Source organism: Pedobacter humicola (assembly GCF_056490705.1).
Map to the genome: position 1 here is coordinate 1 of NZ_JBWJIG010000016.1, position 57671 is coordinate 57671.

Below are 57671 nucleotides of genomic sequence, written 5' to 3' on the forward strand. Positions count from 1 at the left end.
ACTTTAAAGCGGAATGGGGTGACACCTTAAATGCGGAACGGGCGGCCATTTTTGCCGAAATGCCCAATTAGGTGTCTCGGGTCTAAATTGGATACTGTTTGGAACTTTCTTTTGGAATGATAGGAAAGAAAACGAGAAATAGTTACTATGAACTTCGAAATGTTATCCGTTCGCTTTTCTTAATGACGCTATCACTTGCAACTGATACATTTTCCCAATCGGTATGATCTTATTTAAAATATAGATGTCTTCTGTGGTATAAGAATCGATCTTAGTGAGTGCTACAAGATATGATCGATGCACTCTGATAAATGAAGCAGCGGGAAGCATGGCTTCAAGGGAAGCCATGGCATATTTGGTCATGAGAAGTCCCTTCGTGGTGTGTATCCTGACATAGTCCTTCAGGCTCTCTATGTAAAGGATATCATCAAGCTGGACTTTCACCATTTTCCGATCGGCCCGGAAATAAAGAAAAGCAGGGGCTGCGCTGTCGTTTACAATGGCCGCAGTTTGTGTTTCTGAAGGCAACATTTGTTCTGGCAATGCTTTCATTACAGCCTTCAGGAACCGCTCAAAACGGATCGGTTTGACCAGGTAATCCGTGACATCTAATTCGAATGCCTTAACAGCATATTGCTCGAAAGCGGTGGTCAATATGATCATTGGCGGGTTGACTAGTGTACCTATCAGATCTAATCCGCTGATCTGCGGCATCTGGATATCCAGAAACAGGATATCGATCTGCTGCTGCTTAAGAGCCGTAATGGCCTGTAAAGCATTACCACACTCACCCGCCAGCGTCAGCATCGGCACCTGGGCAATGTAGCGCCGCATTATCTCCCTTGCTGGAGGTTCATCATCAACGATGAGGCAGTTGTAGGTTTTGAGAGTCTTCATTTTTTTATGAGATCAAGTTCCAGATCAACGATATACATTTCCTCCTCAACGTTAATGGTCAGCTTATGCTGATCGGGATAAAGTAATTGGAGGCGTTTGCGCACGTTCTCGATGCCGATACCCGGCGTTGTTACCTTGACCGTCTCTGGTTTGCCGTTGATCAGCTTCATCGATAGTGCATCACTATGAATAGTTATATGTAGGCTGATCCAGGGATGTTCTGTCATTTGGCTTGCCCCATGCTTAAACGAGTTCTCAATAAAAGGCAGTAAGATTAGCGGAGCGATCAAATGGCTATCTGCGTTGGGTAGTTGCAGCGATATATCTAAGCTATTATCGTAACGGGTCGATTCGAGTTCAATATAGTCCCTGATCATTTTAAACTCTTTATCAAGCGGTACCAATGGCTTGCTGCAATCGTATAAAATGTAGCGGAGTAATTGGGATAAGCCCATGATCATCCCTGAAGCTTTTTCTGAAACCTCCTGGGTGAACGAGTAAATATTATTCAAAGTATTGAACAGAAAATGCGGGTGCAGCTGGGCTTTCAGCATTTGCAGTTCAGCATTGGCCTTCTCTTTTTCCAGCAGCAGCGCAGCCTGTTGCTTTTCATAAAAGCATTTCATCAGTTTAATGGCAGCCGCTATGCCGCCCACCGTGATACTTCCCCGCAAACCGGCCAGAATTGCCGTGCCTAACTGGATATACAAAGCAGGATGCGGCTCACCCGCGACCCTCGGTGATAACTTATCGGCCTGAAGATGCCGTAAATGATCGACAATGGTCATAGACAACGCAGCAGATAAAACAGCCGTTAAAATGATGAGTACAACCGAGCAAAAAGCTGCCAACAAATAATGACCGGGTATTACCTGCTTCGGGATGATCAGATACATCAGTGTGTAAGCAAGGAAGATGCTTGGGATCATATAAACCAGTGTTTCCGGTAAAGTGATGGCCAGTCGATGTAAGAAAGGTTGTTTTTGCAGTACAGGCGAAGGCGAAAAGGAATAAAGTAACAGTTGGAAAATGAACCAAAGAGACCAGAACGCCAGGTGGCGCGAAAGCCTCCATTTAGGTTCGTTGGCGTAAATGAATGGTAATTTCTTCATGCTGTCGTTGATCACCAGCTAAGATACGTATCAATTTGCGCGGGACGGCACGAACTGACACTTATTCGACCAACCTCGCCATGATGTCTACCAGATCATTTCATCGACGACGAAATGATCTGGTAGATGGGAAACCTTTGTCTGTTTCCGACATGGGTGGGTTAGTCTACTTTTCTCATTTTGTATGATCCATGCCGGTAGATTTGAGGAAAAAGATCACCATGAAAACACTATCAACATTAATTCTTTTATTGGTGGTAGCGCTCGGCGCATCGGCCCAGATCGATACCAGCAGTTACGCTAAAGAACGACAGGAGATTACACAACTCTTGCGTAGCCAGGGCCCTGGCACAAACTTGGATTGCACGGATATGATCGCTGTTGGTCCTAAAGGGGATATTTCTTTCACCCGTCAGCAATGGATCGAGGCACAAAAAAAGGAGAAACTGGTATTTAAGTCGGTCAGTCCCGTACCCGGTAACGAGTTCATCCGGATCTATGATGGCACCACCGCTGTGGTCAACCTGCTGATCAATGTAAATATCGTTGTCAATGGCAGTGATCTGAATATCAAGGTCCGCCGGCTGGAAGTATATCATAAGACTTCGGGCAACTGGTGCCGGGTGGCAGGCCAGGGTACGCAAGTAGATGAGGCTTTATTCCCTGTCAGCACAAATAATAAACCTTAACCATATCATGAAAAAAGTTATTCAATTCATTTTTACAACGATGATACTAAGTACGTTGCTGATCAGCGCGGGATGTAAAAAAGATAACACGCAGAAAGATCCGGACAAGGATACAAAGGGCCTGTACAGTTTTTCAAATACAGAATACACCGGCCTTGCGAATGTCGGTAATCATTATTTTCCAAGGCCACTATCCTTAAGGTTCAGTCAAGGAAACGATGTGACGGCCTGGTCGCACCTGACGCTAAGCGTATGGCGCCGGGGCGATGTTCATGGAAAGATCACCAAAGTGGAAGAGAACCCCCAGGGGCAGACAACGGTCACTATTCATTTTGACCTGCCCGGGGATGAGCAATTCAATTCGCCGCAGGTGTATACGATCTCGGCTGACAAGTCTAAGATCACAGGCGGAACGTCGCCCATTATCTCCATGGTCGATATGAAATTATTTCCTAAAGATGCACCCAGCATTGTTGGTAATTGGGCGCAGCCCGATCATCCTGAATGGTTCCCGGATGTCAACGTGATCCGTTTTTTGGCAACAGGTACAACCAATTACTTTCAGAACGGCAAATTTATACTTGCAGCGTTTGATCCACCTACGAACTATGCCCAAAATTACAAACAGGATGGCTCACGGATCATATTTTCCGGCGTTAACCCCGATGTAGCAGCACCACTGATAACGCATATCCCGTATTATGGTGTGCTCTCCACCGATGGGAAAATATTGTATGTTGACGCCTATGAGTTTTCTGCTGCTCGCATATCAACTGCATTAAGCACATTTCCATGGTACGGTCCGAAAGGTACCACCCCCTGGTTGATCAGGCAGTAGTTCGGCACTTAATCGTGCACATGATTTGGCTCGAACCTGTATCACACTAATTTAGCTTAAGTACGGCAAATTGCGTATCAATGTTGGATTCTATTTTTCGCTAAATAATTTTCCAATGATGCGGAAAGCTATCTATGCTTCTTTAATATGTACCCAACAAGGAAATATTAATTCCCTTACCCTTATAAGGGCTTTTCTCTTTACAGTGCATGGGGCGATTTTGTCACTTAATTTCTTAGCGATCATCCTATTCAATTGATCAAGGCCTGTAATTACGTTTAAGTCTTTAGCATTGGGATTGGTTACAAAATCGTTTTCAGCAGGCAAGGCAGCATAATTCTCTGGTTCGAGTAGCGCATTCCAGTATTTCCGGTAGACATCTATCGGAATTTCATAATTATCATCTAAAGATAGATCTATCCTGTTATGAGCCCAATTACCCTCCCGTTCATATCAAATACAGGGCCACCAGAATCGCCGGTTCCATTAAACAGGTAGGGCGCATAAAACCATTCGTTGCTTCGGGCTCTGCGATAAAACCAAATCTTACAGTTGGTGTTCTGGCCTCTACCGTTCCGGGATAGATAAATTTATTTATAGTTCTTCATAAATAATTGATCTTGTCACGCTCAGGTTTTAACAGCCCTTTCTCAAATTTGAAATCAAAAGACAGACGATGCTTGTCATTATCCCAATCCATAAAACACTTACAATAAATTCTTTTTCCTGTACTGTCCCTAAATTTTATTCTTCAACACTTTTTCAAAATTTACTATCGCTTCATAATGTTCATAAAAGTTCGATTTTTCGCGGATTGACTCTACCAAAACAGCAAAAAGCCTTGAAGTTCGAACTCTTTCTTTGAAAGGAGCTCAAATTCAAGGCTTTTTCTTTTTATGATATTTTCTCATGAAAAGAAAAAGCACACACAAACGCGTTATTAACTGAAAATGAGGCAGTTAACAACTCGATTCTGCTCGGGTTAACCCAAACGGCAAAAGTTTTGTTAAGCACTGGCTAACAGACGTTTGTGGTTCGAACTAATAAACCGCTATGGTTTCTTTTCTTGATTTTCTTTCTTAAAATGATCTTCAACGATTATCTCTGAAAATCTTTTTAGTGTTCGAACTACCTCTTCAGCTTCACTGTCTGAAAAGTGTTTAAACATAGGTAAAGCCTTAACTTCTTGAATAGTAATATTATTAAGCGACTGAAATTTAAGTCATCTTGATTTTCCATAATTATTTTCAGAACTAAACTAGGTGAAAAACAACTGTGAAAGGAACTCGAATTAAATGGCTAAAACCATATTTAGACTTTCTGCTTAAGCCACTATAAGTGGTTACTACAATGTACAGTATTCCTTTTGAATTTTAAACTTTGTTTACTAAATTTGTATGTTTACAAAAAGTAAACATACAAATTTAGTAAACATGAAAGCGCCAGAAATATGGAAAAAAGCAATGGACACATTGCCTAGAGAAATAGCTAATAAATTTTCTAAGCCAAGATTTTTCATGGGTAGTGATGAAGAAAGGGGGCTTATAAATTTTAGTTTTAATAACAAAGGAGTCGAATATAAACTTTATACCCCTGGGATAATGAGTCATGCTGATGCCTTTTTCTATTCTGACGTAGCGAAATTTTACAGCACGCAAGATAGACGTGTTTTCTTAATAACCCCACATATTTATCCTAAGATTGCTGAAAAGCTAATGACGGACGGCATTAATTATCTGGATGCTTCAGGAAATATGTATATCAATTATAATGATATTTATATTCTCAAAACCGGTAAAAAAACAGAGCAAGAGAAAGTGCAAAAAAGTAGGTTATTTAGCGAAAGTGGAGTTAAATTGCTATTTGGTATTTTACAAAGTCCCGAGTTTTTGGACCTAAATTTCAGGAGAATGGGGGCAGCAGTAGGAATATCTGCATCTTCTGTCAGCATCTTACTATCAGAAATGGAAAGTGCAGGCTACTTATATGAGGGCCATAAAAAGAAACGTGTTATTGGGAATAGACCAGAATTGATTCAGCGATGGGTGAAAGCCTACAATGAGGTATTAAAACCAAAGCTTTTCCTTGGGTCATTTAGTTCTAAAAAGATACCCTTGAAAACAGAGTTTAAAAATGTTAAGCCCTTGAGCTTCGGCGCGGAATGGAGCGGTGAGCCTGCAGCAAACCTTTATACTAATTACCTGAGTCCTGAAAAGTTTTCTTTGTTTGTAAAGGAAGATAGTAAACAATGGCGTAACGCTCTTTCTTTGCTTCCTGAGAAGAATGGAATCTTGTCCGTTTACCGGTATTTTTGGGATACGGGTCATGAAGTCTTTTACAATCAGAAACAAATTGAAAATGCTGTTCCTCCTTTGATAGTATATGCCGAACTTACTGGCACAGGCGACAGTAGAAACCTAGAAACTGCAAAAATAATTTTTGATGAGTACTTATAAATTACCGGATAATAAAATCCCGGACCACCTTCGAAATGTGGTGGATACAATCCAAGAAATTCTGGTGGAAGAGGCGTTAGATTTTCTGTTGATTGGGGCTACTGCAAGAGATATTATCATGCATGGACAATATGATTTGGAATCAGCGAGAAAAACCCTTGATGTTGATTTTGCAATCTATGTTCCAGAATGGAGTGTGTACCAAAAGGTAATGAAAAAGCTAATTGAATCCGGTAAGTTTGAAGAAACCAAGGTCGCTCATAAATTGCTTTTTAAAGGCGCTGAAGTTGATATCGTTCCTTTTGGCGACATTCAGGATGAAAACGGGGAATATGCATGGCCTCCGGATTTCATGATCGCGATGAACGTAGCCGGATTTAATGAAATACATGATAAAGGAATAACCCTGGAAAGTGAAGATGGGAAATTCAAATTGAAGATTGCGCCGATAGAAGGAATAGCAATCATGAAGGTATTTGCATGGAAAGACAGAAAACATAGAACTCAAAAAGATGGAGAAGATATTGGGTTTATCATTGCAAACTATGTTGAACTCAAATATGATGTACTTTACGAAAAGTATGAGGATATTATAGAGGCTCAAGATTGGGATACAACTGTATCTGGTGCCAGAATTTTGGGTAGGGATATGGGAGAAATCATTAAATCCAATCCCGTAGCAACAACAAAACTTATTGAAATCCTGAAGAAAGAACTCAAGGATGAAGACAACAGTAATGTGGCCAAAGTAATGTCAAAGTCAACAGCTGGCTATCCCAAGGCCTACAAGGCCCTTGAGTCTTTGCTACAGGGTATCTGGGATATCACGGGATAAAAAATTGAGGGAAAATGACCTGGACTGACGGCCTTTTGATCAACTGTGTACGACTCAATTATGCATGCAGTGCATGCACAATCGGAAAAGTATGGTAAAATTGACCATGGAGAAATCTGACGAGTCACTTCCAAATTCCGGTTGCAAATGTTCTGAAAGGTATTTCACCAAGAACCTACCATAATCTGCCCAGTCCTTGCTCTGCTGTACTTCTTCAAAAATCCGTTTGCGGATATGCCAATACATTAGTGTCCGCTGGTGATCAACAGCACGAACAAAGGCATGAAAAATAGCCAATTTAGTTGGCATAAGACAGATTTTTGATTCCAAGTAAAAAGTTATTTATCACTCTAATTGAGGAAGGGACTTATATTAATTTCTTTTTCCTGTTTGTGCGTAAATTTGGTTCTTCAACACTTTTTCAAAATTTACTATTGCCTCACAATGTTCGTAAAAGTTCGATTTTCTGCCGATTGACTCTACCGAATCGGCGAAAGAGGCATAATTCAGATTTAATTCTGGTATGCCTCTTTCCTTTTTAAGTATAATCTGCTGAAAATGAGCGATATACAAAAAGACTAAGTTAATTTCATCGGTTCGAACTTTATCATTTTTCTTATCATAACTCATACCGCTAGGGAACAGTAATGCCTGGAGCTGTTGTTTCGTGTGATAATCACCAGAAAGCCACTTTGAAGGTAACTGAGTGGCGTATTCGATTGCCAACCTCACGCATTTTATAAGGTTCGAACTTTTATTTGAAAGGGTGAGCAGATTTCGCTCAATTTCCTTCTTTTGCTCCGAATACTTTTCATGGTATTTTTTATAAAGGTCCTGATTAAGTGGGGATTATCCAAAAAGTGGATCTTCGTCACTTTTGGTGAAACTAAAGATATCCTATGGGCATAAATTGTAAAATTTTGTATTAATTGCGATTGTATGTAATTTTAAATTGCCGTGCGTACGAACCAATTAGGGCACTTCACCAAAAGTGACGAAGATCCACTTTGCAGAAAAACAAGTGGCCACTTTTGGAATAATCCCCAACAAACCACTGATCATCCCAACCTATTAAAAAAGAAAAATGATACACCGGAAAATAGATAAATGCAATTATTACAGTAATTAATGTCAGTAAGACAAGTTCGCTCTTTATTAGCTTTTTAGCGATTTTTGAAAGCTTAATTTGAAACATAATACTAATTGGCTGTCATTGAAAAGGATTTTATTAAATTCAAAAATCGAGAAATGCCCCTTTTAAGTTACCTGAATAGTTTTTATTCCTATTAGCTCACTGCAGTTTAATAATCAATAATGATAGTGGGCAGTTATGAAGAAAAGGTTTCAACTTTGAGAGTTAAAGAAAGGTCATGATGTAAATTAAAAATTGGTTAAAAACAACGTCTTATATAAACCTTAGAAATAATATTTTTAGTTGTTTTCAAAAGTTTTCATCACTACATCAAGGATACGATTTCATATGAATACATCTCATGAGCAGGTTCCAATAATTAATTAATCTCATCATGAACAGCTACTGATGCAGGTCTTTCGACAATTATTTTTTTCTTTGGAAACTTACTCTGATCAGGAAAAAGGTTTGTAAAATCTTTTCCCAACTCAAAAAGATGTGAAGCGAAAAGATCGTCCGGTCTTCGGTACATTATAGGTATCACAATTAACGCGTTAGGGTACACTTTTATAAAGGCACACTTTTCTTTGATTTCCTTTTTGATGAATGAAGTTTTGATGACGTTTTCAATGGACAACGGGGCAGAGATATCAGAAAAGTAAACTGAGTCAATTTTCCCTGAGGCATCGGTAGAAAGCCAGATGGACAACATTATTATCTTATTTTCTACAGGCCTTTTATAAGTATCGAAAATCGAATTAGAAATAAGATTTATAACTGTACCACGGTTTTTTATCTGAGCGAACCCTGAAGTGACTAGAGTAAACAAGACGCCTATGAATATTAATATTTTTTTCATCACTAATTACAATATGTTCCTAACTTATCAAACCTTGCTTTGCCGAAATGCCCAGCGAAATAGGGTGTTTCTTTAAATGCGGACCGCACGGCCATTTTTGCCGAAATGCCCACTTTAGCCACATTAAATGCAAAGAAATACTATTTATTTACACTTTAACTAAAAGGCATCAAGTCAGTTATTAGCGCCCAATACGACGTTGAGGCGTTTGATGCTCCTTCTCGCGTTCCCATGGCATCCGCTGAGGTTTAAGGATTTGAAGGATATAATCTTCCCCTTCTTTAAAAGCATTGCTTTCAGTTAAAACATTTTGCATTCGATCCATATCCTCACCGTTGATAGTTACGCTAAACAGCTGAGCACGTTGAAGCATCCTAATATATGTATCGGGCTCTTGCCTATGTGTCAACTGTCTTAATCCCCCTAGATAGTCTTCCCTATATACTGTAGGAATAATAATTTTAGACTGTTCCACGCTTGTCAACTCTGCGTTCATCATCACTCTGGCTATCCTACCATTTCCATCTAAGAAAGGATGTACTTCACTGATCATAAACATCATATAAGCTGCCCTCGCGAAAGAGCTTTGCAGCCCTCTGTAAAAATCAAACCCCTGTGTGAGTGTTCCCCTTACCAGTTTATGATCAACGAATTCGGTATCACCAGCACGGTTATTTTTATCCTTAAATTCTCCTGGATTTTTGTGCGGACGAGCGCTGAGTATAATCTTGTGTCTATATTGCAGGATTTGGAGCAAATGATCCGGATTTTCCGGAGTGATAGCCATTTCTGATTTGTTACTAACGATTTGGTAAGTACCCAGAACATCATGCGAATCTTCGTCTCTGGCCGGAAGTGGCTTCCCTGTCTCGATGATTTGCTTGGCTTCCTCAATTTTGAATTTAGTGCCTTCAATAAAGTTGGAAAAATACGCTTCAAAAAAAGCAAAATTACGGAATGCCTTAATAGAAGTACTTACTTCCGGGATGTCAGCAAACTCCCTTTGTTGCAATTCTACAAACAATTTTTCAAAAAGGGACAAACGCAATGGATCGTAAGGATGGCCAAATGCCCTTGCAATTGCGACAGGTGAGGTCAAAAAATCAGAAGGCTTTGTGGTCAGCATGGCACTGACCATCCTATTTAGCTTTTCAAATTCCTTTTTCATATCCAGTTCAACACTGATCTCTCTTGCCCTGTCTCTCAAAGCATTCAGACCTTCTTCACCTTTTATTCTGACTACCTGATCAAGACGTTCCTCAATTTCAGGTAAAGCGAGCGCTTTTGATGCTGACCCAACTTTCTTACTTGACTGAAGATTTTCAAGCAATGCCCTTTCCTGTTGGGAAACATGAAGCTGTCCGCTAAAAAGATTATCCCCTGATAAAATGCCAGGCCCTTTCATAATATTAAGGATCACTCCTGGTAATTCTATCTTTCTATTATGGGTACTAGTAAGAAAAAGATCCCCGGTTGAGGTAGGTTTATATTCTAAAGCGGAACGGTGACTTAAGATAGTTCCAGGATATAGTTGACCTATGATCTTAAAAATATTGCGTTTGATGATTTCTGCTGGATCTTCATCAAAGTTTGGAGTATAAATCCTCGGAGCAATCTTTCTAAGCTCACCACTTTTGGTCAATTTGCCAATCGATCGGCTGATCTCCGGATTACTTGAAGAAAAAATAACTTCCTGAAGATGTAGTGGTATTGTATTATCCATAGAATTAATTACAAAATTTTCTTACTTAACGATTCAAAAGGCAGCATTAACACAAATTTTTCATACCATAAAAGCAGTTTCTACAAAAAAATCATAAATTGATCTTACAAATTTTTCGAGTAAAAAACCTATACAACTATGTATATTACAAATTTCTCATAGCATAATAACTAAAATTACAAATTTTTCGTATTATAACCTAAACTATGGAAAAATGAAGGAGCAAAATTACCTTGACTCACTCAGATTTTATAATAACATATCTAGCTATAACTTCTTCTTTCGATGTCCACCATTACCACGATATTAACCAAATTCTCAAAATTCACAATCGCATAATAATTCTAATAAAAGTTCGACGTATTGCCGCTTGACTCTACTGATCAAAAGCTCATCGAAAGACGGGCTTTTTTTTGTTTGAGGGTGCATTGAGCGTGTTTTCTGTCGCATTAAAAGTATTTTCTGCTTACTTTCAAATATAAACTTTAATCCAGGCTTATCATTTTGGTGTAATGGTAAACAGTTTCTTCAACTAACTTTACAGAATTATTTTTAGATGTTTTATTATCAGGATCTACTTTATTAGGCCTACACGCTCATTTCCAGATGAATATGGTTACTCCCTCAGACCTATACTCAAATTTGCTGTAAGCAATTGGTTCAATTCTGCAAAGCGCTTAAAACAAAAGATCAATTTTTCATGCTTTATATTGATATATCAATTATATTTGCATCAACATAATTGACATGAATAACAAAAACCCAACAGCAACAGTACTTTATTTGATTGAACAAGCAATTAAGGAGTATAGAAAAATATCACAGAGGAATATCTCAAAAATTGTAAAAGATATTACTATAGATCAATGTCTAGTCTTAATAATCCTTAACAAGGATGACAAAATTTCTCAAAATGAATTGGCAAATCTTGTATTTAAGGATAATGCATCCATCACGAGAATGATAGAATTAATGGTTAAAAAAGATTATTTAAATAGAACTATTCATAAAGAAGATAGAAGGAAATTTAATCTTGAAATAACCGAAAAAGGAAAAAAAATGCTGGAATTAATAAACCCAATTGCAAAAATAAATAGAGAAACGGCACTAAATGGTTTGTCGCTGGAAGAGATTAATTCACTCGAAAAAACATTAAATAAAATAATTACCAATTGTAAAATCTAAGAAATGAAAAAAGTATTTAATCTATTATTAATCTACGTTGCAATTTGCTTCAACTCAAAAGCGAATGCCCAGGATTTTACAGAACGAAATAAACAGATATTGGAAATAGCAGATAAAATTAATGAATATTACGTTTTTGATGATGTTGCAAATCAACTTTCTAAGAAATTAAAATCAGAAATAGATCTTAAAACTTTTGATAATCTTACTGATGTAGAATTTGCAAGATCTCTTTCAAAATATCTAACCAAAAACGGGAATGATCTGCACTTCAATGTATTATACCGTCCAGGTAAAGAAGAAGAAAGAACAGTCGATGAAGAGGCATTGCTAAAAAAATACGATGCTATTAATAAACAGTGGAATTATGGTTTTGATAAAGTGATGAGATTAGATGGAAATATCGGTTATATTGAATATACCGGATTTCCCGAAGGAAATAAATCTGCTCAACAAATTTTAGATGCTACAATGAATTTTGTTTCAAATACAAATGCTTTGATTATAGATTTAAGAAACAACCGGGGCGGTGATGGCAAAATGGTTAGGCTATTTTTAAGTTATTTTTTTAATGAAAGAATTAAATTAAGTGAGATTTACACCAGATATAATCATAAAACCGAAGAGAAGCACACATATAAAAAAGTAAATGGCAAAAAGTATTTAAATAAACCAGTGTACCTCCTTGTAAACAATCATACCATTTCTGCCGCTGAAGCATTAGCATATAATTTACAGCAAAATAAAATTGCAAAGGTAATTGGAGATAAAACCTATGGAGCAGCAAATCCAGTAAAAGTATTTTTTATTGGCAAAAAATATCAGTTATTCATCCCAATATCAGTTGAAAAAAATGTGGTCACAAAAACGAATTGGGAGCATACAGGTATTAATGTTGATGAAAAAGTAAATTCTGAAAAAGCATTAATAAGAGCGCAAATTATAGCACTTGAAAATCTCTTAAATTCAAACACAAAAACAGAATTAACGGAAAATGAAACTAAAGAAAAGATTTTGAAATTAGAAAAACAATTGTAGGCAAATTATTTCTCGTTGCTAAGCAGGCTTTGGCAAAATGGGGGCAGCAATTTTTTAAAACAGTATAGCCAGATTTAATACATTTTATTCCTAATTTTTTTCGACCGTTCAATGTGTGCCTTTGGTTTTCTCCTTAACTGAATAAGACCAAGTCCGGATAAAAAAGCAGCAATAAATAAGTGGAAAGTTTTATTTTTGAAGCTTCTCCTTAAGAACCTTAGACATGCATAACTTTCAGGCGCTGTTCGATTACGTGGAAAAACTTTCAGGCAAAACGCTTTCGGCGGATGATAAGCAAATATTAACCGTCCATTTCAAACTAAGAAAAATACGGAAGCGACAATACTTTTTACAGGAAGGCGATGTATGTAAATATACCGGATTCATTGTGAAAGGGGCTGCAAAAACATTTACAGTAGATGAAAAAGGACATGAGCATATCTTAAAGTTAAGTATTGAGGATTGGTGGTTAGCCGATTTTGAAAGTTTTTACAAACTGACACCGAGCCGCTTCAACATCGAAGCGTTGGAGGATATGGAGATCTTACAGATTACCCATAACCTGGTGGAGGAATTTATCAAACCCATTCCGGCCTTTTCGGCGATGCAGAACGTGCTGAGTCAAAACAATACTATCGCTGCACAGAAAAGGATGCAGTCATCCATCAGCCAAACTGGCGAAGAACGGTTTCAGGAACTCGTTAACAATTATCCTCACTTTATACAGCGGTTCCCGCAAAATTTAATTGCCTCCTACCTGGGTTTAACACCTGAAACCCTGAGCCGGATCAGGAAGAACTCCTCAAAATAGATTGATCTTTGTCAAGAGTATTTAATGACTTTTGATAAGATTCAGCTCATCGCGCAAGTGCATCTTTGGACTAACATTAAATAACAAAGATCATGAATAAATTACAAAACAAAGTTGCCGTAATTACAGGCGGCAATAGCGGGATTGGGTTTGGTATTGCCGAAGCATTTAAAAGTGAAGGCGCTGCCGGAGCTATTGTGGGTAGAAACCCCCAAACGTTAGCACACGCTGCTGCTCAATTGGGCAGTGATTTTATAGCCATCAATGCCGATGTAACCAGGCTTGCCGATTTAGAAAACGCTTTTAAAGATGCGGCCGAAAAATTCGGGAACATAGATGTACTCGTAGTTAACGCAGGAGCAGGAACAACCGGAACAGTGGCCGATGTGAGCGAAGCCGACTATAACAAAACCATGGACCTTAACCTGAAAAGCGTTTACTTTACGGTGCAAAAAGCCTTACCCTATATGAATGATGGCGGTTCTATCATCCTTATCGGATCGAATGCCGCACACAGGGCATACCCCTCATTTGGGCTTTACGGCGCTGCAAAAGCTGCTGTAATCTTTTTGGCAAAAAGCTTTTCAAACGATTTACTGGCCAGAAAGATCAGGGTAAATGTAATCACACCGGGTACTACAGATACACCTGCATTTGACAAATTCGTTCCTGCAGAACAGATCGAAGCGGTAAAAACACAATTTGCAAGTGTGATGCCGATAGGCCGGATCGGCCAGCCATCAGATATTGGTAAAACAGCAGTTTTCCTGGCTTCGGAAGATTCTTCGTTCTTGCTTGGCGTCGAAATCCTTGTTGATGGCGGCATGACCTACCTGGCTAAGTAATTTCTTATTCCCGTGGTCTGTGGAGACGCAGACCACCAGGAAATTATACAGGCCATCCTGCCCGGTATTCCACCGTTGCAACATATGTCCAAAAGGCGGCAAAGTTTCATATATAATGTAAAAAAGCTACATTAGCCCGCAATATAGCTTCTTCGCCATATATAGATCTTAAACCGGGTGACATGAATAATGAAAGTTTCGAATGTGAAATTTTAAGAGCAAGCAGGACCAGGTTGCTGCAATTAATGGAAACCATTGATCACGAAATATTATTTAAAATTCCAGAGGGCTTTAACAATAACATCTTTTGGCAAATTGGTCATTGCATCACTTCTCAACAGCGGCACCTGTATATGCGCAGCGGATTGCCCATGTATATCTCTAAAGAATTCATGGAGGCCTTCAAAATCGGATCGTCGCCACGTTCCTGGAAAACTACTCCGGATGTGAATGAGGTGAAACATTTACTGATCCATACCGTTAACCGCCTAGAATCAGATCTGGCATCCAGATTATTTACCAATTATGAGCCCTTTGAGTTACCCATCGGATTCAAAGTCAACAATCATGTGCAGGCACTACAAGCTGCTAACTATCACGAAGCAGAGCATAGCGGGCAGATTTTTACGTACCTGAAACTGCTGCGCAAAGCATAGACAAGCATCAAATAAGAGGTCGCCCTATCCAGCGCATATTTTGATTCTATCTGGCTTTTGTATAAGTAAGGTGAAAGTCGTGCTCCCAATCTTTACCATCCACCGACTTCTCCCAGTATCCCGAGATGACGTTTTTATCTTCGTTGATCTCGCCTGTAAAGCGTTGTACAAATTGGGGTCCATTGCGCCACATCTTCCATATCCTGTTTTCAAAACTCATTTCATATACCCTTGAAGAGTGTTGATCATCAATGTATAATACGGTGTAGTGCTGTGCATCTTTATCATGACCAATAAACCATATTGCCCATGGCGTTTCCTTATTTTTTTTGCCTTGCCGCAAAATTAAAAATTCACCTTCTTCAAACCATTCAAAGGACGCACCTGCCTTAATTATGGCATTGGCATCCGGTAAGAAAGATGCATTTGATATTTCCATTTCCCATGTGCCAATAAATTGCGTTAATTCTTGTAATGCCGGATTGATGTTGTTTTTCATTGGAAAATAAGTTAACAATCGTGTTTATAGTTATTCTTCTTGATTGATTTTTTATACTATGACCCGCCCAACTAAGTTAATGGATTGATCTATATACAAAGATCGCAACTCTATAACACCAGGCGATGTGCGAAATAGACTATATTAGGGTGGTATTGCGTCAAAAATATCCACCGGGAAACTTTTTAATTGCATTAACAGGTCTATTATTTTTAAACATCCTGCAGCCTTGTTCAAATCTTCGTTTGCATTTGCTGATGGGAAGCAAAGCTTTTTGGGCGTCATCCGGTAATGCAGATCGGGGCGGGAATTATAGGGTTTGTGCCCGGTTCAGAAATATGGGTTCCAGGCGCTCGACGAGAGTTGTTAAAAAGGACACTACCCCTTGCCTCTTTCACTCAGCATCTGCCAATGAGAAGTTAAGGATTGAAGAGGCTGTCAAAATGAGCATCTTTATGTTTAATTTTAATTTGATGGTTTAAGGGTTCCTGTAGAATAGGTGGCAGAGCCATCGGCATTATTGTTTGATGCACGGGAAACTTCCAGGTTTCCATTAACCAGTACGAAAAAAGTAAGTATTCCATTATTGCCGGTATTGCTACCGCCAGAGGCATTGTTAATGGTACTATAATCTTTGTTTGGAACAGGATCACCGAGTGAAGTTTCTCCGTATTGGGTAGCTGAGAATTTCATTCTGGTGACTACTAAAAAATTGTTTTTGTTGTTTTTTAACGAACCACTGTAGAGATGACCGTTCAATGCGTTTTGCTCAGGTGTTTCTTGAAGAAAATAGCTCTCCAGGGTTGATGTGCCCTCAAAGGAAGAAATCTGTTCATCACTGATGCGAAAAGTATCTTTAGCGCTAGGGCTCCAGATAATGGTAATCACGCCATCCTTGTAGGTATAGTTGCCGTTATCAGAACTACCGAGGCCATTGCTGATGTAAGCAGCTGCGTTTGCACCAAAAGTGATGATATAGGGTAATGTGATCTGGTTGCTGGTTTTGTGTTTTCCGGCAATGTAAAATTTCGTGATGTCGAGGTTGTTTTCCGGATTGTTGCTGCTGTCTTTTTTACAGGATACTAAAGCAAGTACAAATAATAATGGCAGGCATTTTAAGCAATTTTTTAAAGTTTTCATAGAAAGCTGTTTTAAGGTGATCAGTTCTTTGATTGTGTCTTTTCTTTACTAACGGATTTAAGCCCCATTGCAAACCCCAGGTAATCCCTGGAGCCTGCGGAGCCAAAACCCTTAACTGACACTAAGATAACTGTTGGCCTGAGATCAATTCCCGCGAATGATTGAAGCGCCATTCCGACTTTGTGAATGGCTTGTAGGGATGAGTGAGTGATTAAATATTTAAATCAATAGTAAAGATTTCGAGATCTTTTTGAACAACAATGAATTTACTTTTCTTAAAGTCGGCACTCCGGTTAACATAAGCGGCATTCCGGTTAAATTTAATACCGTGATGTTCCAGACCTTTGAAAAAAAAAATAATGAAAGCAATAAGAATTTTTGAGTTCGGCGAACCTGAGGTGATGAAAATTGTTGAGGTTGAACGCCCGGTCCCTAAAGCCGATGAAATCCTCGTAAAAATTTATTCGGCCAGTGTAAACCCGGCCGATTACATTATCCGCCGGGGTGGAAATGAAGGACTAAAACCGCTGTTGAAATTACCCATGTCATTAGGGATTGATGGTGCAGGAATGGTAGAAGAAGTAGGTAGTGAAGTAACCTTGTTTAAAAAGGGCGACCGGGTGTATGGTGTGCCTAATTATTTGGATGGCAGCTACACGGAGTATCTCGCAGCAAAAGCTGATCAGTTTGCCCTTATGCCAAAAACACTTAACTTTAACGAAGCGGGTTCCTTACCTGCATGTGCACGGATGGCATGGAGCGGTGTAGCAAAGAAAGCAAAGGTAAAAGCAGGTCAGCGCGTGTTGGTGCACGGAGCGGCCGGTGGTATTGGCAACCTGGCCTTACAATTTGCCAAGGCTTTTGGTGCCTATGTGATTGGTACTGCGTCGGCACATAATGCCGGTTTTTTAACAGCGCTGGGTGCTGATGAAGTGATTGATTACAACACGCAGAAATTTGAAGACATCCTTAGCGATATCGACGTCGTTTTCAATGCTACGCCTACTACAAGTGTTGATGAAGAACTGCGTTTAAGATCGGTTAAAGTATTAAAGGATGGTGGTATATTTGTTTGTACACATGGGGTATGGCCAAGCGAGGAATTTATTGCATTACTCGCCCGGAAAAATGCAACTGTTTCTATGGCAGGGGTTGATATTAACCACTATCATGGCCTGACTGAAGTAGCCAAACTGATTGATGCGGGAAAGGTTAAACCGGTGATCAGTAAAGTTTATCCGTGGGAACAGGCAGCCCAGGCACACCGCGATAGTGAAACGAAACATGTACGTGGAAAAATCGTGATCGAAATCCACAAAGAAGCATAAAGTTATGGTGCACTACAAAACAATTAGCGAATATTTTCAGGCCTGGCAAATGCCAGGGCCTGAGCATCCATTGATCAGTGTGATGCAGCTTGATATCAGCCGGGTGATGCGAAGCGGCGAAACATTGAGCAGTTTCTGCGATTTTTATGCGATAGCGATCAAACGGGTAACCGGGGCCGAAAATCTCCAGCTGAAATATGGACAGCAACCTTATGATTTTAATGAGGGGATGATGTCTTTCGTAGCTCCCGGCCAGGTGACAAGCCTTACCGTTGAAAAAGATATCGAAGTGCGGCAATCGGGCTGGTACCTGATCTTTCACCCTGATTTTATCTGGAACACGCCATTAGCGAATTCAATCAAAAGATATGAGTTTTGGGATTATGCCGTTAACGAATCTTTGTTCCTTTCTGAAAAGGAAGAAGAGATCATCATCAACATCATTGAAAATATACACCGCGAAACCCACGCCAATATCGACAAGTTCAGTAAGCAGATCATCATTTCGCAGATAGAAAGCCTGCTCAATTATGCGGAGCGCTTCTATAACCGCCAGTTTGTTACGCGCGAAAAGTCTAACCACCAGATTCTCGATCGCCTGCAAAAAGTACTGACCGGTTATCTCGAAAGCGACGAGCCCCAGAAAAAAGGCCTGCCGATGGTTGGCGATATTGCAGCCCGGTTAAATATCACCCCTAAATATTTAAGTAGCCTGTTAAGAATGCATACCGGGCAAAATACCCAGCATTATATCCATGAAAAGTTGATTGAAAGGGCCAAAGAACGGATTTCGACCAGCGATTTATCAATGAGCGAGATTGCATATGAACTCGGTTTTGAACAATTGCAATCTTTTAGCAGACTGTTCAAGGCCAAAACACATTTATCACCCCTGGCATTCAGGCAATCTTTTAAAAATTAGTATTTATAGTGTGATCATTTTCACTAAATAGACAAGGTTTAGCCCGGATTTTTTATTTGGAAAGATAAATACTATCACTTACTGCTTCCAACCAAACTGTTGGCCCTTTTTCACGGCTGGTAATCGCCAACTGGATAAAAGCAGAATCAACACTTGCCCCATGCCAATGCGACACATTTGGCTGGCATTTAATTACATCTCCTTTACGTAAGGTTTTTTTGGGCTGTCCTTTTTCCTGATAATAGCCTACCCCGCCTGTTGCCAATAATATTTGGCCAGCCGGATGTAAATGCCATTTGCTTCTTGCACCAGGTTCAAAAGTGACATTGCCAACGCTGTTTGGATTTAAGCTGTCGCTTTCGATCAGCGTATGCAGATAAACTGTTCCTGTGAAATTATCCATTGCTCACTTTTTCTCCCTGCTTAAAAACAAGTCCGGCTTTTTGGGCTGTTCCATCTGCTTTTTGATTGTTGGTGCAGGCCGAAAAAACAACCAGTGCAACAGGCAATATATATTTAAGATTATTGTTCATGATTTATAGGTTAGCCTGGTAAAAACCTGTTAATTTCTCTACCGCCTGAGCTACATATTCAGGTTTCCAAAGCCTTATAAATGATGTCGTTGATGGTTAACTAACATCAAAACAATCAAATGCAATATTATAAAACATACAGGGGTACAAAATAAATGAGCATTTTTATCACTAAATGTAAGTATTTTAATACAAAAAACTTGGGATTATTACGCAAAACCAACATTTTGTGTAACTTGCAGAAAATAGCGGTACAGTTTAATAGTCCCGATCGCTAAATTATAGAATGGATACCTGGGTTAAACCGGTACGATGCTTATCGCTTCAATAGCGTTCATTCTATTTCTCACGTCCTTACGGACACTCGTCGAATCTTCAAATTTATTTAAAACGCTCATCATGACAAAAATCAGGATCATTATCTCAATTTTAGTGCTACTTTTAGTAAACCTTCCTACCTTTGCACAGGTAAAAGTTATGCAGTCTGGTGCCTATGTTGGCCAGGCACTACGAACCACAGTTACTACCGTCAAGGGAAAGCTTGCCAATAAATATTTCAATAAAGGATTCTATTGGTTCACCATCGTGGACTCCAGTACAACTTATAAGATTTCAATCATATTTAGTAAACAGTATGCAGCTGGTGTTGAAGGGGAAACCACCACAGTACCTAACTGTTTCTATATTTCGTCTAATAAGTGGAAGGTGAAGGATGAAAAAGAGAGGTAGTGATTATATATTGATCGAGTTAACATTTAATGCGATTTAAGCAACCCTCCATCAATCGGAATATCCGTTCCGGTGATGTATGCAGCAAAATCAGAGGCCAGAAAAGCAACCAAATGACCGAATTCCTCTGGCTTTCCGAATCTTTTCATCGGGATTATATCTGATCTTTCCGCGCTGATCTGTTCACTGGAAACACCGGATGCGGTTGCCTGCGCGGAAATTAATTGCGCTATGCGCGCTGTATCAAAATTTCCGGTAAGGATATTATTAACGGTGATATTATATTGTCCTACTTCGATGGCCAGCGTTTTTGCCCAGGCTGCCGTAGCACTGCGTATAGCATTAGAAAGTACTAAGTTATGGATAGGTTCCACAACAGAGGTTGAAGCAATATTGATGATCCTTCCACTCTTCTTTTTAATCATTTTGGGGATGGCAAGCATGGTGGTTTGCACAACGGTTTTAAAAAGCAGATCAAAGGCACTTTCGTAGGCATCCAAACCCGCATCCACAGCGCCTATCGCTTTTGGTCCATTGGTATTGTTTACCAGTATATCGATTTCGTTATGGGCAAAAAAGCTTTTGATAATCTCCTGATAAGATGCAAAATCTGAGAAATCTGCTGTAAGGTAACGGTGTTTTTGACCTGAGGCCACCACTGGCAATTTCGATAAAGCCGCTTTGAGCTTCTCCTCATTTCGGGCCATCAGTATAACATTTGCCCCACATCCGGCAAGTATTTGTGCTGTAGCAAAGCCAAGGCCTTGGGTACTGCCCCCTACCAGGGCATTTTTAGCGGTTAGGTCTATTTTCATATCTATTTAGTTTGTTACTTATAGACTGATATTATTCGAATGTTTAATTTCTGCCATCACAAAAGTGCTGTGTGTACTGCCGATGCTCTCTACCGAACCGAGTTTATTGAAAACAAAGTCTTGATAATGTTTCATATCCTTTGCATACACCTTTAAAATAAAATCATAATCTCCCGAAACATTATAACATTCTACCACCTCATCGATGTCCAGGATATCTTTAACGAAGTGATGGCCGATTGTTCTATCGTGCTGCTTGAGTTTGATGTTACAGAACACAATAAAACCCTGATGGAATTTTTCGGCATCCAGAACGGCGATATATTTTTTGATATAACCATTGTTCTCCAGTCTTTTTACCCGTTCAAAAACGGGAGAAGGTGATAAGTTCACCTGTGAAGCAAGTTCCTTGGTGGTAAAACTGGAATTGTTTGCCAGTATTTTCAAAAGCAATAAATCGGTCTCGTCGAGGGCCTCCATAGAATAATATCCTTTTATAGCTACAAATTTAAGCACTTAAAAGAACAATAAACCAATTCAAACTAAAATAACAGACAATATACCTTATTAATCACATCATAATAGGTTTAAAAACCGATTAATTAAATTTGTCCAGAATTTATAACTGATTGCAAAACCAAGTTTCTTTATATTTCAGATCACCGGAAGAGGTTTTACTTAAGGTAAATGAATAGGGAACCGTGTGCAAATCACGGGCTGTCGCGCAACTGTAAGTAACGATCAAGGTTTTTATCCCAGGAAGGAAGATAGAAACCGTTACAAGCCAGGATACCTGCCTGTTCCGTTTTGACGATGCTTTCGCGAAAAAAGCCTGAAGTCAGCTGGATGCATATATAGGTACAAACCTATAGGCTTTTCTGTGCCCTAAGCGCATGGCTTGCATTCTTCTCCCTCAGTCTTTTTCCCCAAAGGTATTCCCCGAAGCATAAAGCAATTTTGTAATGATGATTCACCATTTAAAATTTGAAAAATATGTTAACCCAAAACCTCGGCTACCCTCGCATTGGAAGCCAAAGACAATTGAAAAAAGCCTGCGAACAATATTGGGCAGGTAAAATCGAACTTACTGAACTCAATAAGGTGGCCCGTATCCTCAAAGAACAGAACTGGCAAATCCAGCTTGATTCGGGCATAGACCTCATCCCCTGTAACGACTTTAGCTATTATGACCAGGTATTGGATACCAGTTTTTTGCTGGGCGTTATCCCGCAACGTTATTCGGCGGTGCTTTCGCAGATCAAATCCAACAACGAGCTCGACCTTTATTTTGCCATGGCACGCGGCTACCAAAAGGATGGCCTGGACATTACCGCCATGGAAATGACCAAATGGCTGGATACCAATTACCATTTTATCGTTCCTGAATTTAGTGCCAACCAGGAATTCAAAATCTTTTATGAAAACATTTTCGCAGAATATAACAATGCAAAACAACTGCTTGGCGAAAAAGCCAAACCGGTTCTGGTAGGACCTGTTAGTTACCTGCTTTTGGGCAAGGAGAAAGAACAGGGTTTTGAGCGTATCGACCTGATCAAAAGATTGGTTCCCGTGTATATCGAGATCATTAACCGTTTGAAACAACAGGGTGCCCAATGGGTACAACTGGATGAACCCTGTTTAGTGCTTGATCTTTCGAAAAAAGAAAAAGAAGCTTTCGACTATGCTTACCGTGCTATTGCCAACCGTGTGAGCGGTGTCAAAATCCTGGTGGCAACGTATTTCGACGCTTTGCTTGATAATACTGAACTAGCGGTAAACCTGCCTGTCCATGCATTACATGTTGATCTGGTACGCGCTCCTGAACAGATGGACGAAGTACTTGCACTGGTTCCAGATCACCTGCAGCTATCATTAGGAGTGGTAGACGGCCGGAATGTATGGAAAAACGATTATGAAAAATCGTTGGCCCTGATCAACAAAGCGGTAGCGAAGCTGGGTGCTGACAGGGTGATCCTGGCGCCGTCCTGTTCCTTGCTGCACAGCCCGATCGATCTGGAGCTGGAAACGGCAATTGATCCCGAGGTCAAAAACTGGATGGCCTTTGCCAAACAGAAATTAAACGAGGTGAACGAAATCCGCCAGATTGTTGAAGGAAATACTGTTTTACTGGAAGCCAATAAAACAGCCATTGAAAGCAGACGTACTTCGCAAAAAGTACACAAACAAGCGGTAAAAGACCGTATTGCGGCGATCACCGAAGCAGATGCAAGCCGTCAAAGTCCTTTCCCTGTACGTCAGCTTTTACACCACGAACGGTTTAACCTCCCTGCATTCCCAACAACAACCATAGGTTCGTTCCCGCAAACGGACGATATCCGTCAGTTGCGTGCCAAATTCAAAAAAGGCGACTTGAGTCTGGAACAATATGAACAGGCCATTGAACGGGCAACCATAGAAGCGATCCGCTGGCAGGAAGAAATTGGCCTGGATGTACTGGTGCACGGCGAGTTTGAACGTAACGACATGGTCGAATATTTCGGCGAGCAGTTAGACGGTTTTCTATTTACCAAAAACGGTTGGGTACAGAGTTACGGAAGCCGTTGCGTAAAACCACCCGTGATTTATGGCGACGTAAGCCGCCCGAAAGACATGACCGTACGCTGGAGCACTTTTGCTGCCGCACAGACCGACAAGCCAATGAAGGGGATGTTAACCGGTCCGGTAACGATTTTACAATGGTCTTTTGTACGTGATGACCAGGGACGTGATATCACCACCAATCAGATTGCCTTCGCCATCCGCGATGAAGTACTGGCCCTGGAAAAAGCGGGCATCGGTATCGTACAAATTGATGAAGCGGCTATCCGCGAAGGGCTGCCTTTAAGAAAAGCCAAGCACCCACATTACCTCGATTGGGCGGTTAATGCGTTTAGGATTACAGCCAGTGGTGTACAGGATAAAACCCAGATCCATACACACATGTGTTATAGCGAGTTCAATAATATCATTGAACATATCGCAGCCATGGATGCCGACGTGATCACCATTGAAACCTCCCGTTCACAAATGGAACTGCTGGAAGCATTTGCCAATTTTGAATATCCGAATGAGATCGGCCCCGGGGTATACGATATCCACTCGCCAAGGGTACCGAGTACGGAAGAGATGACTTTATTATTGGCAAAGGCAGCAAATCTCCTTCCTGCACGTAACCTTTGGGTAAATCCCGACTGTGGTTTAAAAACCCGTAAATGGCCGGAAACCAAGGCCGCATTGATCAACCTGGTTGCCGCAGCCAAAAAGGCCCGCGAGCAGATCAGCATAGCGCGCGCGGAAAGCGTAATTTAAATACAAAAGGCACCATGGATAACACATGGTGCCTTGTTACAAGAATGCAAATAAAAAAACAGAAAGGCGGATGATCGTTTAATGCTGATATACCGCACACGAAAAGAACGGTTTAATGCGGCACACCGCATGTACCGCGAAGAATGGACACGGGAAGAAAATTTCAAAGTATTTGGTAAGTGTGCCAATCCAAACTGGCATGGCCACAATTATACGCTCCTGGTTACAGTTAAAGGACGCATCAATTATGAGATGGGGTATCTGATGGATCTTAAAGACCTGAAAGTGATCATCAACGAATATGTAATTGAAAAACTTGACCATCAGAACTTAAACCTCGATGTGGCTTTTATGCAGGGCAAAATGGCGACCACAGAAATTCTTTGTGCCGGGATTTTTAATCAGTTAAAAGCCCCGGTAGAGGAAAATGATGGCGTGCTGCTTCATTCGGTTAAACTTTACGAAACCGAAAATAATGCAGCCGAGTATTTTGGGGAAATGTAGTTAATACGTCCTCACGAATATGTAGCTAGCTGGGCTTCAGCTTAAAAAAGCATTATAAATAGTATGCTCACCTTTTTATCCAGATGATAAACGATCAAATCAATATTACACCTACTTCGAACAGTATCGATAACGCTGGCAACATCGGTAAGGAAGAACAATCCGATCAAACATCCCTTGGAAACACAGTGTATTTGTCAGAAAAATTTTCACTATCCGATGATGACGATGATGACGATTACTCTGGCTTCTGTTGCCCTTGCTGCTTACCGCGTTAATCACATTTCTTATTCTAAATGGAAGGCCTCCAATTGAAATCACTCAATGGAGGCCTTTTGATACTAAATAAGATGTAATTTTAAAACCATCCTAATGAAATACGGCTAGATCATTAAAGAAAATCTTTGAAAAGTCAGCGGTAACGCCATCGCCACCGTATTTGATTTTTTTAACCAAAACACCAGTTGATGCATTATAAATCATCAGGTAGTTTACCGTAGAAGCCGCACCGTAACCCTGGATTCCGTTTACCACGATATAATCCTTATTCTTATCATAGCGGATGGCGCCGTAAACCATGAAAGGGCTTTCAGCAATGGTGATAAAGGGCTCCGACAATGATGCCGCATTACCATCTACATATTTATAAATGGCTTTGCCTGAATGATAAAAAACAGCATTTTCTTTTGTGGATGCGGTAATGCGGGTAGGCTCCTCGAAAAGAAAAATCCCAACCGGTACTTTTAGGGCAACACCCGTTGTATCCAGATTGTTATCGATGGCAATTAACCGATTACCGGTTGAGGTCCAAACTTTGCCATTTGGTGTTTGCGCAAAACCACGGTTTACGTTCGAAAAACTTTTCACCAGTGAATAATTGCTTGCTGATACAATTTTTGCACCATTGCTCTGCAGTAAATAAATATAACCGTCTTTTTTCCACATCTCACTTGTATTTAAAGCACCTACACTCGTCAGTTTATTTTGCACCGCTAAGGTATTCAGGTCAATCTGATATACACCGTCATTTGCACTTACCAGTCCCCTGCTTCCGTCCACCTGGATCATACTTCTCCAGTTGCTGGCTTCCTGTGCATACCGCGCCTCTTCTTTAAGGGTATATTCATTTACTTTTACAATCGGGCCATTTGCTTTACACATTAAATAAATGCTTCCGTTCATTACCGAAGCAAACTGAAGGGTGCTCGTCTTTGCAGCATTTGATAATATTTTTCCAGGATTTTCTTTTTCATAAGCCCTGATGGCCAGGGTATCTCCTCCATAACGGTAAAAGCTGATGGTACCTGAGTTCTGTGCGTAAGAACCTTCGCCAATCAGAAAGAATCCGTCAGCGTACTTGCCTGCCACAGGGTCTGTCTCCAGGTTCTTTACAGGGTCTTTTTTACAAGCGTATAAGCCAGTGGTTAAAACCAATGCCCCGATCAGTAGTTGTTTAAAGTTTAATTGTTTCATTCTAATATGATGTGTTATTTATTTTTTAAAAGTTTTAGATCAACCGCTCCGCCAAATTCTGTCGAAATCTCTCCTAAATAGCGGGAGCGTTCGTTGCTGTTATCCGGACTGAAGGGATTGCCGTTGCTATTTTGTCCGGTGTATACCTTTACGAAGTCAACAGCAGTGAGGTTTGCCTTTTTACCGTTTGCATCTACTGCCCAATCGATATCGAAGGTATTGTATCCCCTACCCAGCAATTCCTGTAAAGCAATGTATTCGTTGGATCCGTTGTCTGCATAACCAGATGCAAAGGGTTTGTTGGTGATGATCTCGCCAGGAGTAAGGGTATTTTTAAGCAGCGTTCCGGTAAAAGAAATTTCGTTTGTTGTGGCCCACGAAGGGAAATAATCCTGTAAGTGGAATTGATTTCTCAGTACAAGTCCTTCTTTGCCCTGATTATCTGTCCAGCGTACATCGTCTGTTAATTTTGCAGGCCTGTAATAGGTAATTTTATAATTTTTGATGCTTGTTGAGACATTATATTCGCTTCCTGCAAGTTCATACCAAACATCATCTGGCAAACCGTTTTTGTTTACATCCTGCATCACCGATACAATGCCCGGTTCTGAAAATTCCATATCCACACCTATCAGCGGATTGCCGTAAATGCCCAGGTCTACCCCTGTGGTATTGCTGATACTGTGATCGAATCCGAACACGATGTAACCACCGTATCCGCCAAGTGAAACCAAACCGTTGCCCCCATTTCCAATCAGCATATCTGTTTTAGCCAAATCGTTGGTAAACTGACCGGGTGCTTGTTTAAATTCATAGATTTTGCTGATATAGGGCGATGTACCAGCTGCTGGTTTGTCGCCCGGCCCTTCTTTTTCATCTGCATTTTCCTTTTTACAGGAAAAAAGCACAGCGGATAAAAGGCTTAAGGTGATGATCAATTTTGTTTTCATATTTTAAAAGTCGGAGGTCGAATGTTGGAAGACCGGGGTTAAGGCCTTTAAGTATCAACCCCATTGCTCTTCAATTATTTTGTTTAACATTAAGATTGCCGGATAGTAAAAGCGTGTTAATCCAGAATAATATTTTTGAGAAACCTATTACATGCCTAAATCTGCGGCACCTTTAACTTCGGTAGATATTTCGCCCAAAAGCGTATTTCCCTTTTCTCTTTGGCCGGTATATACCTTTACGAAATCGATGGTCTGTAAAGCGATTTTTTTTCCGTTTTGATCAACCGCCCAATCTAAATCGAAGCTGTTGTATCTCTTTGTGGCATAATCATCATCGATTGACCAGCTATCGGTATATCCCCAGGTAAATGCACTGTTAATAAAAATACCCCCGTTCTTCCCCCAGGTAGATGGAAGCAAAGTACCTTTTAGCGTTAATTTTTCCTGGTTAGGTGCAAATTCAGGGTAGTAATTGTGTTTGTGGAAATTGTTGATATCGTATGTTCCACTGCCACCCTGGTTATCTGTCCAGCTTACATTGTCATAACCTTTCGGATTGGTATAGGTAATTTCGTAGTTTTTGATCGTTAAGGGGTTGTTGTATTCGCTACCGGCAAGCTCGTACCAGGCATCGTCGGGTTTACCGTTTCCATTTGCATCCTGACTTACCATTACAATACCAGGCTCAGCCCAGGGTGATGTCCCCCCAATCGGGTTGCCATAAATGGCCAGATCGGCTCCCGCTTTATTCACTACCGAGTGGTCGAATCCGAAAACCACATATCCGCCAAAACCGCCCAGGGTAATCATGGAGGTTTGACTTACATCGCCAATAATTTTCTGTGCCCCGGCAAGGCTACCTAAACCCTCATTGATAAACTGGCCCGGTGCTGGCAGGTATTCGAAAACCGTAGCAATAAACTTTGTACTGCTTGGGGTAATGGCTACCACAGGAATGGGTACGGTTACGGTATATTTATGCGAAAACGATCCAACATTGTTGCTGGCGGTATACTCGATCACATAGGTACCTGCCGTTACCGGTGTAAAATCGAAGTTATAGGCCGTACTGATTACTTTACCATCGAGTTTCCATTGGTGGTTAAACCCTTTGCCATTATTTGTTCCCGCAGCAAAGACAATTTTGGTATTTACTTTCGAGGTCATGCTTTCCCCTTTGATGGAAAGGTTTACATCGGGAGCAGCTTCATTGTCTTTTTTACAGCTATAGATTAATGTGGCGATACCCAGCATTAAGATCAGGTAAGTTTTTTTCATGTGTGATGATTGTATATGGTGATTTGAATGTTTTTATAAAAGAGGATATTCTGAACATAAGTTGTTATCCTGTCCAAAAGACTCCTACGGAGAGCCCGTTGAAGGACCAGAATACAATCTAATTTTTATTTATAACTGTAATTGAACACGGCGTGCTGCGGAAGACCTGCAGTTTCAAAGCTGAATTTTACCTTTCCATCCGTTCCCACGCAATAGGCAAAACCCTGGCTACCGCTATAGTTGTTGGCATCGGCAACCATCACCTCTTTGCTGAAAGGGTTTACTGTTAATCCGTAAATGGTATTGATGAGCTGACCATCGGTAATAAGGCTTGCGCCAAGCGCTCCGGAAGTGGTATTGAGTACTTTGATATCAGGATTGCTATACACATCTTTGGCTACATAAGCAGAAGCACCATTGATGACAATGGCGCCAAGATCATCATTATAAGAAGCTATTTTGGTGTCGCTCACACTGCTGATCCTATCAAGGGAAGGATTATTGTTAATGATGTAATCATTCCAGGTAATCACGAATAAATCACCGTTATCAGCGGTTTGTATCCTTACCGGGTTATGGTTTACCGTAATATCCTTTATTTTGGTAAAGGTGGCCAAATCGACTACAGAAACCTTGTTTTTTCCCCCATTCTGATAGTATGGATGCGATGAATTACATACATATAACTTTCCGTTGGCTACGGCCAGTTGCTCCAATCCTTCCGAAAGCATAATTTCGCCATCAATGGCCATCGTTGCAGTATCAATACGGCTCACTTTCCCATCATAACGTGATACATAAGCTTTATCCTTATAGAAGGCTACAAACCTGGGAATGTAACCATCAGTTGCAGAATTGAAAGGAATCCTTTTTAAGGATTTACAGGTTTTGATATCGATAATATCTAAAAATGATTGTTTTGTGCCTTGAATACCGGCCACTACGCAGTACATTTTGCTGCCATATTGTTCCAGGTCGTTTGCAGTTTCTCCAAGCGATACTTTGTTCACCTGTTTATAATAATCGGCAACAGTAGTTTTGGTGGCGATATCATAGTACGAAATCGCACTATTGTTGCTGCCCATCAATCCTTCACAAAGCATGTACACGCCCTTTGTTCCAGAGATTTCCGGAATTTTCAATGTGAGTTCTTCTGTGCTGTCTTTTTTACAGGCGGCCATCAGCCCCAGTCCAAGCGTGAGCACAATAAGTGCTTTTCTATTAAATCGTAAATCTGTTTTCATCATATTATGGTTTTAGCCTTAGTATACAAATGCAAAGTGCGCCGGAATATCGCCGGTAACCATCGACCACTTCTTTTTTCCCGAAGGATCAAAACAGTAAAGCGTTCCGGGGGTAACATAATCCCTGGCATCGGTTACATACACATCCTTGGTATAAGGATCGACAACAATGCCGTATGGAATTTTAATTTGCGTATCGGTGCCATCGGTAATAAACTTTTTGCCTGTTAGGGTTTCGTCTTTTACATTGATGGTAGAATAGGTGATGGTATTCTTTTGCTGGATGTAACTCCATTCGGTGGCATAGATATAGGCCGTATCATCGTCGATCCAGATATTGCTTGCTGCGATATCAAATGTCTTTTTCACCTGATCGGTTTTGGTATCAATGACAAATAGTTTAGAAGGGATATTGTAATAATCACCACGCGAAGTCACATACAGGTCACCATAACGATCGGCCTTCAGTCTATCCAGGTTAATGGCAACATCAATCCTTTTGATTTCGGTAAAGGAATTCAGATCGATTACGGATACTGTTCGTTCATAATTTGGCGGGCTATACCCTCCTGAATTCGCGATATAAAGTTTCTCACCCACAATGGCCATTTCCTCTGGCTGTCGGCCCACATCCACTTTTCTGGTAATCTGTAGCGTGGTGGTATCAATTTCTGAAATATTGCCATTGGGTGCATTCGGATCGCCTACCTTACCCAGATAAGCGCTTACGTAAACCTTTCCCTTGTGAAAAGTTACATAACGGCAATTGCTAATGTCAATCTGTTTGATTTTTTTGGAGGTCCTGACATCCAGGATTTCCAGTTTATTGGAAATATTCACCACAACATAGAGTCTAGAACCATAAACCCCGATGTCGTTTCCTACATCGCCCAAACCCTTAACCACTTCGGGGTTGGCCTGACCATAAATGTTCCTTCGGTATATCCCCGTACGCAGGTCGACATAATCAAGCGAAGCCTTATTCATGTTCATATTGCCCTCATTAAGCAGATATAGTCCTTTTACAACACTGCCCGGATTTGGTGGAAAGGCCGTTTCGGTCTGCTCGGGGGTAACAGCAGGATCTTTCCTACAGGCGGCAAACATCAACAGCGTCATCAGCATGAGCAAGAGGTTGATCTTAAGGTGCTTTCTCATATCGTATAATTTAATTTGAAGCGATAAAATCTTGGTGGCAAGGGGAAATTCGCAATGATGTCACGGTTATGGTTTAATATATTATTGATCTCGGTGGTGATCTTAGCTGTTTTGCCAAAGAGCGGGAATGTATAACCGATACCCAGATCGTGGGTATACCAGGGGTCCATACGGTTGTAAACCGCGCTTTGAACAGTACTGATCTGATTGTAGCGTTCACCCACGTAGATGTAACTGTAGTTCAGCTCTAGTCTTTTCCAATCGGCGGCCATGATAAAAGAACCCGAATGCAGCGGGATATAGGGAATATTGTAGGGATAAATATCGCCCTCGGTAACATCCCGAGATTGCTGAAAAGTATAACTCAGGGAGGCATTCAGCGAAAGTTTGTCAGATATTGTCCAGGCCGATTGCACATTTGCTTCCAATCCCTGTACCCTCACCCTGCCGATGTTGTACATGGTCCAACGGTAAAGGTTCGAGCTGGGTACAGCAACGATCTTATCCTTAACCGTATTGTAATAGGCATCAACCTGAAAGGATAAGGAAGTCAGCAAAGTATGTTCGGGTTGCAAAGTGTAGGTAGCGCCGATATCATATTGATCGGTAAACTCTGGCCGGAGTAATGTGTTGCCGATAAAGGTGTAATAAAGATCGTTAAAGGTGGGTAGCCGGAAGATGTTTTTATAAAAGGCCCTGAACATCAGCCCTTCGCTCCAGCCTGGACTAAAGGTTGCGATAACCGTGGGGCTAAGTTCCTGTTTATTGCCTGCACTGCTGTATTCCCTTACCATGTCGGACACAAATGTGCCAAGCAGCGAAGCCTGTAAGCTAAAGCTTTTAAGTTTGAGTTCAGAAGCCAGCGCAGTGAGTAGGGTATGCCTGGTGGGAAAGGGGAAACGGTACAGGTTGGCATTTAGCTTATTCCATTGATAATCTGCCGAAAGTGCTACTTCCCATACCGGCAAAATGCGGAAACGGTTGGCCACAGAAAGGTATACTTCATCCTGATGGTAACGGTTATCCAAAAAGCCGTCATCCTTCACAAAATCGGGATCAAGGTAGCGTAGATAATCTTTGGCGTATTTGGCATTAAATAGCAACACATAGCGGTTCTGCTCAGGGGTTTGAAAATTTCCCTGTATAAAGAGATTGCGGTCCCATTGGCGTTGAGTAAAATCGTACCTGTTGGCCACAATCGCACCTGGAAGCCCTCTTTCGGAATAGTATCCGTAACCTTTAACAGCCCAGATTGAACTATCGGCCAGCATACCATTTAAACCTGCCTCCAGGCGATAGGCATCCAGATCGGCATTTGTCCGCACAAAAGTGCTATCATTATAGCCGTTGCCCCTGTCGTAAAACTTGTACCTGCCATTGGCATTTACCCATTCGCCGCTTATAGAGGCAGCTGATTTTGCTGTTATTTTTTGTTCGTAGGCAAAGGATGGATTGGCCAGGCCAAAGGAGCCCGTTTTAAATCCGGTTTTGAAATTAAAGCTTTTTCCGTTTTCAAAAACCGGTCTTCTGGTGCGCAAATAAATGGTGCTCGACGAAGAAAACGATTTGGCGGGTTGCAAAATGGTGCTTTTCTGGCCATTGTAAAGCGCTACCTCTTCCATATTATCCAAAGAGAACCGTCCCAGATCTACCTGTCCGTTCTGGGCATTGCCCATCTGCACGCCATCATAAAAAACGGTGGTATGGTTGCTGCCCATGCTCCGCACATTAATGGTTTTTAAACCTCCTATGCCACCATAATCTTTGAGTTGTACCCCACTGAAATACCGGAGGGCATCGGCCACCGAAAAGCTGTTGAGTCTTTGTAAGGCTTCTCCACCAATGATCTGGGCAGGGGTTGAAGAGGTATTTCTGGCTGAGGTTTTATTTGCCCGCACCTTTACTTCCTTGAGGGTGTGCACCTTCGACGAATCTCTCACCTGGGCAATGGCGATTTGCGTCAAAAATACCAGCGCAAGCAGTAATATTCCCCGTATAAGCATACTGGAACTGCAATGCCGGGCATTTCTCCCTTTGCGGGCAAATGCCAAATCCATACCTGTCCCTAATTGGGTTCCACAGTAGATTAAAATCAAAATCGTAAATTGAAATAATATATACCTCATTCCAGCCCTATTACCCGAAAGCTATTGGAATGATTATGCATGTGGCAGGTCTTCTGACTTATCTCCCGGAATTTCCCGCCTTCCCATTCCGACAAGTCGGGAACAGTGGCAAATGAATAGAAATCCGTTAAAGGAGCTTACAGCTGCGGGACAGTTCCGGACTTTCACCGGATTCCCTTTTAACCCCGTTCGTTACAACGGGAACCAAAAGCGCTGCGAAGTTAAGAAATTAATATGGTGTAGCCTACATTTTAATGAGAAGGGCAGATTGTTCAAAATCGCTTTTGCAAAATGCTTGAAAATTAGGCAAAAGTTATTTCTGGTTACTTTATAAAGCAGATTATTTCAGTCTCTTATTCGACTCTTCTAAATTATTGTCTTTGGCGATTTCTTTAGCCTTAACGGTTTGTTTACCAAACCTATAAGTCAAACCAAAAACGATAGCACGTCTATCATTGTAGGCCTCCGTATTATAGGGAATAAATAATGCGTTATAACCAGAATAATAATCCTTTAAAATGTCATTCGCTCTGATGTATACATTCAATTGAGGTTTTTTAAATTCTTTCGTAATAGCGGCACTCAAATTACTATAGCCCCGGTGATGATAAAATTTATCGCTGGAGAAGTTCGACCAATCAAACCCGATACCTATTTTCCAATTTTTGGGAAAGGACAAATCGTTACTCACATTCCCATAAACATTAACATTTGCCTTGCCTAACGGAAGGTTACTATAAGGCTTTACATCTATCGTACTCAGGCGTGTATTCACACTCAATTGCCAGAACTTTACGGGTTGTGCAGTATAATATGCCCCGAGGTAGTAGTAAATACCATTAAAGTTATCGTATTGCTGAATGAGCAAGCCATCATTATTTCTCAGCAAAATAGATGATATCAGGTCATTGAGCACTACCACGCCGCTACTAAATACAAGTTTACTTTGATATGTCCAGCTTAAATTTAAACTATGTGTTCGCGCAGGTTTGATCTGATCGTTTCCAACAAAATTGGCAACTGTATTATTCGTAAATCGGGAGAAAGGATTTAGTAAGCTGTAATCAGGGCGGGATATTTGCTTGCTATAGTTGATTGCAACTAAATTTTTCTCATTGATACGCTTTTGGATATATACTGAAGGAAAAGGAGAAATCCGATCATATATCTTTTCCCGGTCTGTTCCGTTAATCTGTGAAAATACCCTATTTTGTTCTACCCGCAATCCCAATTGGAAGTACCACGATTTTACCTGCGCCTCCCATGAAGTAAAAGCGCCGTAATTAAATTCGTTATATCTAAAATCTATTTTGCTGTTTAGTGCCTCTCCGGCCGTCCGTTCAATGTTGGTATAGGTATAACCTGAATTTTCATTAGACAGGGTGGTATTATAGTATTTCAAACCCGAAATCCACTCACCGGTCCATAATGTCCGAACATATTGCCCCGAAAAAGTCGTAAAGCCTGTTTTTCCGGGAAGCTGAACCCTGTAAAATGGCATTTTTTGAATTAAACTACCTGATAGATCATAGTAAGATAAGTTATTATCTACTGTGCTCATGGCATTATTTCTGGAGTAAGCCATTGTAAACTTCACACTTTGCTTTGTGCTGTCCCACTTACTCTCGTAGATCGCCTGTGATGCAAATGTTCGCGACCTGCCATTGACCGAATTGAAACTTTGCCATACTGAATCTTGCGAAAGCTGTCTTTCTGGCGTAATAGCCCCGTTATTTCCATCCACTTCATTGTGGTTGGTATTGGGTGTATACTCCGCATATAGGGTGAGCAGGTTGTTTTTATTGAAATCAAGACCTAAATTACCATAAACTCTTTGCGACTGATTATTATTGATATTGGTTTGCGTAACCTGCCAGGGTAAGTTTTTCAAATTAACTGAGGTATTAATATTGGTAAGTCCCTTGATTTTCGACTGTCCATAGGTATAACCGGCCTGTGTTATAAATCTGCCTTTTTTTGCATCTAAGGTAAGTCCGCCATTGTACCTTGGAAAAATGCCATAACCATTGCTTAGATTTAAGGCGCCTTTTAATCCCTCGTATTTCAAATTTGTTGTTGTAATTAAAATCACAGCACCAATACCCGAATCGTATCTGGCTCCGGGGTGTGAAGATATTTCAACTTTTTCAATATTAGCGGCAGGAATATTTTCCAGATATTTCATCAACTCTTCTCCCGACAAAAATATTTGACGGCCATCAATGAATACAGTGGCAGCCTTGTTCTCTACCTTTAATGTACCATCCATGCCCGTTTCTACCAGAGGCCCGTATTTTAATGCATCCCAGCCATTAGCTGTTTTTGCCAATGCACTTTCTTGTATATTCAAAATGAAATTCCCTTTTTTCATCTCGATAAACTTTTTTTTTGCAGCTACCGTAACCCCTTTTAATGAAATGGTTTCCTCTTTTAAAAACAATAAAATATTTTGACCTGTTTGTATCTGTATAGTGGTATCAAGCGGCAAATAACCTACATAAGAAGACTGTAGCCGGTATTTTCCAGAAGTTAAATTGGCTATACTTACCTTTCCGTTTTGATCGCTCAGCACTTTTTTCCTGAAAAGCGTATCCTGAGAAAGTATGAAACTCACAGCTGGTAGTGCCAGTTTATCTTTGCTGTCCTTGATCACAAAATGAGTATCTTGAGCCTTTATATAGTTAAAAAGGACAATAAATAGGAGCGAGAGTAATAATTTCTTTTTCAAATAGATAATTGTGAATGTCTTCTGATAAGAAGCCCAATAGTTTAATAATTTTGTTCGCTATTCCGACAATATAATCTGCCTGTTTATCCTTAACCTTTACCCTAAACGAAGAATGTTGTTAACTCAATGTGCTATTCAAAATAAGGATAAACGCTGTTATCTTTTTCCAGCTGTAAACAGGTGTGCTTAAGCTAAAGAATCCGTTATCGTCCGAAAGCTACGGTAAGGTGCTCACAAAAAATCTGGTTAATGATAACTGGCTTTCTTGTGGCCAATCCCCCAACCCGTATTGGTTCTCCAGGTACAGGAAACGACGGAAAAAATACCGCAATAAAAATAAATTGCCCTTCTTTTGTAGTATAAACTTTCTGCACAATCTTCTATTGGCTAAAACTTATCCTAATATCAATTTTCGTCTCACCAACCGGAGTTGTTTTGCGGCTATCTTATTGTTTAACGTGAAAATACCTTCTGGCATCAGGCATATCAAAATCATAATTAACAATACAAATAAATAAAATTAAAATTACTTTACCAGACTTTTTTCACACAGTATACTTATAATTCTTAGACGATCAAATATGTAATTAATTCTACGCCAATAACTATCAACCTAGTTTTATTGACATTAAAATGACAAATAAAAGTCACCTTAAGATGGATGCCCATGCTGTTGTTTTTTATTATTTATTTTATGCCCTGAAGCATGGAAACTTATTTTTTTGTCAATTACTGATTTCCTGCAATCGCTGGTAGTCCTTTTCGTCATACCCTCCCTTCATATCTCTGCATTAATGATACCACACAATGAATAAAAAGATCAATTATAAAACCTACGGCAATGAACATTTTTGAATATAAATGACATGCCGATTAAACTACACACAGGCGAATTGAAAGCAGATTAGTATCGCTAACACACTGTAACATAATTGATAACTATAAATACCAGCCAAACACCTGCCAGTTGGCGGGCACGGAGCTTTAAGAAAATATTGTATTTTGGGACATACAAAACAAGCTAAGTATTCACTCTTAATCAATCTTATGAAAAACCATCATGTTCACGATCACGGCTGCGCACAATGCTCATGCAACAACCCTGTTTTAGAAATTCTTAAAGAAGAATTGTTCAGTCCAGAAAATCTGGCCAAAATGAAATCCGGATTAAAGAAAAGCAAACCTGTACCCCCACAAAACCTGATGATCAGCGGCGGCACCATCCGGCCCATGATCAACGGCTTAACCGATACGGTTGAAGCCATTGGCTTTGCTGGTGGAACTGTGGTAAGCATCGGTGATAAAAAAACGGTTAAAGCATTTATGGACGCCACTTACAAGGAAGGATATCAATCCAAAGTACTATCCCTCAGGGAAACCTTGCTCCCGGGTCTCATCGAACCACATGTGCACATTGTTCCAACTGCAATGATGACCGAATGGATAGATGTAAGCCCTTTCGACGGGCAGAATTTAAAGTCGCCATACAATTTGAAATCTGTTGGAAGAGCCATTAACGGCAACCTTCCTAATGACCCCAAATTTGTGATTCTGGGGAGAGGCTTAGATCCCTCGCTGATGCCTTTTATAAAGGTGAATGGTGAAAAAGAACTGCAAACCATTGATAATACGATACTCGACAATATTAATAATGTCCGGCCGATGATGCTGTTAAGTGCCTCCATGCACACGCTCTATTTAAATACCAAGGGTTTACAGTATGTGTTCGAAAATAATACGGACGTGCAAAAGCAGTATGTAACTCTTGAACATTATATCAAGAAAACCAAAGGCACACTGGAGCAAAGTCCGGAAATGATACCGGCAATGAAAGTGGTCGCCCCACAGATCATGGCAATGGCCGTTGGTATTGAAAAGTATCTAACCGAGCTTTTTCAAACGGCCAATTCGAGGGGAGCCACCTTTATGTACGATGCGGGCCTGAACAGTGGTTTTGAAATACTGTTGAAAAGTTATGTAGATACCCACCCACACCTGGTGCGTATCGGCGGCGCCTACCTTTGTGCTGATGCGGCAGATGTTGCTGCCCGGGGAAACTATGTGCAGCCAACCGATTACAAACCTGTATATTATGGACATATTAAAGTGGTTTCGGATGGTTCGAACCAGGGTTTAACCGGTTACCAGAGTGCTCCCTATCGCTGTGATCCACCTGATAATACCGGGATTTTCAATTATCCGCAAACCGGCATACCGGCAAACACGATGCCACCAAATTACAATACCTTAATCCGCAGCGTGGTAAACCAGGGCTGGCCACTGATGATCCATGCCAATGGCGATCAGGCCGTAACCTTTGCCATCGCAGCTTATCAAAGTGCGCTGGCACAATACCGGGGTCCTGAACTGCGCAACCGGATAGAACATTGCTCGCTGCTCACTAAAGCACAGATCACCGAGATGCTGCAAATGGGTGTTTCGCCAAGTTTCCTGATCGGCCACGTGGGCTACTGGGGCCATGCCTTTAGCAAAGTAATCTTCGGCAAAAAAGTAAAAATGCTCGACCTCTGCGGTTCTGCCCTTGCGGCCGGTATGCGGATTACCCTGCATAGCGATAATGAGGTAAGTCCGCTGGGCCCCTTGCGGATGATGGAACAATCCATTACCCGGATCATGGAAGAACACCCCAAAAACATTGAAGTATTAAATGCCGAAGAATGCCTTACCCCTGAGCAGGCCCTTGTTGCCGTTACTTATGATGCGGCCTGGCAATGTTATGCCGACAATTGGGTGGGATCGCTAACCAAAGGTTATTATGCCGATTTTGTGATCTTAGCCGAGGATCCGCTTTCCTTAAAAACGCAATCCGAACAGTTTATGAAAATGCGCGATATCCCGGTAGTGGAAACCTGGCTGGGCGGCGTACCGGTGTATGTTGCGGATGAGCAATAAAGAATACTTTTTTAAATAACTTATCAATATCCCCCGCATAAGGCTGGGGATATTTTTGTTTAAGGGGGCGAATATCCGATTGTAATAATGAAGAACATGGCAAACGAGAACGTTCACCAAAGTTTTGACCAAAAAGAACAAAAGCGGCTTTAGTTCGTAAACCTTTTTTCAACATAGTAGAATACCCATGTCAGAAAATGAAATAAAGCACTGAGCCTACTAATAAGCCTAGTATATAGGAAAGAATTATGGTCACGAGGCTTGTTCCCTCAAAAAAGCGATTATAATCTGAATGAACCAATAACAATAGTTCCACAGGATAATTGAGCGGTACGCTAATCAATATAACCGTTAACCTCACCTTTAAAGGGTATTTGTAGTGTTGAAACATTGTATTTAATGGTTTAAATATGATTGAGCAGCTTAAGCTTAACTCGAAATGCTAGCGAGCTAATTAATAATGAAATTGAGTATGGAAAGACCATTGACAGGCTATAGAGCATTGTGCCCACGAGCGCCCCTCGATACATTAATAAAAATAATAGAAAGCAAATAACTTGAGCGAAAATCACCATTAATAACTTTAGTTTAAATGGGCTATAATTCATTTTATCAGTCAGCCAATACACTAACCAAAGTAAAATAAAAGCAGGGAACAGTAGCAAAAAACTACCCGCAAGTAAAAAGAACTGCAAAACAACAATGTTGCCTACATAAACGCTATAACTAGTGGCATCGAAGTATTCAAATAGAAAGGTATAGATCTGAATGATCAAAAATCCTAAAACAGCACTTACGAGCCAGACTTTGAGAGGGTATTTATAATATTGGAGCATTGGCCTAAAAGTAACGATCGGAATGCTATTTTCAAAATTCTAGAATCTACCAGGGCAACCCCAGAACACCTTTCTCATTTGTAAATCTCAACATAGCGTCACGTTAATTTTAAAACTGCTCAAATATAAATTATTGAAGTTTTTATTGCAATTAAGTCCTCTCCACAACAACGCTTTTTGCAACTATTCCAGATATTACATACCTTCATTGCTTAACGCACTCCATACCATGATTTTTAGATTCGCCGAACCAAAAGACACTGCATGTTTCGTTTGTCATCATGTTTTAACTAAACAAAAACCAATCTTTTCGCTACAAACTTCCCCACACAGCATCACAATCCGTGCAATGATATAAGCAGCGAGTAATGACAGAAATTGAAATAAGAGAAAAAATAGTTGATCTATTTAACAAAAAAAGAGAAAGTCCCAATACGAACTTTAATGAATCTCACTTTCTCGACTTCCTAAAGAGTCCTTCTTATAATAAACACACTATAAAGAATTCTTTTAAAGGAGCGAGACAATATTATAGGTTTATGGATGCGGTAGAACTCGAATTTGGCATCTGCTTTAGGCTATCTGACCTAGATCAGTATTATAGTGTGGATAGCCTAACAAAGAAAGTATTGCAACGCATAAAAAAAGGCCGTGGAAACCTCATGATATTAAAACAGCGAAATGAAGACAAAGAGAAATACTGGATCGAAATCGTATTGATTACCATTTTAGTGCTGACTTATTTTTGGCTTAAAATTCACTGGTTCCCAATTTTACTTACAACGCTATTCGGGATAGCCATATGGTGGATGTTAAGTAATAAAGCACACAATAAACAGCATAACAAGCAATTGACTTTGAAAATTTTGAAAGAAAAATTACAGTATAATATTTTTGACACCATTTTGAATAAGAATGAATTTTACTTTTTAACCCATGCAAAGCCATAAGAATTTTAAACTATCTGCCAGTCAGATCAAAGATCTTATCCCACATATGGGCGGATGTATGGCCACGGACAAAATTACCGTAGATGGACTTCCTGTTAAATTTATGTACAGACAAGAATCTGATTATGAACACGATACAGGATGGATTTTTCTATCTGGCGCAGAAACGCAAGCGTACCTTGATGACCACACAAACACAATGATTTACGAAGTAAATACTATCGCCAACTATGATCCTGCCATTATTCCATATCTTAACCTACCAGTTGGAACGGATTTAGAACGAGTAGACGGTACAGACCGTTTTATAGATTATTTAGATTAGATAATTATACCTAAAGCTTATTCTTTCCCTCGAATAAAGAATTAACAAAAGACCAGCATGCTTAAACTATACAAATCAATAAATCAACAGTTTCATTATTGGGAGACCTCGAATGATGACGATAAAACGGCAACCATACACTGGGGCATTGTTGGGGAACATGGAAGTCAAAAGAAAATTACAGGGGGGCTTTTCTCCAGTTTCCAAAAGAAAGTGCAAAAGGAAATCGTAGCTAAACTGAACGAAGGTTATGCCGAATTTGATGAGGATAAAAAGACTTTCCTGGAGGTTGAATATATCATCGACGGCTTTGGTACAGATGAAGATCTTGATAAACGCCATAGGCTTGAAGATCACTTAGAGGAACTTTTAGGCTCGACAGGGCTTGGGCATGTTGATGGTGGAAGCATTGGTAGTGGAACCATGGAGGCAGGCTGTAGGGTTGTAGATTTCGACATCGCCAAAAAAGTAATCGCAAAGAATTTGAAAAACACGGAATTCAGTGACTATTCACGTATATTTAAAATGGGTGAGGTTTAGTTCTTGTGCCCTTTACTTCGAAAGTCAGCTCCTCCTAATGACGCGGCCTATGAACCGAAGCATAAGAGTAAAAATAATTTCCATGATTGGATTGGCATTTGGCCTAAGCAGTTGTTTTTCCTCTCCAGTAGATTGTGATCCATCAGAACAAAAAATGCATTGATATCGAAAGATGCTCAATTCAAGAAACAGGTCATTAAAAACATGCATGCTTATGTACAACTAAAAGATTTTATATTAAAAAATCTACCCGCTATTTTAGCCCATAACGACAAAAGAAGTTTAACAGTTGAGCGCTATACCTATGCTTTTTTTGATTATGGAAAAGGAGATGAAATTAAAGATCAGATTCCCGAGGCGCTTTATCCTGAACTAAAGAAAATTTACCAAAACTTCAATAAGGACAACTTCTATTCAGTTCATTTCGTAAGAGACAGTTCGATTATCATATGTATCACCAACCCTTCTGTGTATAACCAAAGGGGAATAGGAATAAACCATAGTATTAGATGGGAGAAGCCAAAGTATAACACCAGCAATGCGATTGACTCAATATCAAAAGATACAACAATTAATGGAGCAGTTTACACGGTGTTTATAGATTGCTATCGGGGTATTTGAAAATCCCTAACCCCTCCCCGCAAAACACCCCCACTCAAGATAGAATTTGTTTAAACGAAGCAAGATTTTGTTCATTGCGGTAATAATCGTTTCCGGAGATTTGTCAAGTATAAAAAACAACATGATGATCTTAATTACAGGAGCCACGGGCAAGCTAGGGACTAAAGTTATCGAAACCCTATTAAAAAATAAGATACCTGCGCAACAGATAGCCGCATTGGTAAGAGACAGGCAGAAAGCAGAAAACCTGAAAGAAATGGGTATCCAGCTTCGTTTGGGAGACTACGACGATAAATCAGCGCTGGAGGCGGCCATGGAAGGCGTGGATAAGGTGTTGCTCGTTTCGGCACTAGACCATGGCAAGATTGTACAGCAACACCAAAACGTAATTGATGCCGCAAAAAAAGCGGGTGTGCGCTGTATCGCCTATACCAGTCATTGCCTTAAAGACCGGAATACTTTGGCCAATCCCCTTATGGAAACCCATTTCGAGACAGAAGATTACCTGATGGCCAGCGGCATGAAATACCTGATCTTCAGAAATATTCTTTATATGGATTCGATGGCCATTTTCATGCTTGGTAAAAACTATTTAGAAAGCGGAATCCAGCTTCCGGCAGGAGACGGTGCGGTATCTTATGCCCTCAGAAGCGATGAGGCTGAGGCGATTGGAAACGTACTATCCGGAGATGCAGAAGACAACCGTATCTACAATTTTACCGGAAGTAAGCTGTATTCCTTTTATGATATTGCGCTCGCCCTAACGGAGCTGACAGGTAAAAAAATCGAGTATAGCCCCATCAGTATTGACCATTTTAAAGATACAAAAATCGCAGAGGGCATTCCGGAACAGCAAGTAGAGATGATCGCAAGCTTTATGACCGATATCAAAAACGGACAGGGCAGCACATTGAGCAAGGATATGGAAGAGGCCTTGGGCCGGACGCCGATCGACCTAAAATCGGGATTAAAGCTGTTGCTCAACCTGTAAAACCTACTATATTTGTTTATGCCACAACCCGCGCCACTTCATATCAGGAGCATTTCGGAATACCACCGGATCATGGGCCTACCCAAGCCAATACACCCTTTGGTAAGCCTGATCCGCTTTGAAGACATGCCTTATGATATAAAGCAGGCACCACGGGCCATTGTACATAACTTTTACAGTGTCGCTTTAAAAAAGAGTTTCCATGCCCGGCTAAAATACGGCCAGCAGGAAGTGGATTTTGACGAGGGTATCTTGCTATTTATGGCTCCCTTGCAGGTGCTGTCTATCGAAGGGCCTTTCGAAGCGGCAACCAGTCATCGGGGATGGTTGTTACTCGTGCATCCGGATCTGTTATGGAACAGCCCCTTAGCCACCAAAATACGCCAATATGAATATTTTGATTACAAGGCCAATGAGGCGTTGCACCTTTCTGATGCCGAGGAACAAATGCTCATCACGATTATGAAGAATATTGAGCAGGAATATGGTGCAAGGATCGATAGCTTTAGCCAGGATGTGATTATCGCACATTTAGAATTATTGTTAACCTATTCCGAACGGTTCTACCAGCGCCAGTTCCTCACCAGAAAGGTGAGCAACCACCAGATTATCGATAAACTTGAGCAGCTATTGAATGATTATTTTAAAGGTGAAGGTTTGCGGTCAAAAGGGATACCCCCGGTAAGCTTTATTGCTGATGAGCTGAACCTTTCACCGAATTACCTCAGCCGACTGCTAAAAACATTAACCGGCCTCAGCACCAAAGATTTTATTCTGGGCAAGGTAATTGATCTGGCCAAGGAAAAATTATCCACTACCGATCTAACCATGAACGAGATCGCCTATGCACTGGGCTTTGAGCATCCGCAGGCCTTTGGTAAGCTGTTTAAGAACAAAACGAATATGTCGCCGCTGAAATTCCGCCAGTCATTTAATTAAATGCTTAAGTTAAATTAACGGGCGAAACGAACTTTAAAATTTTTAACATTGGTTGATCAATCCGAACATATACAGATGGATCAACACAAAAAGCCACTAATGAAAACAGCATTAACCGCCCTGCTTATTCTTTTTTTGGGGATACAAAGCCAGGCCCATATGAAAAATAAGGAACAGCTTTTTCAGATTCATAAGGCTGTACTGAAATCAATAAATTCAGATGGGGTTTCTTATGGTGTTTATAAGCGAACCCAAAAAAACTTCATCGGAGACCTTGATTTCCACAATCCCGACGGCCTGGACACCTCGGCGTCGAACATCTGGAAGAAACCGCAATGGAAGGCTTTTCTCAACCGGATTGATACCGCTACCCTTGCTAATTATCCATTGTCTACCAATGATAAAAGTTGGTTCAAATCTATAAGGAAGTCGAAACGTGCCGTAGTATTTGCTCCGGTAATGGTTAGCGATGACGGTACAATGGCTTTATCGATTATGATGTTCCACAATCAGCTCGGGCAACCTGCTAGCAGTAGGGTATATTTTCTGGAAAAGGAGGAAGGTAAATGGGTTATAAAACAGGATAGGATGTTAGTGCTTATTGATTAACCGATAAGCGCCAGGAATGCCAAAGATTAAGGAAAACAAAGGACACAATGAACGACGAGAAAATAAGATTGTATTTTGAAAATGTCGATAATAACATCGAAAAAAATGGGTTTCATGTAACATACGTCACGGAGTCTATAGACTTTACGCCATTTGGCTATTCAACTGGTTTGTATAAAAATTTTGGTATACCCGAAGCTTTTGTTTCCGGATTGCCTAACGGGCTTACCAATACTTTGATCACGAATTATGCCCATACATTTAAGAATCAAAGAGTACCCTTAAATAAGAAATTAAATAATTTGACCGACCGTTTCCCGGTCTATATCATTGCGGTGAAAAATGATGCTTTGAATGAAAAAATATTGAGTTCCTTCAGGTTGTACGAAGACAATGACTTCGAATCTATTCAAATCATTTTTCCTGATCTAGCAGGAAAATTCCCTGAAGAGATTGGCTATGATTATGACCAGGAGATATTCGGTCATTAACCACAACCTCATAACCATGCATTACTACAAACGACATTTTGAAGAAATCCGGATTGAAAAATCTGAACTCTGGGGAACCTGCGACTTTTATTTTGAAACCGATCAAAACGGAGAAGTGCTTCGGCAGATGGAGATTTACGAAAACGGTAAGCAACTAAAATACAGTGAAGAAATGATCGAAGATGAGTTTGGTTTTCTTACAGACCAGCCAATCGACCTTTTAGAATTTGAAGCATTCGCTATCGATAAAAATGACTTTGAAGATGAGTGGAAAAGGTGAATGATTATGTTGAATCGTCATTTCGACCACAGAGGAGAAATCTTTGAACTATGCTAAAATATTTCTTTCTCGATTTAACATCCCGACTGCACTTTAGTCTTAGTCCTAACGACAATCCATCTATACCCAACCCCAATCTAACGCAAGTCTTAGCTCGACAGCCCCAAGAAAGGACCAGATTTGTGCTTTCCTTAAATCAATACCTTAATTCCTTTTAGAAACCCTCCTTCCCTGCAACATCGCTTTTTGTAACTATTCCAGATATTGCATACCTTTCAGATTTTAAACAACGATCAATTTTTTACCTCTCGCATCAAACACAAATGAAGAACATGGTCTTCTTTTCAGCAATCTTAATCAGTTTTACTTGCTGTGCACAAAAAATAAAAGTGCAAAATTTTAAACTGGTCAGCTATGATATGATATCTTCCAAGAATCTGGAAATAAGTTCATACTCAACAATTGACCCGGATGGAAGATTAAATATTTTTATAAATGGCAATCATGGCCCCGCTTATTACACCGCCCAGTTATCTGATCATGAAATAGAAGCCCTAAATAAACTGACCGAAAAGAATCTTCAAAGTTTTGTTAAAACCAAAAAGCTCGGCGCAGGCATGCATTATGCCGGAGGTCGTGATTATATTTCTTTTAACCAAGGTAAAAAGCAAAGTCAAATGTGCTTTATCGAGCCTTTTATGAGTTATGAGTATAACGAGCTGATCAATTCGCTTAGCGACAAAATCTACAACCAGGATGATTCAACAAAAACCAAAAAGTTCGCAATTGACTTCAACAAAATTAAAGCAGAGATTTTGAAGCAAAACAAAATTGATAATTACCTACCGAAGAAAGAATTACCACCGCCTGCAATGTAATGACCGAAGAAAAAATCCTAAATACCCTCGACAATTCCAATGATGGATACTATTGTTCATTTGTTGAACTTGGTCATGTATATTCCTACCTGATTGATACCCGGCTGAATGTTTTTGTTAACGACCATAACCAGTGGGCCATTGCTGTTGAACGGCTTGGATACAATCCGAGGGCAGGGACAATTTTACTCGAAATCCATTATTATGGCAATTGCCTGGTCAACCTGGAACATTATAACAATCGGCCAATAAATTACTACAGTGTATATCCGATCAACGAAAAAAACTTTAACGAAACGGTTGAAGATGAAGGTTTAAAACCAGATGCGAAATTTTGGCTGGTGAAGGAAAAACAGGTTGCTTTAAGCCATCATGCGCCAGATTATAAAAACGCGGGGATTGAATTAAAAGCCTATACACCCAATGAAATCAGTGCCGAAGAAGCTGGCCGGCTGGCTATTTTGGAAAACCGCGAATTATTCCGTGCAACAGATAAAGAACTCTACAAGTCGATCCCCACTGATTTGAAGAAAATATTAGTACTCGACGAGTGGTTTCATAAAGACTTTCCACTGGAAATCAGGCCAGCCATGAGCGATGAGCAGTTACGTGAAACTTATCAACTGAATAAAAACGGCCTCAATGGAATGAGCTTTGAGCATTTTTCGCAAATGATAAAACAACAAGAGGTACTAAACGACCAGTCGGGCAGAGAAATCTGGGCGCATAACCGGCCAAGCGCATATGAAACCTGGCCGCTCATTGCAAAAGTAATTGTTACAAAAGATCCAAAACAATATCAACCCACGCTAAAGCCAAACACACATTGGGCGAACTGGCCAGATTCGGGGAGTTTGTAATGACTATGGGAAATAAGAATTCGAGATCATATATGAATGTTAGCGTTCAGGATAATAAACAACAATGAAATGCGAGAGCTGTAACATAAGCGAGATTGAAATTCAAGAACCTGCAGGCGAAGGGCAAAATCCTTTTCGTTTGTGTTTGGCCTGCCACAACAAATTATTAAACAACGCATTAAGGCCTCTTGAGTTTTTCAATTTAACGGCAATTCACGGTCATACATACCTTTTACACGATGATTTTTACGATTACGATACAGGGGAAGCTACTCAGCCTCTTATTGAAATAGTTGATGCGGAAAAGTATCCCTTTCCTAACTTTGAACAAATCAAGAATGATTTAAACCGGCTGATCGACTTTTCATTCGTTCAGTATTTTACCACCGATTTTGTGATCAACCAGCTTCGCCAGTTTAATAGTTTGGAAGTGCTTAAAATATTGAAAGAAAAGACCCAATACAATCGTGCAATAAACTACAAAGCGTACGAAATTGTTGGGAAGGTTGTGGGCGGGGCTGCAGCAGAATGGATCAGGGAGGAATGGGCAAACAGAAATGAGCATGAGCTTTTAATTTTTGCCGAAGCCATAACTAAATGTTTACCCTTTAATGAAGCCTTTAAACTCATTACAAAGGATCTTGAAAACGGAGACGAAAAATTTTTATCCGAAAATATTTCTGCATTGCTCTATTTTCAAAGCAGCAATACACTCGATTGGATGGAACAAGTTAGTGACAGGATTAAAAACATTTCGTCAAATTGGGGGCGACTTGCAGCAAGTTCACAATTTAGTTGGGACAGGGCAAATAAGTGGTTAAGTACCGGCCGTCCATTGAGTCTGATTGCGCTTGACAGTTTGATTTATTGCACCACTACAGGCAAAAGGTTAAACCAATCGCCCTGGTTACGACAATTAAACCCTACGCTGATTGATCAGCCACGGCCGGAAACCGTTGCCAACAGGCTCCATGAATATTTACTTATTGACAATGTTCCGAGGACAAAAAGTGCAGTAGAAACCATTATTAAGAATTTATTTGGAATAACTATTTAGTTGCCAATTTTAGCCAATGTTGAAGAATAGTTAAGTAGTATGGAGAGATTTGAAGAAATACTAACCAAATATAAATTTGCTAAACGGATTGGCAAACCCAGAATCACTTTTGAGGAAGTTGAAGAAATAATAAACTTTAAACTTCCTGATGACTATAAAGCTTATGCTTTAAAATATCCGGAAATTGAAGATTTTATTGGGATGGAATATATTCGGCTTTGGGACTTTGACGAAATTATTGAAATGAATACTGACCTTGAGATTTTCAGGTATTTACCAAACACAGTAGGCATAGGAGGAAATGGTAACGGAGAATTTATTGCAATAGAACAACTGCACAGCCGTAGTTTAAGAATTATATTATCCCCTCTGCTAATCGAAGAAGAAGCGCATATTGAAGTCGGGACATCCTTTACTAACTTTTTGGAGCGTTTAGAAGACGGAAAAGAATGGTTCACCTGATATAAAACACTGTACCTAACCCTTATTTCTAATACACAACCCCTGCCTTAAGTATAAACCTTATTTTGGGCAAAATCTGTACCTTTTGAATTACCGGCATACTCTTAAAACTATTCTTAAAAACCGCGCTCTTCATACCCACTGGCAGACTGGCTCACCCATTCCATACCCAAAACAGACCCTGGCCTTACCATTTATTTACCCTTTAGGTAAAGAATAGGTAAGCAATAGGTAAAGAAAAGGTAGAGAAAAGGTAAGCAAAGGGTTAACCTGGGGTTAACTTGGTAGCTGGAAAAAATAATGTGTCCTATGCTGGAATAAGATAATCTGATTTTACTGGATGTTGTTTACAAGATGGTCTTTCTTTTCTATTATGGGTTTACCATATGGTTAAAGATGGAAGATGTAAAATGGATGGTGGAATGGGACAACCTGCTCTAAGTGCGCCGCGCCTGCTCTTTGTGAACCTTGAAGGAGATTGCTTTACGTTTAGCGTGAGGCGCTTTGCGACAATTAACCGATTCAAACAAAAGGACGGTTCGCAATGGATAGTTTGCAGTCACGCATGACCAATGAACGAATGACTATTGAACCAATGAACTATTTTTCACTATTGACGAAAATATTTACACATTTGATTTATAATTGATCATGAAATGAGTGTGTTTTATAATGAGTTATTTACCGACCACTACAAGGATTATATTCAAAAATTCTGGACGCTGGACAATTCCGGTAACCCTTTTTATACTGAACCGAAATTTGCCCTTCCGAATGGCTGTTGTACCATCGCCTTTATCAGTGGCAATGGGATTACCTTAAATTTCCCGCATCAAACCGTCGAATTGCCTTCGGGTATTTTTCTTGCCGGGCAGATTACACACCGCACCAGTGTCGCTGTAAAGCCAGATACCAAGGCCGTTATGGCACAGGTAAAACCATGGCTACCTTTGCTGATTACGAATTTTCCGATGAACAGATTGGTTAACGATGTACTCAGTTTGGAGCACATCAACCTAAACCTTTATCAAAACCTGCTAAACGTAAATCATGCCAGCCCTGAAGTTATTGCCACAATACTTTGCAAAAAACTCGAAGCTTATCTTACTGCAGATCCGGATTGCAAGCTTATCCAGTGGGTATTTCAAAAACTACAGGAAAAGGGATCAAATGGACAAAACCGTATTTTAGATGTAGTGGAGCGTTCGGGATATTCACAGCGTCGGATGGAGCAGAAATTTAAACAGTTGGTTGGCCCTTCGGCTAAAGAAATTCAGCGCATTTTGCAACTCAGAAAATTGATTAATGATCTTGATCAGCTTGAATCACCTGCGCATTTAAGTCGTCTTGCCTACCAACATGGCTATTACGATCAATCACATTTCATCAGATCTTATCAGCAGATCATCAGTGGGGCACCCTCCCTTTTTGACGCCAGCGATTACCTGCTTCCTAAATCGGGGCATTTCGATTTTTTACAATCTTAGTCATTGATGATCATATAACTTTGCCTAAGTTTAAACCACATCTTATGCAAAAATTGAAACTGATCGCCATCATCTGTTTATTACTGGTTATCCATAGCCAGACCAGCTTTTGCCAGTCTAAAGAAGAACGGCTTAGCCAATCTTTAAAAGCGGTTTTTGAAAAGGATAGCCTGCCCGGAATCTCTGTTATTTTAACAAACTCCCAAAAGGTGGTATATGAACAGGATTTCGGCTTTGCCAATGTTGGCGAGAAAATTAAATACACTTCACATAGTATCCAGAACATCGGTTCGGTGAGCAAAACGTTTATCGCGATAGCGCTGATGAAAGCCATAGAATTGAGTTACTTCAGTTTGGATACCGACATCAACACGATACTCCCTTTTAAAGTAATTAACCCTAATGATCCGGCAGGGGTGATCACCATCAGGCAGCTCACCAACCATACCTCCGGGATAGTAGACAATCCCGCTGTGTTACCCAATATTTACCATTTTAATACCACTATAGCGCCTTATGATACTGCGGCCTATAAAATATTACAGGATCTTGGCTATCAACAGAAGATCAATGATGCCTCACTGGCCTCGTTTATGCACGACTATTTAGCGCAAAATGGCCAATATTACCATAAGGAAAATTTTGGTACCGGCGCATCGGGCACATCGTCCAGTTATAGTAATATTGCATCGGCGCTCGCTGCATATTTAATCGAATTAAAATCTGGCCTGTCTTTTGGTGATTTTACGCAAAAATACATCCTAAAGCCCCTCAACATGAATCATTCGGGATGGCGATTCGATAAGCATAATTTAAAAAACTATGCCCGGCCATATTATAACCAGAAGGCGGTTCTTCCTTATTATGATTTCATCACCTATCCCGAAGGCGGATTAAGAACCAATACAACCGACCTCAGTAAGTATATCATGGCGATGCTCCGCGCCTATAACGGCGATCAATCCTTACTAAAGAAAGCATCTGTTGACAGCATGTTTATACCGCAGTTTTCTAAAACACATCCACCAAAAGGCATCAGTCTGGTTAACCGCAATAAAGGGATATTCTGGAATCTTTACACCAATGGCACCATCGGCCATGATGGGGATGACCCGGGAGTAAGTTCTTTTCTGTTCTTCAATCCTAAAACAGGTTTGGGTGGTGTATTTTTATGCAATAAATACCTGGCTGACAAAACAGCGATTATCAATTTGCTGGTCGAATACACAAAATAGAAATGCCTGCGGTAAATGGGCTCCTTTTTATATAAAAAATGAATGAGGTCTTAGCGAGACGCTAAGACCAGATGAAGTGTATAACTACGGAAATCCTTCTACACCACTAATCGTTTGCACCCAGCTGTTTTCAGCTAATAATGCTGCGTCATTTAAACATCATTTGGAGAAAGCCTATAGTGGAGACTGGTAGGTGCCATACCGAACTTTTTCTTAAAGGAATGCGAAAAATGCGACAGGCTTTCGAAGCCCAGGTCGAGATAAATGGAGGAGGGTTTCTGATGTTTGCTTTCGATCAGGTGTTTAGCTTCAGTCAGCCGTTTATCCTGCAACCAATGCCGGGGCGGTGCCCCGAATGTTTTCAGGAAATCGCGTTTAAAACCTGCCAGGCTGCGCCCGGTAAGCTGTGCGAATTTTTCGACAGGCACATTGAAATGATAGTTGCTCAGCATAAACTTTTCCAGGTCGATTTTATAGGGTTCTGAAAAGTCGAATAAAAAGTTACGGAGTGCAGGAAGGGCAAGTAATAATAATTTGATTCCTTCCTTCACTTTCAAAATTCCCATTTCGTCGGTCATGGTGGCACCCGAGCTTCGGGCGTAGGGCACAATAGATTGAAAATAGCCCTGCAGGAATTCGTTTGTCGGAATCAGGATATTTGGCGGACCAATATATTTACGGTCGGCCTCAAGCTTTTCTTCGAGCACGATCTTGCGCAACAGGTCTTCCTGCAGGGATATCACAATGGTTTCATAGTTCCCGCCGGGCAGCGGTGTTTTGGTGAGCGTACCCAGCTGGTTTTTGCCGATCAGCAGCACCTCTCCTCCCCTTATCGAAATGTTTTGTCCGGAGGTTTCCAGGGTCAGCTGTCCTGAAACCTGTAGTACCAGGGTATGATGGTTCCAGAAACATACCTTCTCTTTCCGCTCTGCAGAGAGGTAAGAATAAAAGATTACGCCGGGGAGAATTTCTGCTGGACTGTTCATTTAACGTTGTAGGTAAGTGCCGCCACGTATCGCACCTATTGCAAAAGTAGTGTTTAAAGTGTTCATTTCTTCAGGTGTAAATACAATATCCAGCGCTTTAATGTTTTCTGGCAGACGCGATCGGCGGCTCATGCTCACCAATGGCATCATATGATTACCCTGTTCTTTTACCCAGGCAATGGCCACCTGTGTTGGCGTACAGCCTTTGTTGTGGGCCAGTTGCTTCAATATTTCAACTTTTTCGAGGTTATGTAAAAGGTTATCGCCCTGGAAACGGGAGAAATGGCTATGATAATCGTTTTCGGCAAGCGGGGCTTTCATTTCGCCGGTTAATAAGCCTTCGGCGGTATTGGCAAAGGCCACTACGGCAATACCCAATTCAGCTGCTGCTGGTAAAAGATCGGCTTCGATCTGACGGTCGGCCAGCGAATATCCAATCTCTAAGGCGCTAACCGGGTAGATACTATTGGCCTGGCGAAGCTGCTCTGCATTAATTTCGGATACCCCAATGTGGCGCACCTTGCCTTCTTTAATCAGGTCGGCAATCGTTCCAATGATGTCTTCCACGGGCACACTCCCATCCATCCGGCAAGGCTGATAAAGATCGATGGTTTCGATACCCAAACGGGTTAAAGAGTAATTGATAAAATTCTTGATGGCCATAGGTCTCAGATCGAGGCCCAGCCATTGTCCGTTGTGAAAAATGGCACCGAATTTTACGCTGATGAAGGCATCATCGCGCCTGTCTTTAATCGCTTTGCCAATGAGCATTTCATTATGTCCGGCGCCGTAAAAGTCTCCGGTGTTTAAAAAATTAATACCGCTATCTAGAGCTTCATGGATGGTGGCGATGCTTTCTGTTTCGCTAGGTGTTGGCCCGCCCCAAACAGACGACATGCGCATACAGCCTAAACCAAGTTTAGAAACGAAGGGGCCATTTTGGCCCAACTGAATTTTTGTGATGTTGTTCATAATACAAAGATCAACATTCGCCACAGCAGAAACTTTCTTCTACGGCTCAAGTATTTTGTCTGTACGGCTCAATATGGTGTTAAAGTATATTAGCTTTTTCTTAGCACCTCAAAGCCATTATTAAGACTGGACACGTCCAGCCAGAGGTATAAAAATCCGTGTTAATCTGCTTACATCCATGGCTAAACATAAGCAGAGAAATTGAAATGAAATCATGATATTAAGACGTTTGTTTCTGTATCAGACCAATAGCCCTGCTCCATTTTTTATATACTTCAATAGGCTTTGGATAGGCGGGAATATCAAATTCCCAGGGGATTAGCACTTCAACGTCGTTTTTATCTGCAAGCTCAGGAATCCACTGACGGATAAAATGCTGTGCTTTGTATTTGTTGGACTGGTGTACGGGATTGGTGTACCAGATTTCAAATGCCTGCATATGCCAGTTCATCCAATTTGAACTGACGTCATAATCGATCAGTTTAGTTTCGAAATAAGCGGCACCCCATGTCCAATCTACTTTTAAATCATGCACAAGATAGCTTGCACAGTTTACACGGCCACGGTTACTCATGTACCCGGTTTGGTTTAACTGCCGCATATGTGCATCCACAAAAGGTATTCCTGTTTTCCCCTGGTACCATTTCTTAAACTTAGCAGGATCATTTTCCCATCCGATTTCCTTATTTTTATAGCCCTTAGTCTGAAAGATTGAATTGCCGAAACGCATTCCCTTAAAGGTAAAGTAATCTCTCCACACCAATTCAAAAACCAGCCACCAGGTGCTCTGATTTTTTTTGACTTTGGCTTCGTAAGCTTTTACCTTTTCATAGATTTCCCTCGCGGAGATACAACCCAATGCCAGATATGGTGAAAATTTAGAACTATAATCCAGGCCGTCTGATTTATTTCGACGCCACCTGTAGCCGGTTAAAAGCTCCGACTTAAAGGTGTAATATTCCAATCTTTCCAAAGCCGCAGTTTCGCCACCCTCAACAAATGGATTTGAATTTTCATATTCCTTTTTAGTAAACCCATAAATGCTGTACGACGGAAATTCTTTGGTTTTTAGGTGTGCCACGGCATTTACATGAGTAGGCTTGCTAAAAGTGGCCCGCGGTTCGGCCTTTGATCCTACAGGAATCCTATAAGCTTTACTTGTAAGTGGAATCTTTGAGATCTGAAAGGGAATATCATCCTTATGGTATAGGGTTTTGCCCCAGAAAAAATGAAAGCTGATTCCTGGCAAAGCACGCCTCACCTGATCAACCAAATTCAGTTCGTAACTTGCATACTCCTCTTCTGCATACACATCTGTTATACCATATTCCTCTACCAGCCCGGGTAGGGTAACAAGTGCTGAAACTTCTCCAACGATTAGATGACCACCAAGAGCTTTCAGGTTTTTTCTAAGATTAAGCACAGATTGCCGTAAAAACTTGAATCTGACCACATCTACCCTTGGGAAACCAAGGTCAAGCTGTTCAAAATCTTTCTTCTCCATACAATAACAGAAAACCAGATCGGTACATTCCTCCTGCGCCCTGATTAAAGCTTCGTTATCATGCAATCTCAGATCGTTCTTAAACCAAACCAGGCCCCGTTTCTTCATGCTAAAAATTTTTACACGCAATAGTGATCACCGCAGTAAAGGGTCGTTGTTCTGTGCTTCAATGACGTGAAGTCTTTGAATAACATGAAATACCTAAAAAAGTTCGCGCTAAAAACAATCAACACGCTACCACTCACCGAAATTTTCAATTGAGCCTATACGATTAAAAATCCAAATCATTCAGCCCCTTTCCAAACCTGAACGCCGGTAATACCATAGAAAATAAAACCTATCTTTACATCAGCCCTGCAATTATCAGCATAATGGAATCATTAATGTCTTTATTTATCGATAAGTTAGGATTGGACATGAACCATTTTGAAACCTTCAGTGCTCAATTGAAGATCAAAAAACTTAAGAAGAAGGCGCATTTGATCCGTGAAGGTATGGTTTGTAATTTTATTGGCTTTGTATCTTCAGGTACGCTTCGATCGTACGTGATGAATGATGATAGTGAGTTTAATAATGATTTTTATTTTGATCATGATTTTGTAAGTGCCTATACCAGCTTTTTAACGCAGATGCCCACCAATTGCAATATCGAAGCATTAAGGGATAGCATCATTTATATGATTAGTTCCGAGAAGCTCAATACCTTAATTGCACAGGACAGTGCCTTTCTTAAACTGGGCAAATACATTTCTGATCTGTATTTTATCAGGAAATGCAGACGCGAGACCTCTTTTTTAAAACAATCGGCGGCAGAAAGATTGGAAGGCTTGTCTATCCTATACCCAGGTATACAACAGCGGGTTTCGCAATATCATATTGCTTCTTATCTAGGTATTAAACCCGAATCGCTGAGCAGAATCAAACTCTTAACCTACATCAACAAATAACGTTCTATTTAAGCTGAATTTTACCCCATTAATTCACTTAAATATTGACGTATGCCCATAATTGATTTAAAAGTAAGTGGTGAGGAAAACCCTGCTTTAGCACAAGAACTCGTAAAAGAAATCAGCCAATTGACGAAGGCGGTTTTAAACAAAAAGCCTGAGGTTACCGTTGTCACCATTTCGTTCGTTCCAGAGCATCTCTGGTTTGTGAATGCGGCATCGCTGGCCGACCTAAAAACAAAAAGCTTCCATCTGAATATTAAAATTTCAGATTCTACCAATCTAAAAACAGATAAAGCCAATTATATTAAGGCGGTGCACCAATCGTTAAACTCTATTCTTGGAGATGTTCATCCGGTAAGTTATACCGCCATCCACGAAATGAAAGCAGATGCCTATGGTTATGAAGGTTTAACGATAGAGTATAAAATCATTACCAGTCAACAGAAATAAATATTTTCTATGAAGCTTAGAGGCTTAATTGCTCCTGCACATCATTTCGTCCCATTCGAAAAAACTTAATACTACATAAAAATGAAACCCGTAAAATTATTATCAATTATCCTGTTGATTGCCATTCAGCAGGGATTTGCCCAACGGGCGGCCGACAATAAAAGCGCGATAAAAGATATCATCAACCAGTACAGCGAAAGCGTCATCGCAAAAGACTCTGTTAAATTTTACAGCTTGTTCAATGATGGTCCCGTTACCTGGTGTGCGGCAGTTAAAGAAAGATCGCAGGCCAAAGAGATTGTGAAAAAGGGCGCAAAAACAACTGGCAGCAATTATTTTGCGGGAAGTTACAAAGGTTTTCTAAGGGGCCTATTCCAATATAAATCAACCGAAGATAAGTTTGATCATATACAGATTGTTGAGGATGGCACCGTAGCCACTGTAACTATGGACTATAGTTTTTGGGCAAATCACGAAATGACCAATTGGGGCAGTAAATATCTGGGGCTAATAAAAAAAGATGGCAAATGGAAGATCACCAGTGTAATCTATTCTTTAGAACTTACCGGGTACTTTAAGCAACCCAACCTTAGAGAACGAATGAAGTCTCGGTTGGGGGGCCAATCATAGCAACCTATTCTCCGTTGTAATTTCAATTATCACATAAAATAGATGGAATGCTATAGGCCGGGCAAATAAATTCGGCTTGTGCATTCCATCTTTATCGCATCAATATGGTTATTAAAGACCTTATCCCCTTGAAAATTCATCAAATGCTGCTTTTGCTATCTTCGCAATAATTGCATCACGTTGCACATCACTCGCATAAGAATCTGTAATCATAATCGCAATACAAAGGTGTTTGCCGGTAGGCAGGGTTATCGTAGCGATATCGTTAGTGCCGGGCGACAAACCCTTTTCATTCGTTCCGGATGTACCCGACCGGTGTTCAACTATCGTTCCTATGGGCAAAAAGAACCTGATCCGCTTAGGTGTTACATAGGTTTCCCTCATCCATTTCCGAAGAAGTTCATTCGAACTTTTCGATAATACCTTTTGTGCTAATGTCATTTCTAAAAGTGAAACCAGGGAAGATGGGGTGGTCCAGTTTAAATATTGCCGCTCCCAGGATCCGGCCATTCCGGTTTCATTTACTTTCATCTGGAAATCGGTTATACCAAGGCCGTTTATAAACTTCTGTACTACAGCAGGGCCTTTTGCCAATTTTAAAAGCAGATCACAGGCATTGTTATCACTTTTGGTCACCATGTCTTCAAGTATTTCGCGTACCCTGATATAAACATTTCCATCGGGGTATTTCTCATAGAGTGCACTTACCGTTTTGTGAAGCTCAGCTTTCCGGACAAATATTTTCTGGTCGAGTTTCAATTTCCCCTCATCAACCTGTTTCAAAATAAATGCGGCAATTGGAAATTTGAATACGCTTTGCATTACATAATGTTCCTGGTTATGAAAACTTAGCGTATCTCCGGTTTCCGGGATTTTGATAAAAACACCGAGAT

At 40.5% G+C, this 57671-nt stretch carries 57 protein-coding genes and 2 riboswitches (1 of these 59 running past the window's edge); of the genes, 34 read left to right on the forward strand and 23 right to left on the reverse strand.

What is annotated here, in order from left to right; all coding sequences use genetic code 11:
• Positions 1 to 162: 162 nt before the first annotated feature.
• Positions 163 to 897 (reverse strand): LytR/AlgR family response regulator transcription factor, encoded by a 735-nt coding sequence (locus AC04Q1_RS21090; RefSeq protein ID WP_478366517.1) that lies wholly within the window; start codon positions 895 to 897, stop codon positions 163 to 165.
• Positions 894 to 2009, reverse strand: coding sequence for a sensor histidine kinase (locus tag AC04Q1_RS21095; protein WP_478366518.1), 1116 nt, complete (start codon positions 2007 to 2009; stop codon positions 894 to 896). The genes AC04Q1_RS21090 and AC04Q1_RS21095 overlap by 4 nt, the downstream gene beginning before the upstream one ends.
• Before the next feature lie 221 nt (positions 2010 to 2230).
• On the opposite strand from AC04Q1_RS21095, the gene AC04Q1_RS21100 reads away from it, so the two are divergent.
• The 4 genes from AC04Q1_RS21100 to AC04Q1_RS21115 all read left to right on the forward strand — a co-directional run bounded on the left by AC04Q1_RS21100 (position 2231) and on the right by AC04Q1_RS21115 (position 6827).
• A complete protein-coding gene (locus AC04Q1_RS21100) occupies positions 2231 to 2698 on the forward strand; it encodes a nuclear transport factor 2 family protein (protein WP_478366519.1) in 468 nt (155 codons plus the stop codon).
• Positions 2699 to 2705: 7 nt separating this feature from the next.
• On the forward strand, positions 2706 to 3536 hold the full coding sequence (locus AC04Q1_RS21105) for a hypothetical protein (protein WP_478366520.1): 831 nt from the start codon (positions 2706 to 2708) through the stop codon (positions 3534 to 3536).
• 1433 nt (positions 3537 to 4969) lie between these two features.
• The gene (locus AC04Q1_RS21110) at positions 4970 to 5992 is read left to right on the forward strand and encodes a type IV toxin-antitoxin system AbiEi family antitoxin (protein ID WP_478366521.1); all 1023 of its coding nucleotides are present in this window, start codon (positions 4970 to 4972) and stop codon (positions 5990 to 5992) included.
• Entirely contained in the window at positions 5979 to 6827 is an 849-nt protein-coding gene (locus AC04Q1_RS21115) for a hypothetical protein (protein WP_478366522.1), read from the forward strand. The genes AC04Q1_RS21110 and AC04Q1_RS21115 overlap by 14 nt, the downstream gene beginning before the upstream one ends.
• 54 nt (positions 6828 to 6881) lie before the next feature.
• Here the strand turns inward: AC04Q1_RS21115 and AC04Q1_RS21120 are convergent, their stop codons facing one another.
• The 4 genes from AC04Q1_RS21120 to AC04Q1_RS21135 all read right to left on the reverse strand — a co-directional run bounded on the left by AC04Q1_RS21120 (position 6882) and on the right by AC04Q1_RS21135 (position 10541).
• The gene (locus AC04Q1_RS21120) at positions 6882 to 7136 is read right to left on the reverse strand and encodes a DUF1016 N-terminal domain-containing protein (RefSeq protein WP_478366523.1); all 255 of its coding nucleotides are present in this window, start codon (positions 7134 to 7136) and stop codon (positions 6882 to 6884) included.
• A gap of 63 nt (positions 7137 to 7199) precedes the next feature.
• Positions 7200 to 7553, reverse strand: a complete 354-nt coding sequence (locus AC04Q1_RS21125) for a hypothetical protein (RefSeq protein WP_478366524.1) — start codon at positions 7551 to 7553, stop codon at positions 7200 to 7202.
• 785 nt (positions 7554 to 8338) lie between these two features.
• Entirely contained in the window at positions 8339 to 8818 is a 480-nt protein-coding gene (locus tag AC04Q1_RS21130) for a hypothetical protein (RefSeq protein WP_478366525.1), read from the reverse strand.
• A gap of 181 nt (positions 8819 to 8999) precedes the next feature.
• Positions 9000 to 10541 carry a Fic family protein gene (locus tag AC04Q1_RS21135; protein WP_478366526.1) on the reverse strand — a complete coding sequence of 514 codons (1542 nt, stop codon included), beginning with the start codon at positions 10539 to 10541 and terminating at the stop codon, positions 9000 to 9002.
• A gap of 747 nt (positions 10542 to 11288) precedes the next feature.
• Between AC04Q1_RS21135 and AC04Q1_RS21140 the strand changes: the two genes are divergently transcribed.
• The 5 genes from AC04Q1_RS21140 (at position 11289) to AC04Q1_RS21160 (ending at position 15076) form a co-directional block, all read left to right on the forward strand.
• The gene (locus AC04Q1_RS21140; RefSeq protein ID WP_478366527.1) at positions 11289 to 11726 is read left to right on the forward strand and encodes a MarR family winged helix-turn-helix transcriptional regulator; all 438 of its coding nucleotides are present in this window, start codon (positions 11289 to 11291) and stop codon (positions 11724 to 11726) included.
• A 3-nt stretch (positions 11727 to 11729) separates the two neighbouring features.
• The gene (locus tag AC04Q1_RS21145; protein WP_478366528.1) at positions 11730 to 12764 is read left to right on the forward strand and encodes a S41 family peptidase; all 1035 of its coding nucleotides are present in this window, start codon (positions 11730 to 11732) and stop codon (positions 12762 to 12764) included.
• Positions 12765 to 12987: 223 nt separating this feature from the next.
• A complete protein-coding gene (locus AC04Q1_RS21150; RefSeq protein ID WP_478366529.1) occupies positions 12988 to 13575 on the forward strand; it encodes a Crp/Fnr family transcriptional regulator in 588 nt (195 codons plus the stop codon).
• Between the two features lie 92 nt (positions 13576 to 13667).
• Positions 13668 to 14420, forward strand: a complete 753-nt coding sequence (locus AC04Q1_RS21155) for an SDR family NAD(P)-dependent oxidoreductase (RefSeq protein ID WP_478366530.1) — start codon at positions 13668 to 13670, stop codon at positions 14418 to 14420.
• A gap of 182 nt (positions 14421 to 14602) precedes the next feature.
• A complete protein-coding gene (locus AC04Q1_RS21160; protein ID WP_478366531.1) occupies positions 14603 to 15076 on the forward strand; it encodes a DinB family protein in 474 nt (157 codons plus the stop codon).
• A gap of 46 nt (positions 15077 to 15122) precedes the next feature.
• On the opposite strand, the gene AC04Q1_RS21165 is transcribed toward AC04Q1_RS21160, so the two are convergent.
• The gene (locus AC04Q1_RS21165; RefSeq protein ID WP_478366532.1) at positions 15123 to 15575 is read right to left on the reverse strand and encodes a hypothetical protein; all 453 of its coding nucleotides are present in this window, start codon (positions 15573 to 15575) and stop codon (positions 15123 to 15125) included.
• A 465-nt stretch (positions 15576 to 16040) separates the two neighbouring features.
• The gene (locus tag AC04Q1_RS21170; protein WP_478366533.1) at positions 16041 to 16715 is read right to left on the reverse strand and encodes a hypothetical protein; all 675 of its coding nucleotides are present in this window, start codon (positions 16713 to 16715) and stop codon (positions 16041 to 16043) included.
• Between the two features lie 359 nt (positions 16716 to 17074).
• Here AC04Q1_RS21170 and AC04Q1_RS21175 point away from each other — a divergent pair, with 359 nt between their 5' ends.
• The gene (locus AC04Q1_RS21175) at positions 17075 to 18043 is read left to right on the forward strand and encodes an NADP-dependent oxidoreductase (RefSeq protein ID WP_478366534.1); all 969 of its coding nucleotides are present in this window, start codon (positions 17075 to 17077) and stop codon (positions 18041 to 18043) included.
• Positions 18044 to 18047: 4 nt separating this feature from the next.
• Entirely contained in the window at positions 18048 to 18965 is a 918-nt protein-coding gene (locus tag AC04Q1_RS21180; protein WP_478366535.1) for a helix-turn-helix domain-containing protein, read from the forward strand.
• 52 nt (positions 18966 to 19017) lie between these two features.
• Here AC04Q1_RS21180 and AC04Q1_RS21185 read toward each other — a convergent pair whose 3' ends face one another.
• Both AC04Q1_RS21185 and AC04Q1_RS21190 read right to left on the reverse strand, forming a co-directional pair.
• Complete coding sequence (locus AC04Q1_RS21185; RefSeq protein WP_478366536.1) at positions 19018 to 19368, reverse strand: cupin domain-containing protein; 351 nt, start codon at positions 19366 to 19368, stop codon at positions 19018 to 19020.
• Positions 19361 to 19498, reverse strand: coding sequence for a hypothetical protein (locus tag AC04Q1_RS21190; protein ID WP_478366537.1), 138 nt, complete (start codon positions 19496 to 19498; stop codon positions 19361 to 19363). The genes AC04Q1_RS21185 and AC04Q1_RS21190 overlap by 8 nt, the downstream gene beginning before the upstream one ends.
• Before the next feature lie 399 nt (positions 19499 to 19897).
• On the opposite strand from AC04Q1_RS21190, the gene AC04Q1_RS21195 reads away from it, so the two are divergent.
• Positions 19898 to 20227: a hypothetical protein gene (locus AC04Q1_RS21195; protein WP_478366538.1), complete on the forward strand. Its 330-nt coding sequence runs from the start codon at positions 19898 to 19900 to the stop codon at positions 20225 to 20227.
• Between the two features lie 26 nt (positions 20228 to 20253).
• On the opposite strand, the gene AC04Q1_RS21200 is transcribed toward AC04Q1_RS21195, so the two are convergent.
• Complete coding sequence (locus AC04Q1_RS21200) at positions 20254 to 21042, reverse strand: SDR family oxidoreductase (protein ID WP_478366539.1); 789 nt, start codon at positions 21040 to 21042, stop codon at positions 20254 to 20256.
• 18 nt (positions 21043 to 21060) lie between these two features.
• On the reverse strand, positions 21061 to 21522 hold the full coding sequence (locus tag AC04Q1_RS21205; protein ID WP_478366540.1) for an Lrp/AsnC family transcriptional regulator: 462 nt from the start codon (positions 21520 to 21522) through the stop codon (positions 21061 to 21063).
• Between the two features lie 172 nt (positions 21523 to 21694).
• Positions 21695 to 21857, forward strand: a riboswitch (cobalamin riboswitch).
• 178 nt (positions 21858 to 22035) lie between these two features.
• Between AC04Q1_RS21205 and metE the strand changes: the two genes are divergently transcribed.
• The 3 genes from metE to AC04Q1_RS21220 all read left to right on the forward strand — a co-directional run bounded on the left by metE (position 22036) and on the right by AC04Q1_RS21220 (position 25133).
• A complete protein-coding gene (gene metE, locus AC04Q1_RS21210; RefSeq protein ID WP_478366541.1) occupies positions 22036 to 24351 on the forward strand; it encodes a 5-methyltetrahydropteroyltriglutamate--homocysteine S-methyltransferase in 2316 nt (771 codons plus the stop codon).
• Between the two features lie 84 nt (positions 24352 to 24435).
• Positions 24436 to 24855, forward strand: a complete 420-nt coding sequence (locus AC04Q1_RS21215; RefSeq protein WP_478366642.1) for a 6-pyruvoyl trahydropterin synthase family protein — start codon at positions 24436 to 24438, stop codon at positions 24853 to 24855.
• An 83-nt stretch (positions 24856 to 24938) separates the two neighbouring features.
• On the forward strand, positions 24939 to 25133 hold the full coding sequence (locus tag AC04Q1_RS21220; RefSeq protein ID WP_478366542.1) for a hypothetical protein: 195 nt from the start codon (positions 24939 to 24941) through the stop codon (positions 25131 to 25133).
• A 91-nt stretch (positions 25134 to 25224) separates the two neighbouring features.
• Here AC04Q1_RS21220 and AC04Q1_RS21225 read toward each other — a convergent pair whose 3' ends face one another.
• The 7 genes from AC04Q1_RS21225 to AC04Q1_RS21255 all read right to left on the reverse strand — a co-directional run bounded on the left by AC04Q1_RS21225 (position 25225) and on the right by AC04Q1_RS21255 (position 35812).
• On the reverse strand, positions 25225 to 26328 hold the full coding sequence (locus AC04Q1_RS21225; RefSeq protein ID WP_478366543.1) for a DUF5074 domain-containing protein: 1104 nt from the start codon (positions 26326 to 26328) through the stop codon (positions 25225 to 25227).
• Positions 26329 to 26342: 14 nt separating this feature from the next.
• Positions 26343 to 27278: a PKD domain-containing protein gene (locus AC04Q1_RS21230; protein ID WP_478366544.1), complete on the reverse strand. Its 936-nt coding sequence runs from the start codon at positions 27276 to 27278 to the stop codon at positions 26343 to 26345.
• Positions 27279 to 27425: 147 nt separating this feature from the next.
• Positions 27426 to 28556 carry a PKD domain-containing protein gene (locus AC04Q1_RS21235; RefSeq protein ID WP_478366545.1) on the reverse strand — a complete coding sequence of 377 codons (1131 nt, stop codon included), beginning with the start codon at positions 28554 to 28556 and terminating at the stop codon, positions 27426 to 27428.
• A gap of 125 nt (positions 28557 to 28681) precedes the next feature.
• On the reverse strand, positions 28682 to 29803 hold the full coding sequence (locus AC04Q1_RS21240; protein ID WP_478366546.1) for a YncE family protein: 1122 nt from the start codon (positions 29801 to 29803) through the stop codon (positions 28682 to 28684).
• Between the two features lie 15 nt (positions 29804 to 29818).
• The gene (locus tag AC04Q1_RS21245) at positions 29819 to 30958 is read right to left on the reverse strand and encodes a YncE family protein (RefSeq protein WP_478366547.1); all 1140 of its coding nucleotides are present in this window, start codon (positions 30956 to 30958) and stop codon (positions 29819 to 29821) included.
• A complete protein-coding gene (locus AC04Q1_RS21250; RefSeq protein WP_478366548.1) occupies positions 30955 to 33015 on the reverse strand; it encodes a TonB-dependent receptor in 2061 nt (686 codons plus the stop codon). The genes AC04Q1_RS21245 and AC04Q1_RS21250 overlap by 4 nt, the downstream gene beginning before the upstream one ends.
• A 95-nt stretch (positions 33016 to 33110) precedes the next feature.
• A riboswitch (cobalamin riboswitch) is annotated at positions 33111 to 33308 on the reverse strand.
• 116 nt (positions 33309 to 33424) lie between these two features.
• Positions 33425 to 35812, reverse strand: a complete 2388-nt coding sequence (locus AC04Q1_RS21255) for a TonB-dependent receptor (protein WP_478366549.1) — start codon at positions 35810 to 35812, stop codon at positions 33425 to 33427.
• A gap of 1047 nt (positions 35813 to 36859) precedes the next feature.
• On the opposite strand from AC04Q1_RS21255, the gene AC04Q1_RS21260 reads away from it, so the two are divergent.
• The 16 genes from AC04Q1_RS21260 (at position 36860) to AC04Q1_RS21335 (ending at position 51286) form a co-directional block, all read left to right on the forward strand.
• A complete protein-coding gene (locus AC04Q1_RS21260; RefSeq protein WP_478366550.1) occupies positions 36860 to 38725 on the forward strand; it encodes an amidohydrolase in 1866 nt (621 codons plus the stop codon).
• Positions 38726 to 39929: 1204 nt separating this feature from the next.
• Positions 39930 to 40511 (forward strand): hypothetical protein, encoded by a 582-nt coding sequence (locus AC04Q1_RS21265; protein WP_478366551.1) that lies wholly within the window; start codon positions 39930 to 39932, stop codon positions 40509 to 40511.
• The gene (locus AC04Q1_RS21270) at positions 40498 to 40836 is read left to right on the forward strand and encodes a DUF2185 domain-containing protein (protein WP_478366552.1); all 339 of its coding nucleotides are present in this window, start codon (positions 40498 to 40500) and stop codon (positions 40834 to 40836) included. Before AC04Q1_RS21265 ends, AC04Q1_RS21270 begins: the two co-directional genes overlap by 14 nt.
• 57 nt (positions 40837 to 40893) lie before the next feature.
• On the forward strand, positions 40894 to 41376 hold the full coding sequence (locus AC04Q1_RS21275; protein WP_478366553.1) for a hypothetical protein: 483 nt from the start codon (positions 40894 to 40896) through the stop codon (positions 41374 to 41376).
• Positions 41377 to 41535: 159 nt separating this feature from the next.
• Positions 41536 to 41997, forward strand: coding sequence for a hypothetical protein (locus tag AC04Q1_RS21280; RefSeq protein ID WP_478366554.1), 462 nt, complete (start codon positions 41536 to 41538; stop codon positions 41995 to 41997).
• A gap of 121 nt (positions 41998 to 42118) precedes the next feature.
• Positions 42119 to 42988, forward strand: a complete 870-nt coding sequence (locus AC04Q1_RS21285; RefSeq protein WP_478366555.1) for an SDR family oxidoreductase — start codon at positions 42119 to 42121, stop codon at positions 42986 to 42988.
• Between the two features lie 18 nt (positions 42989 to 43006).
• A complete protein-coding gene (locus tag AC04Q1_RS21290; RefSeq protein ID WP_478366556.1) occupies positions 43007 to 43927 on the forward strand; it encodes a helix-turn-helix domain-containing protein in 921 nt (306 codons plus the stop codon).
• A 99-nt stretch (positions 43928 to 44026) separates the two neighbouring features.
• Entirely contained in the window at positions 44027 to 44536 is a 510-nt protein-coding gene (locus AC04Q1_RS21295; RefSeq protein WP_478366557.1) for a hypothetical protein, read from the forward strand.
• Positions 44537 to 44583: 47 nt separating this feature from the next.
• A complete protein-coding gene (locus AC04Q1_RS21300; RefSeq protein WP_478366558.1) occupies positions 44584 to 45027 on the forward strand; it encodes a DUF4262 domain-containing protein in 444 nt (147 codons plus the stop codon).
• A 16-nt stretch (positions 45028 to 45043) separates the two neighbouring features.
• Positions 45044 to 45307, forward strand: a complete 264-nt coding sequence (locus AC04Q1_RS21305) for a hypothetical protein (protein WP_478366559.1) — start codon at positions 45044 to 45046, stop codon at positions 45305 to 45307.
• Positions 45308 to 45726: 419 nt separating this feature from the next.
• On the forward strand, positions 45727 to 46185 hold the full coding sequence (locus AC04Q1_RS21310) for a hypothetical protein (RefSeq protein WP_478366560.1): 459 nt from the start codon (positions 45727 to 45729) through the stop codon (positions 46183 to 46185).
• Positions 46185 to 47045, forward strand: a complete 861-nt coding sequence (locus AC04Q1_RS21315) for a DUF7003 family protein (protein WP_478366561.1) — start codon at positions 46185 to 46187, stop codon at positions 47043 to 47045. The genes AC04Q1_RS21310 and AC04Q1_RS21315 overlap by 1 nt, the downstream gene beginning before the upstream one ends.
• A gap of 64 nt (positions 47046 to 47109) precedes the next feature.
• Positions 47110 to 48102, forward strand: coding sequence for a hypothetical protein (locus tag AC04Q1_RS21320; RefSeq protein WP_478366562.1), 993 nt, complete (start codon positions 47110 to 47112; stop codon positions 48100 to 48102).
• 39 nt (positions 48103 to 48141) lie between these two features.
• The gene (locus AC04Q1_RS21325; protein WP_478366563.1) at positions 48142 to 48564 is read left to right on the forward strand and encodes an SMI1/KNR4 family protein; all 423 of its coding nucleotides are present in this window, start codon (positions 48142 to 48144) and stop codon (positions 48562 to 48564) included.
• A gap of 656 nt (positions 48565 to 49220) precedes the next feature.
• A complete protein-coding gene (locus AC04Q1_RS21330) occupies positions 49221 to 50051 on the forward strand; it encodes a helix-turn-helix domain-containing protein (RefSeq protein WP_478366564.1) in 831 nt (276 codons plus the stop codon).
• Between the two features lie 44 nt (positions 50052 to 50095).
• Positions 50096 to 51286 (forward strand): serine hydrolase domain-containing protein, encoded by a 1191-nt coding sequence (locus AC04Q1_RS21335; RefSeq protein WP_478366565.1) that lies wholly within the window; start codon positions 50096 to 50098, stop codon positions 51284 to 51286.
• A 152-nt stretch (positions 51287 to 51438) separates the two neighbouring features.
• On the opposite strand, the gene AC04Q1_RS21340 is transcribed toward AC04Q1_RS21335, so the two are convergent.
• The 3 genes from AC04Q1_RS21340 to AC04Q1_RS21350 all read right to left on the reverse strand — a co-directional run bounded on the left by AC04Q1_RS21340 (position 51439) and on the right by AC04Q1_RS21350 (position 54856).
• On the reverse strand, positions 51439 to 52272 hold the full coding sequence (locus AC04Q1_RS21340) for a helix-turn-helix domain-containing protein (protein WP_478366566.1): 834 nt from the start codon (positions 52270 to 52272) through the stop codon (positions 51439 to 51441).
• The gene (locus AC04Q1_RS21345) at positions 52273 to 53244 is read right to left on the reverse strand and encodes an aldo/keto reductase (protein WP_478366567.1); all 972 of its coding nucleotides are present in this window, start codon (positions 53242 to 53244) and stop codon (positions 52273 to 52275) included.
• A 220-nt stretch (positions 53245 to 53464) separates the two neighbouring features.
• Positions 53465 to 54856, reverse strand: a complete 1392-nt coding sequence (locus AC04Q1_RS21350; protein ID WP_478366568.1) for a DASH family cryptochrome — start codon at positions 54854 to 54856, stop codon at positions 53465 to 53467.
• A gap of 275 nt (positions 54857 to 55131) precedes the next feature.
• On the opposite strand from AC04Q1_RS21350, the gene AC04Q1_RS21355 reads away from it, so the two are divergent.
• From AC04Q1_RS21355 to AC04Q1_RS21365, 3 genes are all read left to right on the forward strand, one after another.
• A complete protein-coding gene (locus AC04Q1_RS21355; protein ID WP_478366569.1) occupies positions 55132 to 55695 on the forward strand; it encodes a Crp/Fnr family transcriptional regulator in 564 nt (187 codons plus the stop codon).
• A 51-nt stretch (positions 55696 to 55746) separates the two neighbouring features.
• Positions 55747 to 56148 (forward strand): tautomerase family protein, encoded by a 402-nt coding sequence (locus AC04Q1_RS21360; RefSeq protein ID WP_478366570.1) that lies wholly within the window; start codon positions 55747 to 55749, stop codon positions 56146 to 56148.
• A gap of 81 nt (positions 56149 to 56229) precedes the next feature.
• On the forward strand, positions 56230 to 56778 hold the full coding sequence (locus AC04Q1_RS21365; protein ID WP_478366571.1) for a Cif family virulence factor: 549 nt from the start codon (positions 56230 to 56232) through the stop codon (positions 56776 to 56778).
• A gap of 120 nt (positions 56779 to 56898) precedes the next feature.
• Here AC04Q1_RS21365 and bla read toward each other — a convergent pair whose 3' ends face one another.
• On the reverse strand, positions 56899 to 57671 hold the 3' portion of the coding sequence (bla, locus tag AC04Q1_RS21370; protein ID WP_478366572.1) for a class A beta-lactamase. 118 nt of this gene lie beyond the right edge of the window; the window shows 773 of its 891 coding nt (coding positions 119-891); its start codon lies beyond the right edge, outside the window; it ends in the stop codon at positions 56899 to 56901.

What these genes read in the sequence shown, in the direction of transcription:
- AC04Q1_RS21090 (WP_478366517.1), bottom strand. Translation starts at nt 897, where the DNA reads ATGAAGACTCTCAAAACCTACAACTGCCTCATCGTTGATGATGAACCT.
- AC04Q1_RS21095 (WP_478366518.1), bottom strand. Translation starts at nt 2,009, where the DNA reads ATGAAGAAATTACCATTCATTTACGCCAACGAACCTAAATGGAGGCTT.
- AC04Q1_RS21100 (WP_478366519.1), top strand. Translation starts at nt 2,231, where the DNA reads ATGAAAACACTATCAACATTAATTCTTTTATTGGTGGTAGCGCTCGGC.
- AC04Q1_RS21105 (WP_478366520.1), top strand. Translation starts at nt 2,706, where the DNA reads ATGAAAAAAGTTATTCAATTCATTTTTACAACGATGATACTAAGTACG.
- AC04Q1_RS21110 (WP_478366521.1), top strand. Translation starts at nt 4,970, where the DNA reads ATGAAAGCGCCAGAAATATGGAAAAAAGCAATGGACACATTGCCTAGA.
- AC04Q1_RS21115 (WP_478366522.1), top strand. Translation starts at nt 5,979, where the DNA reads ATGAGTACTTATAAATTACCGGATAATAAAATCCCGGACCACCTTCGA.
- AC04Q1_RS21120 (WP_478366523.1), bottom strand. Translation starts at nt 7,136, where the DNA reads ATGCCAACTAAATTGGCTATTTTTCATGCCTTTGTTCGTGCTGTTGAT.
- AC04Q1_RS21130 (WP_478366525.1), bottom strand. Translation starts at nt 8,818, where the DNA reads ATGAAAAAAATATTAATATTCATAGGCGTCTTGTTTACTCTAGTCACT.
- AC04Q1_RS21135 (WP_478366526.1), bottom strand. Translation starts at nt 10,541, where the DNA reads ATGGATAATACAATACCACTACATCTTCAGGAAGTTATTTTTTCTTCA.
- AC04Q1_RS21140 (WP_478366527.1), top strand. Translation starts at nt 11,289, where the DNA reads ATGAATAACAAAAACCCAACAGCAACAGTACTTTATTTGATTGAACAA.
- AC04Q1_RS21145 (WP_478366528.1), top strand. Translation starts at nt 11,730, where the DNA reads ATGAAAAAAGTATTTAATCTATTATTAATCTACGTTGCAATTTGCTTC.
- AC04Q1_RS21150 (WP_478366529.1), top strand. Translation starts at nt 12,988, where the DNA reads ATGCATAACTTTCAGGCGCTGTTCGATTACGTGGAAAAACTTTCAGGC.
- AC04Q1_RS21155 (WP_478366530.1), top strand. Translation starts at nt 13,668, where the DNA reads ATGAATAAATTACAAAACAAAGTTGCCGTAATTACAGGCGGCAATAGC.
- AC04Q1_RS21160 (WP_478366531.1), top strand. Translation starts at nt 14,603, where the DNA reads ATGAATAATGAAAGTTTCGAATGTGAAATTTTAAGAGCAAGCAGGACC.
- AC04Q1_RS21165 (WP_478366532.1), bottom strand. Translation starts at nt 15,575, where the DNA reads ATGAAAAACAACATCAATCCGGCATTACAAGAATTAACGCAATTTATT.
- AC04Q1_RS21170 (WP_478366533.1), bottom strand. Translation starts at nt 16,715, where the DNA reads ATGAAAACTTTAAAAAATTGCTTAAAATGCCTGCCATTATTATTTGTA.
- AC04Q1_RS21175 (WP_478366534.1), top strand. Translation starts at nt 17,075, where the DNA reads ATGAAAGCAATAAGAATTTTTGAGTTCGGCGAACCTGAGGTGATGAAA.
- AC04Q1_RS21180 (WP_478366535.1), top strand. Translation starts at nt 18,048, where the DNA reads ATGGTGCACTACAAAACAATTAGCGAATATTTTCAGGCCTGGCAAATG.
- AC04Q1_RS21185 (WP_478366536.1), bottom strand. Translation starts at nt 19,368, where the DNA reads ATGGATAATTTCACAGGAACAGTTTATCTGCATACGCTGATCGAAAGC.
- AC04Q1_RS21190 (WP_478366537.1), bottom strand. Translation starts at nt 19,498, where the DNA reads ATGAACAATAATCTTAAATATATATTGCCTGTTGCACTGGTTGTTTTT.
- AC04Q1_RS21195 (WP_478366538.1), top strand. Translation starts at nt 19,898, where the DNA reads ATGACAAAAATCAGGATCATTATCTCAATTTTAGTGCTACTTTTAGTA.
- AC04Q1_RS21200 (WP_478366539.1), bottom strand. Translation starts at nt 21,042, where the DNA reads ATGAAAATAGACCTAACCGCTAAAAATGCCCTGGTAGGGGGCAGTACC.
- AC04Q1_RS21205 (WP_478366540.1), bottom strand. Translation starts at nt 21,522, where the DNA reads ATGGAGGCCCTCGACGAGACCGATTTATTGCTTTTGAAAATACTGGCA.
- metE (WP_478366541.1), top strand. Translation starts at nt 22,036, where the DNA reads ATGTTAACCCAAAACCTCGGCTACCCTCGCATTGGAAGCCAAAGACAA.
- AC04Q1_RS21220 (WP_478366542.1), top strand. Translation starts at nt 24,939, where the DNA reads ATGATAAACGATCAAATCAATATTACACCTACTTCGAACAGTATCGAT.
- AC04Q1_RS21225 (WP_478366543.1), bottom strand. Translation starts at nt 26,328, where the DNA reads ATGAAACAATTAAACTTTAAACAACTACTGATCGGGGCATTGGTTTTA.
- AC04Q1_RS21230 (WP_478366544.1), bottom strand. Translation starts at nt 27,278, where the DNA reads ATGAAAACAAAATTGATCATCACCTTAAGCCTTTTATCCGCTGTGCTT.
- AC04Q1_RS21235 (WP_478366545.1), bottom strand. Translation starts at nt 28,556, where the DNA reads ATGAAAAAAACTTACCTGATCTTAATGCTGGGTATCGCCACATTAATC.
- AC04Q1_RS21240 (WP_478366546.1), bottom strand. Translation starts at nt 29,803, where the DNA reads ATGATGAAAACAGATTTACGATTTAATAGAAAAGCACTTATTGTGCTC.
- AC04Q1_RS21245 (WP_478366547.1), bottom strand. Translation starts at nt 30,958, where the DNA reads ATGAGAAAGCACCTTAAGATCAACCTCTTGCTCATGCTGATGACGCTG.
- AC04Q1_RS21250 (WP_478366548.1), bottom strand. Translation starts at nt 33,015, where the DNA reads ATGGATTTGGCATTTGCCCGCAAAGGGAGAAATGCCCGGCATTGCAGT.
- AC04Q1_RS21260 (WP_478366550.1), top strand. Translation starts at nt 36,860, where the DNA reads ATGAAAAACCATCATGTTCACGATCACGGCTGCGCACAATGCTCATGC.
- AC04Q1_RS21265 (WP_478366551.1), top strand. Translation starts at nt 39,930, where the DNA reads ATGACAGAAATTGAAATAAGAGAAAAAATAGTTGATCTATTTAACAAA.
- AC04Q1_RS21270 (WP_478366552.1), top strand. Translation starts at nt 40,498, where the DNA reads ATGCAAAGCCATAAGAATTTTAAACTATCTGCCAGTCAGATCAAAGAT.
- AC04Q1_RS21275 (WP_478366553.1), top strand. Translation starts at nt 40,894, where the DNA reads ATGCTTAAACTATACAAATCAATAAATCAACAGTTTCATTATTGGGAG.
- AC04Q1_RS21285 (WP_478366555.1), top strand. Translation starts at nt 42,119, where the DNA reads ATGATGATCTTAATTACAGGAGCCACGGGCAAGCTAGGGACTAAAGTT.
- AC04Q1_RS21290 (WP_478366556.1), top strand. Translation starts at nt 43,007, where the DNA reads ATGCCACAACCCGCGCCACTTCATATCAGGAGCATTTCGGAATACCAC.
- AC04Q1_RS21295 (WP_478366557.1), top strand. Translation starts at nt 44,027, where the DNA reads ATGAAAACAGCATTAACCGCCCTGCTTATTCTTTTTTTGGGGATACAA.
- AC04Q1_RS21300 (WP_478366558.1), top strand. Translation starts at nt 44,584, where the DNA reads ATGAACGACGAGAAAATAAGATTGTATTTTGAAAATGTCGATAATAAC.
- AC04Q1_RS21305 (WP_478366559.1), top strand. Translation starts at nt 45,044, where the DNA reads ATGCATTACTACAAACGACATTTTGAAGAAATCCGGATTGAAAAATCT.
- AC04Q1_RS21310 (WP_478366560.1), top strand. Translation starts at nt 45,727, where the DNA reads ATGATATCTTCCAAGAATCTGGAAATAAGTTCATACTCAACAATTGAC.
- AC04Q1_RS21315 (WP_478366561.1), top strand. Translation starts at nt 46,185, where the DNA reads ATGACCGAAGAAAAAATCCTAAATACCCTCGACAATTCCAATGATGGA.
- AC04Q1_RS21320 (WP_478366562.1), top strand. Translation starts at nt 47,110, where the DNA reads ATGAAATGCGAGAGCTGTAACATAAGCGAGATTGAAATTCAAGAACCT.
- AC04Q1_RS21325 (WP_478366563.1), top strand. Translation starts at nt 48,142, where the DNA reads ATGGAGAGATTTGAAGAAATACTAACCAAATATAAATTTGCTAAACGG.
- AC04Q1_RS21330 (WP_478366564.1), top strand. Translation starts at nt 49,221, where the DNA reads ATGAGTGTGTTTTATAATGAGTTATTTACCGACCACTACAAGGATTAT.
- AC04Q1_RS21335 (WP_478366565.1), top strand. Translation starts at nt 50,096, where the DNA reads ATGCAAAAATTGAAACTGATCGCCATCATCTGTTTATTACTGGTTATC.
- AC04Q1_RS21340 (WP_478366566.1), bottom strand. Translation starts at nt 52,272, where the DNA reads ATGAACAGTCCAGCAGAAATTCTCCCCGGCGTAATCTTTTATTCTTAC.
- AC04Q1_RS21345 (WP_478366567.1), bottom strand. Translation starts at nt 53,244, where the DNA reads ATGAACAACATCACAAAAATTCAGTTGGGCCAAAATGGCCCCTTCGTT.
- AC04Q1_RS21350 (WP_478366568.1), bottom strand. Translation starts at nt 54,856, where the DNA reads ATGAAGAAACGGGGCCTGGTTTGGTTTAAGAACGATCTGAGATTGCAT.
- AC04Q1_RS21355 (WP_478366569.1), top strand. Translation starts at nt 55,132, where the DNA reads ATGTCTTTATTTATCGATAAGTTAGGATTGGACATGAACCATTTTGAA.
- AC04Q1_RS21360 (WP_478366570.1), top strand. Translation starts at nt 55,747, where the DNA reads ATGCCCATAATTGATTTAAAAGTAAGTGGTGAGGAAAACCCTGCTTTA.
- AC04Q1_RS21365 (WP_478366571.1), top strand. Translation starts at nt 56,230, where the DNA reads ATGAAACCCGTAAAATTATTATCAATTATCCTGTTGATTGCCATTCAG.